This window comes from Nostoc sp. LEGE 06077, assembly GCF_015207705.1.
Lineage (GTDB): Bacteria > Cyanobacteriota > Cyanobacteriia > Cyanobacteriales > Nostocaceae > Nostoc_B.
In genome coordinates, this window is the sequence record NZ_JADEWI010000003.1 from 173,015 (window position 1) to 230,685 (window position 57,671).

A 57,671-nucleotide genomic window follows, 5' to 3' on the forward strand; every position below is an offset into this window, starting at 1 on the left:
TCGGGCAAATCCCCCTGTTTTGCACCGTAAAGAAACCTTTGTCATGTCTAATTATCCCCAATACGAAGAATTCGCTAAACTTACCCAACAAGAACAGGAATTAGGTTTACTCCAGCAAAAAAGTGACATTGGTACGCGTGAAGGTTGGTTAAAATGTCTGGCTGATCATGAAGTAGAAATTAGAGGACATCAAATTTATCCGATGAAGGAAAGTTAGGAGACTGCTAATCATTTTGCCAGTTAATCATTTCGTGGAAAGGAGAAACATTTATGCAAAGTATTAATATCCGTTCTCGTGTAGGCGCAGATGGTATTTTACATCTTGATATTCCCGTAGAAATGACAAATGCAGAAATTGAAGTAACGGTAACAATTCAAGAAGTTACACCACAAAAACGCGGCTGGATGCCTGGATTTTTTGAAGAAGTAATTGGTGGTTGGGTGGGAGAAGTCCTAGAAAGACCAGAACAGGGAGAATATGAAACGAGGGAGCAGATATTTTGACTTATTTACTTGATACAAATGTCTGTATTCGTCTAATCAATAATAGTCATCCTGCTGTCGTTAATCGTCTGTCAAGTCAGCAACCAGAGGATATATTTATTTCTGCTATCACTCAATTGGAACTTTATTATGGAGCTTATCGTAGCTCACAAACTGAGAAAAATTTAGAAATATTACAAAGATTTTATAGCCAATTTAATATTATTGAATTGGACTCACAAACAGCCAAAATAGCAGGTAAGATCCGCGCTGATTTAACCAGTAGAGGTACACCGATTGGCCCTTATGATTTACAGATTGCGGCTAGTACAATAGCAAAAAATTTGATATTGGTTACGCATAATACACGAGAATTCAGTCGAATTAATGGATTGCAGCTTGAGGATTGGGAAGTATAAAGTTAATTTTTGTCCAGTTATGAAACGACACAGTAACTATGGCAAGATAACTGCAATTCGCTTAGGTGAGTAGAGGAATATCAAAACGATGAGAGAAATCCAAGCATTGCGACAAGCCGTCCAAAGTCGCAAAATGGGGGCTTTGCTATTGCTAGGTTTTGCATCTGGATTGCCTTTGTTCTTGACTAGTAGAACATTGCAACTGTGGATGCAAGATGCCAAGGTTGATATCGGCAAAATTACTTTATTTGGTTTGTTGGCGTTACCTTATTCCCTAAAATTTTTGTGGTCGCCTTTGTTAGATAGGTTTGTACCGCCATTTTTGGGTGCTAGACGGGGTTGGTTAATTGTGACTCAAATTGGGTTAGCGATCGCGATCGCAACTCTCGCACTTCAACAGCCTTCCCAAAGTGACCAAGTATTGCAAATACTCGCAATCAACTGTCTGATTATCACCTTTTTAAGCGCCACCCAAGACATTGCTGGCGATGCTTACCGTACTGATATCCTCAATCCCCTAGAAGCGGAAGCAGGTGCATCTGTTTGGGTACTGGGTTATCGTGTTGCTTTGTTTGTCACCAGTTCTCTAGCTTTGGTATTAGCTGATCGCCTACCTTGGAATGGTGTTTACTTACTCATGGCCGCTTTAATGGCGGGGAGTATACTTGTCACCTTATCAGCACCCGGTGAACCACAGGTCATCAACAACCGAGAAACTGCGCCTATATCTGCCAAAGATGTGATCTTCGTGCTATTGATTACGGCCTTAGTAGCTGGTTTACTCGGAGGCGTTTTTACTGGCTTGATTGCTCTCCCTGTATTTTATTGGCTACTGGCAACTTTGATCATCGCTTGGATAATTTCATCCTTATTATTGCCTGATGAGCTACTGGCTGAGGCTCCAGAAAACCAAGCCCCACAAAATTTACAAGAAGCAATTTTTCTCCCGTTTAAAGAATTTTTTCATCGCTTTGGCTTGGCTCAAGCTGGTGTAATTCTAATTTTTATCATTCTTTATAAACTGGGTGATTCTTTAGTCGGTATCACTGCTAATTTGTTTTTGCGAGAAATCAACTTTACCAAAACCGATATTGGGGCAATTCAAGCGGGGATTGGCTTTATTGCCACGACTGTGGGCGTATTAGCTGGTGGCGTAATCTTAACTAAAATTCATCTAAATCGCGGTTTGTGGATATTTGGCATACTGCAATTATTGAGCAACTTGGGTTATTATGCCTTAGCCGTTGCGGGCAAAAATTTCTCGTTATTAATCTTGGCAGTAAATATCGAAAACTTTAGCGCCGGATTAGTCACAGTTGCTACAGTGGCATTTTTAATGAACCTCTGTAACCACCGTTTTACAACCACTCAATTTGCATTATTTTCTAGCTTAATGGCCATTAGTAGAGATGTTCTTTCAGCACCCGCAGGAGATTGGGCCAAAGCCACCGGCTGGCCGACATTTTTCTTGTTAACCTTAGTAGCAGCCATACCAGGATTGTTACTTTTACCGTTTGTGGCTCCCTGGAATCAAAAGCCAGTGGTAATATCTAGACCAGGACTTGAAGAAGAAGATGAGGATGTATGGGAAGCCAAGTAATTGTTGTTATTGGTACATTTATTCTTTTACTTACAGGTTTGTTACTTGGCTATGTCCTGTCACAGTTAGTGCTTGGATTTTTGACTTTTAATCTCTTTACTTTTTTTGGCACACTCAGCCTAATTTTAATTTTTGGGACACTTTACTACGTTCTATTTTGGCAGTTGCGTCGAGAACAGTCCCAAGTTGTGCCAGAAAATATGTCTATGACAGAGATTAACGATCGCATCACCGATACTCAACTCAAAAACAAGCTGATTGCTAAATTAGATGGGGACACTGTTACAGCGGAACGCTTAATTGAGCAGGCCAAGCAAAATTATCCTGGTATGCCAGAAAGTTGGTACTGTGAACGAGTCATTGATGATTTGGAGCGCGATCGGCGTTAAGGTTAAAAATAGAGATTACAGGGTACAGGTTACAGGTTACAGCCTAGGAATTTGTATTTTTACTCAGCACGCTGCTCAACTCCCGCTACCGCTCTCCGCGCAGCTATGCCCGCAGGGCTTTACAGCACTCAATTTCTTTCTTTTGACTTTTAACTTTTAACTTTTGACTTACTGAATATGGCTATATTTCGTCAATACATCGCCCCTTTACTAGTAGTTTTAGTATTTATCGTTGCCTTAGTAGCAACCAGCGCCCGTATCTTCTTACCCTCCGACATGGCCGCACCCGCACCCATTGAAGGCACTGGGATGATTATGCCGGCTACTACAATTGATGTGTTCAGCCTCGGCAAATAAAGTGTCTGAGCAACTTCTACCAGGGTATTTGATTCGTCGTGGCTCCACATTAGAGCGATCGCTCCTAGTCAAGTTCATGCAACGAACTTACCAGGAGAGATTTCCTCAGCAGGATTTTGCCCACCTCGCCCGCACAGTTGAGCAATATTTGTCCAAAGATACCCCCTTATGGTGGGTGGATGTGGAATTAGGGTTGCAGGGAGGTAAGGGTGCAGGGGGAGAGGGGGAAATAAATCAACTCAATTCTTCTGCGTCTCCCGTTGGTTGTCTCTGGGTGGGGAATGCGGTAGATCAAGTTAGTGGCGATCGCCATGCTCACATTTTTCTGCTTTACGTCATCCCAGAACATCGGCGGCGGGGTATTGGTAAAGCTGTGATGCAATATGTAGAAAATTGGGCAATAGAGCGAGGCGATAAACAAATAGGTTTACAAGTCTTTCAATCCAACCAACCCGCCTTAAATCTCTACAACCAACTTGGTTATCAAACTCAATCTCTGTGGATGTTGAAAGAACTTCCAGGTTATTTCGTCGGTGACAGCTATGGCTAGAAGCATTGCGATCGCAGAAGAATTTACTATAGCAGTGGAAGTATAAGTTAGGACATTTAAAAAGCGCGAATGCCAGAAAGAGTACTAATTTTACCTCCTGCCTTCTGTGGCATACATGGCAGCACATCCAAATCCAAATCAACCGCTTTATGGCATGATTACCAACGGTAGTAGCTACCTATTTGTCAAAACATTAGGAAAACAGTACGGAATTTCCGATATTTTGGCAACGCGATCGGAGTACCGCAACAATTTGTTTGCAGTGCAAAAAACCCTGAAATACTTGGGACAATTAGTCATTAGTCATTAGTTCTACTCCCCATTCCCAACTCCCCACTTTCTATTTTCCAGACAAATCTAATCATGTCGAACATAAAGTGTACAATAATTTAGCAAATACCTATCAGGCGTAGAATTATTGGCACGGGGGGTTATCTGTATAGCAGTCGAAGTATAGGTGAGGACATTGAAAAAGCACGAATGACAGGCATAGTAAGATTTTTACCTCCTGCCTTCTGCCTCCTGCCTTTTGCCTCCTGCTACAAATCCCACTCGGCATTTAAATGACGTATGTATGACGACGATGACCTAAGCCTACTCGATCCAGAGGTAGAGCTAGAAAGCCCTCTCGATAAAATGGAGCCACTAACTGCTGAGTCAGAAGTGGCAAAGCCCGATCCAGAGGTCATGTTAGCTCTCCTGGAAAATTCGCAACCGCAGCAGAGAATGTTGGCGGCGCGTGCTTTTTGTGATATTGAAGATGAAAGGGCTACCCCCCTACTGATTCGCCTGTTAAGGGATTCTTGCCCCTTAGTGCGAGTGAGTGCAGCCTATGGTATTGGTCGCAATCCCAGCCAAGAAGCGGTAGAACCGTTGATTGCCCAACTCCACCACGATTGGAATGGCTACGTCCGCAAAGGCGTTGTCTGGGCGTTGGGTAATTGCCGCGATCGCCGTTGTTTATTACCCCTAGCAGACGCTTTAAGAACAGACATTTCCGCCGTGCGGTTGTGGTCGGCTAGTGCTTTAGCACAAATGGCAGGGGTGGGTTACGAAGCTGTTGTTGGGGCAATTCCCGCTTTAATTGAAGCTTTAGTCCAAGACCCAATCTCCGCCGTGCGGAGTAATAGCGCCTGGGCTATTGGACAGTTATGCAAAGAACTACCCTCTAATATTGTTTATGCCACAGCCATTGATGCCTTAATTCAAGCCTTTGCGGAAGACAAAGATTTAGGCGTGCGAGAAGATGCCAAAGCTTCACTACTCGGCGTAGGCGACCCCCGTGGTTTACAGCTAATCGAAACTTTGGAACAAGAGGGATGGTTTTAAAGAAGTCTGAAGTCTAAAGTCTGAAGTAAACTGACTATTGACTGACAAAGAATGAAGTATGAAGTAAATATTGATACGAAATTTCCCTGGTAAGCGAAAAAAGTCAGTTTTTCTTGGCTCATCACCTATCCCTTGAGGGATGTGTTAATTTCATAATTCATACTTCACACTTCATACTTTATACTTCACTTACTTTCCGATGGTGGCTTGATCAAGTTGAGGTCATAAGGACGTTCAATGTCATCCTCACCCAAATACTCACCGTTTTGAATTTCCAAAATTACTAAGGGAATTAAGCCGGGATTTTCCACTTTATGTAATGTTGCTGCGGGAACATAAGTAGATTCGTTGCGGTTTAGCAATACTTCCGCTTCACCACAAGTTACCTTGGCCACACCAGAGACTACAACCCAATGTTCATTGCGGTGGTAATGGATTTGTGGTTTAATCCCGTGTTTGGGCTTAATTTCCACGCGACTAATTCTATAGCTATCTCCCTCTTCTATTACCTCAACGCTACCCCAGTATCTCGCACCGGAATGTGAAGATAACTCATGGCTAGTGGATTGCTCGTTGTTATCATTTTGAGTCATAAACAAACTACTCAACGACGACTATTACTATTGTTTAGTAATTTAACGCACATGAGTTGACAATTTGCCACAATAACTGATGTTGTACCAATTCTGTATGAAGATGCACAGACTATTAACAAACGAACCGCCAAGGATTGAAGTTAATCATTCCCTACAGCTTCACATTAAATTGGTATAAGCCTTATTTATATAGGAATCCGACTTGATTATTTAAATTACTTGTGTAGGTAGGGAACAGTTAACAGGACAAGAAATAACAGAGGTATACTTAGCTTTTTTCTCCAAATCAAATATGATTTCTATAGAATGAAAATACACACAAAAGCTGCTTTACCAATTACGCTTTTAGCAGGCAATAATACCTTGCCAATTATTCAAGCTTATTTTGAATTCAATCATCTCAAGCAACTATATCGTCAGGGGTGGTTACAACATGGTATTGAAACCAAGTATTGTGAAAGTGTTGCCGAACACTCGTTTGGTGTTGCCTTACTAGCATTATTTTTATTAGATATTTATTCACTTGAATTGGATAAAAATAAAGTCTTCCAGATGGCTTTAATTCATGATTTGGGCGAAGTCTATGCTGGTGATTTCACGCCTAGGGACAAAGTTAATCAACAAGAAAAATATCAGTTAGAAAAAGATTCTCTGACTCAGATATTAGATAAACTACCGAATTGCTCATACTGGATTGATTTGTGGGAAGAATATGAGCAAGGTAATTCACTTGAGGCTCAATTTCTCCGCCAAATTGACCAATTAGAAATGATTTTACAAGCGAGTGTATATGAGCATCAAAAATTAGCTAATCTCTCGGAGTTTTTTACATCTACTAATCAGGTATTTCAGATACCACAACTTCAATCTATATTTCAAGCCTTAGAAGAATTAAGAAATAATTGCAATTCTATATCTCCAAAACCTCAGTTAAATGTTCAGACTATATGTAATGACTGTGCTTTTCATGTCAAAGCAGAATCAAGCATACAGTGCATTCATCCTGATGAATCTGATGTGAATTGTGCTGTTGTCACTTTTTGCAGTTCCTTTCAACCTAGCGAAGAAATTGATAGTCCATGTGTGACTTTTGGCAGTGATGAGAAATAATAACAAGAAAAGGGTAAAGCGATCGCTCCACCCTTATCATCAATAATTACACTACTCTAATTATCTTGAATTGTCATGCTCTTGTTGCTGATTATCTGTTGAGCTATTAGTTTCTAATAGACGGGAAATAAACACATCTGGTTTTCTACTAACAACAGATATAACTCTATCAATGGCAACTACTTCACTGGTTTTCACAACCATTTCCCACAAAGTATCTTCTTCTGTATCTTTGTTATGCGTTCTGTGTTTAAACCATAACAAATCATCACAAACATTGATAATTCTTGCGAAATACCACTTATCTCGTATTAATATCCAAATTTCTTGCTCTAAGTAATCTTGGAGAATTGATTTCACAATAATTTAGAGGATTACAAACAATGTCGTAAATACTATTTGGGGATGAGATATTAATGCAACAGGGAAAATACTTAATCTTAACTTCTAGAAAGAATACAAGGTGATCTGCACTGAAGCCGAAAAAGATGTGAAGACTACCCGCGAATACCATTTACATAAGCACCAGTCAAATCGTGCTGCGGTGCGGTAAAAATCTGCTCGACTGTACCATACTCAATTAATCTTCCCACTTCTGCTTGTACCCAAAACAGGGCAGCGTAATCACCAATGCGTCTAGCTTGAGCGAGATTGTGGGTGACAATTACCACTGTGTAACGTCCCCGCAGACTAGCAATTAAATCCTCAACGACTCCGCTAGAAATCGGATCGAGCGCGCTACAGGGTTCATCAAATAATAAAACTTCTGGTTGCAAAACCAAAGCACGGGCAATACATAATCGCTGCTTTTGTCCACCAGATAAAGATAAGGCAGGAGTATTCAGTCTATCTTTAACTTCGTTCCAGAGTCCCACATCTTGCAGTGTGGTTTCAATCAGCCAATCGAGTTTTGCGCGGTTTTTTATTCCGTGTTCTTGTAGGGGAAATGCCAAATTCTTCCAAATGGAGAAGGGGAAAGGATTAGGTTTTTGAAAAATTGTCCCCACACGCCGACGCAGGGTAATTACATCTATTCGTTCCTTGAGAATTTCTAAAGCATCTAAGCGAATGCTTCCCGTTACTTTGGTATGAGGAATTAAATCAGTCAAGCGATTGAGACAACTCAAAAAACTGGTTTTACCACAACCAGAAGGCCCCACCAATGCAGTAATCTTCCCGGCGTGAATGGGCATGGAGACATCTGTAAAAGCAGCTTTTTTCCCGTAATATAAACTCAGTTGTTCGGTTCGCATTGAGGGCAGAGATAACCGAGAATTTTGTCTGAGTTGAGATTGCTTCATGGTGTAATCCTTCCTGCTAACCAAAACTTAGCTGTCCATGTTGCCATACCATTCACCAGTAACAATAAAATCAACAGCACTAAGGCAGAGGCGTAGGCGTTAGCATCTCCGCCAGCCACATTCATTGATAAATCAAAAATATGCACCGATAACGATCGCCCGGAATCTAGTAATGACTCTGGCATCCGATCTACATAACCACTGGTAAAAATCAGTGCGGCTGTCTCGGCGATCGCTCTCCCAATTCCCAGCACTAAACCGACAACTAACCCCGGTGTCGCTGCTGGTAAGAGTAGTTTCCCTAATGTGGTGGTGCGTGATAATCCCAAAGCTGCTGCCCCTAAGCGATACTCGCTGGGAACAGCTTGCAGTCCTGCTTCTGTAGAACGTATGAGAATCGGCAACACCATACAAGCTAAAGTCAACCCACCAGACAAAATTGAAAAACCCAATCCCAACTTAATTGCGAAAAAGGTGTTACCAAATAAGCCAAAGACAATCGATGGTACTCCTGCCAATACATCTAAGCTGCGCCGGACTAACCGCCCAAACAGACTTTCAGTGGTGGTAAACTCGGCTAACAGTATGGCAGTACCAACGCCAAGGGGGAGAGAAACCGCCATACAAACCCCCAAAATCAGACAAGTAGAAATCAGAATCGGGGCAATTCCCCCCTCACGCCCAGCATTGCGCGGTGCAGTTGTGAGAAATTCCCAATCAAGCTGCCCCACACCGTGCCAGACGATATTGCCTAAAATCCAGCAGAAAACAGCAGTGACAAATAAAGCGATCGCCCAAAAGACAAGGGTAGGTAATTTTTTAGCCATAGATGTTTCTCCTACTCACACCTTCGGCAACGACTACTAAAATAGCGATCGCTCCCATTAATAACAAACCACTCACAAACAATGCAGCACGGTGATTTCCTGTAGCGTAAGCCATTTCTAAAGCGATATTGGCTGTCAGTGTGCGAACGGGGTCAAATATGCTGGTGGGTGTTTGGACTACATTGCCACAAACCATCAACACTGCCATTGTTTCCCCAATCGCCCGTCCCGTGCCTAAAATTAAACCAGTAAATAAACCAGATTTTGCCGCAGGTACAACAACGCTTCTAATCGTTGCCCAGTGGGAAATTCCCAAGGCAGCTGCACCTTGTAAATACTCGTTGGGGACTTCAGAAAAACTGGCTTCTGCTGTTAAAGCGATGGTGGGCAGAATCATTAATGTCAAAATGGCGATTCCCGCTAGGAGACTAGTTCCTGGTGGTTGTAGTTTGCCAATCAGTGGTACAAGAACGACTAAACCCCAGAACCCGTAAACAACAGAAGGAATACCAGCCAGTAAATTAATTAACTGCCGATATAATCCCCCAACTACAGGAGGTGCATAATACTGACAAAAGATTGCCGAACCAATGCCTAAAGGTGCAGCAAATAGTACAGAACCAAGTGTCACCAACAGACTACCCCACAGCATGGGCAGTAAATTATAGAGTCCTTGCACCGGATTCCAAGAGCGATCGCTCATAAAACGCCACCATCCCACCTCTCGCAGTATGGGCAATGCTTCGAGTAATAAGAATATAGTAATCAAGATAACGATAATACCTGTGATTACAGCCAAACTCCGTAATATCCATAGGAGAAAAATATCACTTTGAGATGGGGACAAAATCTTGGTTTTTAACAATGTCATGAACTTGTGGCGATTGTGCAAACTCGATAAATGCTTTATCTAAGCCTTGGGGCTGGGTTTTAGTCACCAAATTGAGAGGACGGGACAGAGGAAACGTCCCATTCTGGACATTCTCTGTGGTGGCGGCAATTCCATTCAGGGGCAATAATTTAATGGTCACGCTGTTATTGATACTAAATTCAGCCGTACCAATTGATACATAACCAATGGCATTAGGATTACCTGCTACTGTCTTAATCCCCTGCTGATTGTCTCCAATCACCACCGATGCTTTGATATCGCTATTTTTGAGTTGGAAATAGCTCAGAAATAATTCCAGGGTAGAACGGCCCTCAGCTTTATTGACAACTGTAATCGGTGCATTTTTGCCGTTAACTCGTTGCCAGTTGTTAATTTTAGCCGTGTAAATATCAACAACTTGTTGATTTGAGAGGGATTTGACTGGATTATCTTTGTGTAAAATTATGCCAATTCCGTCACGGGCGATCGCAAAACCTTGTAAGTCTTTTTCTTCATCTTTGAGGCTACGAGATGCCATCCCAATATTAGCAACGCCTGTACGTGCATCGGCAATTCCGCGAGATGAACCGCCTGTTTGCACATCTACTCGCACATCAGGATATTCTGATTCAAATCGCTTACCAATTTCTGCTGCTAATGGTGCAACTGTACTAGAGCCTGTTAAAACTAACTTTCCTTGTAATTTATTGGTTGGTTGAGTTGCTGTTGGTGATGGTTGGGTACAAGCTTGTAACCCTAAGCCAATTGTGAAGGCGACAGTAATAAATGCTATGGTTTTGAGTCGTTTCATCGAAAAATTGCGTCTAAATTTTTATTCAAAACAGAGGAGACAACAGCCTAAATCAATTGCCTTACCAGCGTTTACTTGTCGAATGGTAGGAACAAAATGGTAAAGTACCGCCTTACCATCTCGTGTTGCTTCTACAAAACCTGCCTCCCGTAAGATTTTTAAATGGTGGGATAATAAACTCTGCTCTAGCTTTAAAACAGAATTCAGTTCCCCTACGTGTTTAGGACTTTCCATGAGAATTTTCAGAACAGATAGACGTGTTGTATCTGCTAAAACTTTGAGTTGACGGGCGCAAAAGTCTGGAGATGAGACATTTTTAGAGTTCATCATTCATTCTTGCTATGGTTTGAATAGCTTTTGATATGAAAAATTTTTCAAGTCTATATCATATAGCGGTTTTTGCTTGAGTGAGGTACAAGCAAGAATAATTAACCGCCGATAAATTTGTACCTCAGCAGACGAGGAAACGCTATAGGCGCAGAGCCATTACTTAGTGATTAGATCAATTTTTAGACTTTAGACTTTAGTTGAGCGATCGCTGTGAGCATTTGTTGATAATACTCAATATTTCCTTCTTGATAATAGATGTTGGCAGATTGTTGAAAATCAGCGATCGCACCTTGAAAGTCTTCTAGTTGGCGGTAAACATCAGCGCGTAACATATAAGCTGAAGCCCAATGGGGTTGACGCTGTAAAGCTTGGTTTAAGTCTGTTAATGCGCCTGACAAATCTCCCAACAGTAACCGGCTGCGTCCTCGATGATACCAGTCTTCGGCAAAACTGGGGTCAAGGGCAATGGCTTGATTGTAATCGGCGATGGCATTTTGATAATCTTGCAGGGCATAGTAAGCACTGGCGCGATCGCTGTAAAATGCTGCTGAGTTGGGATTAATCTGCAAAGCTGTGGTGTAATCTGTAATTGCGCTGTGATAGTCTTCCAAGGCGTAGCGCAAGGAACCTCGATTGTAATAAGCCTCTACTAAACTAGGGTTAATTTTGATAGCTTGATTATAATCTGCTAAAGCTCTTTGTTCGGCTCCTAAAAGGCGTAGGGCATTACCTCGGTTACAGTAAGCTGGAGAAAAATCAGGATCAACTTTAATTGCTTGGGTGTATTCTTCTACCGCTGCTAAATAATCTTGCAGAGCTTCACGGGCTAAACCACGACCATAGTATGCTGTAGCTAAATTGGGGTTGAGTTGTAAGGCGCGATTGTAATCTAAAATTGCCCCTTGATAATCTCCCAAACAACGACGAGCATTAGCGCGATCGCAGTATCCTGCTGCATATTCGGGGTGAATTTGCAAGATGCGATTGCTATCGGCGATTGTGCCTTGGTAGTCACCCAACTGACAACGGGCATGAGCCAGAAAACCGTAGACTAAAGCTAAAGTCGGATTTTTGGCTAATGCTTGTTCATAATCGATGATTGCACCTTGATAATCGCCTAAATTCGCCCGGACTAATCCCCTTTCGTAGTATGCTTGCACATCGTCAGGATTTAATTGTAGAGCTTGATTAAAGTCGGAAATCGCCGCTTGGTAGTCTTTGAGGTAGGAACGGACAAGTCCGCGATTGTAGTACGCCGAGGCAAAATATGGGTTAATTTGTAATGCGCGATTGTAATCAGCAATTGCACCTTGATAGTCGCCCAAGATATAGCAGGTATTACCGCGGTAATGATAAGCTTCCACCAAATGGGGATCTAGCTGTAATGCCCGTTCATGATCGGTGAGTGCTTGCTCATATTCTTCTAAAATATGAAAAATATTCCCACGACTGCTGTAAACGGCAGCATACTGGGGATACCACTGTAATGCTTGCTGAAAATCTGCTAATGCACCTTGGTAATCATTATTCTCGCTGCGAGCTACACCCCGATAATGAAAAGCTCGCGCTATATCAAAATCTATATGTGTCACTAACTCAGGATTAATCTCGATCGCTTGGTGATAATCAGCGATCGCTCGATCATACTCCCCTAACGCGCAGTAAACATTTCCCCGACCGTGATAGGATTCTGCTAATTTGGGATTAATTGCTAATGCCCATTCGTAATCAGCGATCGCTTCTTCGTAATCTGCTAGAGAGTAAAGCGTGTTGCCCCGGTTATGATAAGCTTCTGCAAAATTGGGATTGAGTTGGATTGCCTTGTTAAAATCGACAATCGCTGCACGATAATCTCGGAGTGAGCTATAAAAAATATTACCGCGATTATAGTAGGCTTCGGCAAAATCAGGTTTTAGCTGAATGGCCTCAGTATAATCGGCGATCGCTCCTTGAAAGTCTCCTTGCAAATTTTTGTTAAACCCTTGGTTAAAAAAGTCGTCAGCATTCATCTAAGTTTAATGGGCTGTGAAACTCCCCGCCCCCTAATTTTAGGATGGGCGCTGTTTTGTATCAATTGACTTCAGCGGATTTTCACAATTGTCCTTGTAAATATAAATTAGCAGCACTAACTATCCAGCAAAAATACGTGTAAAATCCTACTCATAACCACAATCAGTATAAATCTCTTAATACTAGTCTTTTTATTTTGTTGTAAGATAACAATCCATTTGATTTATCAACTGGCTCGTCAAGAGATTGAAAAAGCAACAGATAATAAATAGATTTGTTAACAACTTATTTATGTTTTCTATAGTTACTCAAAAGGTTATTAATAGCAAAACGCAGTAGAATTTTATAACAGATAACAGAGGTACTCAACCAATGAATATTTTGGTAACACCTGAAGATGAGCAACTACATAAATTTCGCAGCGAATTAGGCAAATATACAAATACACAAGAAGTGATTAACACAACTTGGAAAGTTGTAGAAGAAAATTCGCATCGTCCCGCAGACATAAATCAAAAAACAAGTATAGAAGATGAGCATACTTGTTGTCGAATATTCCGAGATCGTTCAATGGGTGAAGGGTGTAGTCATACAGAAGATTACATTGATTCTGAGTTAGTTGAAAAATAGTGTAACAGCTAGTATTGATCAGCAAGAACTTTACAGTTGCTGAGTATTTTACTGTAATTTTCTATTAACTAAATTGTGCAGATGAAACAGAGACAAAGGGATAGAGACTAGGATTAGTAATTTTTACTCAGCAAAACTTAACTATCGAAAAATTTTTGTTCCTAGCCTCTAGTCTCTAATCTCTATATCTTAAGCAGCGACTTTTTCTTCCAGAGGTTTAAAAGTCTTTTTGGTAGCACCACAAATTGGACATTGCCAATCATCAGGAATCTCTTCAAATGGTGTACCAGGTGCAATTCCCGAATCGGGATCACCCGCCACAGGATCGTAAATCATGCTGCATTGACGACAAATCCATTTGCGAGTTTGGGAATCTTCGCTGGCTACTCTGGTAACAGCTTGCCCACCATTTAAAACTTCTAGAGCTTCAGTGTAGCGATCGGCATGGTAATTTTCAATAAATTTGAGCAAGCCAAAACGGTGTGCGGCTTCTCGAAATGTATCAGCGTGTTCGCCAGATTCTTGTGCTTGTTTGAGAAATTCAGCGGCGGCTGGATTGTCCCTATCACTTTGTGCCGCTGCGGCAAATTCGGGATACATTGTAGTGTATTCATAAGTCTCTCCCTCAATTGCTAAAGACAAGCAACGAGAGACAATTTGTTTTTTTTGTTCATCAGTTAAAGCCGTGGGATCTTCAACCACCAATTCTGGATGCAGCAACTGAAAATGGGCAAAAGCGTGTTCAGTTTCTTGTTCTGCGGTTTCCCGAAAAAGTTTTGCTAAATCCGAGAATCCTAATTTACTAGCAACTTTCGCAAAAAATAAATACTTGCGATTAGCCATCGATTCACCACCGAAGGCTGCTTCTAAGTTATGCAGAGTCGTAATGTTGGATAAATCCATAGTGTTGAGATACCAGTGAAATAATATTGCCTAGCAAAAAAAACAGAGTTTAAATCAGGTTTATGAGCCAATTTTGTATACCAGAAAACGTTTTATCCCAATTTCTGTTCGCCCATCTTTCTTTACCTGTTTTGACTGCTGTTCCAGGAAGATTATAAAACTAAAAATTTAAAACATTTTTTATTGACAAATTTCTCAAACAGCCCCGCCATTGACGCGAATATTTTGCCCAGTTATCCAACGCGCTTCTTCACTGGCTAAAAAAGCTACCACGTCGGCAACTTCTTGGACATCACCCAGCTTGTTAAAAGCTGACATTTGGGCTAGACGATTGATTTGTTCTGGGGTTTTACCTTCACGGAACAGTTCTGTATCAGTCGGGCCAGGAGAAACAACATTCACTGTGATTTCCTTAGCACCCAACTCCTTCGCCAGCACCCGCGTTATCTGTTCCACTGCGCCTTTAGTTCCTACATAAGCACTGTAGGTTGGTAACATCATCCCTGTGGTGGATGAAGAAAAGTTAATAATTCTTCCACCTACTGCTAAATGTTGTGCAGCTTGTTGACAGGCAAAAAAAGTACCTTTGACATTGACAGCAAAAATTTTGTCAAACTCTGCTTCAGTAATTTCTGTAATTGGCTTGTAGATAATTGTGCCAGCATTGTTAACCAAGATATCAACCTTGCCAAAATGGGCAATTGTTTTCTGAAAAAGTGCTTCAATATCAGCCACACTCCCGACATCAGCTTGGATAGAAATTGCTTGCACTCCCAGTTGTTCGATTTCTGCAACAACTTCTTGGGCTTTGGCTGCATTTCCCGCATAATTAACTACGACAGATGCACCTTGATGAGCTAATTTTAAAGCGATCGCTCTGCCAATTCCCCTCGATGCACCAGTCACAATTGCAACTTTTCCTGTTAAAGCTGCCATATCTTAATCCTGCTTTACTAGCGATGATTTGCTCTTAACCTATCGCACAAAGGTTAAATTTACCCACTTATAGAAGGGGATAGGTAAAAGGTTACAGGTGATAGAGTTTAAAACATTTCCCAATATCCTAACCAAATTGGCTACTGCGATAAATTTGGACTGTTGACTATTGACAGCCTCCAGCAAAAATCTATGACATACAGCTTTAGTCTGAACTAAGACTCAGGAACAATGGCTACACCATCCCGAATATTCAACAACCCGGAGATAATAATTTCATCTTCTGGCTGTAATCCTGCCAAAACTTGGTAATAGTTATTTTTGATATTGCCTAACTTCACGCGTTGTTGTTGTGCTACCACCTGTGAAACGCCTTGGGGACTTGTTTGCTGTTTCGCTACGTAAACAAAAGTTTCCCCCGCCACGCGAGTTACAGCTGTAGTCGGAATCAAAACTCCAGAACGCTGACTCCAAATCACTCTTGTCCGCACTAATTGACCTGCCCTTAACTGCCCTTGGGGATTATTAAACAGTGCTTTAATTAAGATTGATGGCGGTTCATTGCTCACATTGGGAGTAATTAAAAATACTCGACTTGTACCCAAAACTTGCCCTTGAGAATTCATAATTTCTATGGGCATTCCCTTACGTAATTTGGGGCCGCGCTCTAGTGGTAGAGTTAAAGCAACTTCTAAAGGTCGGTTTTCAGCAACAGTCATGAGTCGTGAAGAAGTCGTGACAAAATCACCAACTTTTACCGAGATATCGCCCACGGTGCCACCAAAAGGAGCCGTAATTTTGTCATACTGAAGCGAGGCTGGTGGTTGTCTAGTATTGATATCAGCTTGCTGGATGGCATTTTCCGCTTGTAAGATACTAGCTTTTTGGGATTGAATTCGAGAATTTACCGCTTCAAGATTAGCCTTCGCCGTCGCCAACCTGTTAGCAGATAAATCCTTCGACTGTCGTGATATCGCGCCTTGGTCTGCTAAGTTGGCAGATCTATCGTAATCTAGTTGATTTGACTGCACTTCAGCCAACTTTGATATCCGTTCTAATTCCAAAGCGCGGAGTGTGGCGCGGGCGCTTTCTAGTAGGGCTGCGGTTGCTTGGGTTGAACCATTATTGCTCAATGCTGTTGGTTGTTGGGCTTTATAATCTATTTGGATAATGGGTGTACCTGCGGTGATAGTCTGTCCCGGCTTGACAAATATTTGGGTAATTTGTCCGGGGATTCTTGACTGGAGGTTGATCGAACGCCGAGATTCTAGACTGGCAATATAGTCTGCACTTTCCTCAATTGTGCCTAATTGCACAGGAGAAATTTTAGCTCTTACCCCTGGTGTTTGAGAGTGAGTTGACGGTGTTTGATGTACAGGCGTAAGTAAACGCCAAGCGATCGCCACTCCACCCCCGACTATGAGTATTAAAGCTAACAATAATCGCCACCAGCGCCATTTACTTTGAGGTGGTTGTGCTGACGTTTCTGGAAGTTCTTTTTCAAAATCAATTTGCGGCTCAGGGGATGTCATGACTTATCAGGTTACTAAAAATACAGTAAATAATTTTCGGTTTGTTGAGATGCAATTTACTGATACAGCATGAAGAGAAATAATAAATTATATGTTAGCTCGTCCCAATATACAGCTTTTTTTTCTCATGTCTAATCTATCAAAAGGTTAATGATAAAAATTTAGAATGTGATAGTTTGATTAACTGTCTTGTCAGTTATTAGAAAGAATATTTACATATTGCTAAAATAGCCAATTTAGATCCTATTCATCAAGTAAATCTTCAGTAGTGTTTGTTACAGATATGCCAAGAATTTGGGAGTTTGCATGAGGAAGGATTAAGCATAACGCACCATATCTATTGGTGCTACAATTTTAAGCTTTCCTTTATAAATTATCTTTTCAAAATACTTTGAGCTAAATAATAGATGAAAGGGGTAATTGAGCCGTTAAATGATTGTAATTGGTATAATTGGGAACTTTTAATGATGTAACCAAAAATATTTATTTTAGGTACTCAAACTCTAGTAATTATTAGATAAATGTAGAAATTACGAATGAAAAATATTATTCAAAAACTCCGTAATGTTGTGACTGCATATTCCATAAAGTGGTATATTCGCCGCCACTCTGTAAAAGTTCCTGATGAGTGCCATCTTCAATTAAATGACCAGCTTTGAGAACTAAAATTCGGTCAGCCATCCGTACTGAAGCCAGTCTGTGAGTAATCAAAATTGTAGTTTTGCCTTCAGCTAATTCAATAAAGTGTCGGTAGAGATCATATTCGCTGCGGGGGTCGAGTGCAGCCGTTGGTTCATCTAATAGTAATAGCTGGGCTGATTGACGCACAAAAGCACGAGCTAAAGCTAATTTTTGCCACTGACCACCAGAAAGTTCTGTTCCACCAAATTGCTTACCAAGTGGTGTATCTTCCCGTGTAGGAAAATTATCGACTAATTGAGTGATATCAGCTTTTTCTACTGCATATCTGAGCATATCTGGGTGTTCTAAAGCAGTTAAGTTTCCCAACGCAATATTTTCTCCCAGAGTCAGCGCATAATGACCAAAGTCTTGAAAAACTCCAGCAATTTGTTGTCGCCACTGCCATAAATTTAAATTTCTTAAATCTATTCTATCAACTAAAATACATCCTTGTGTTGGGTCATATAGCCTAGTTAAGAGTTTAACTAAAGTAGTTTTACCTGCGCCATTTTCTCCGACGATGGCGACTGTTTGTCCAGGGTAAATGGTAAAAGAAATATCTTGTAGAGCTAAACGATTATCTGGGTAGTAAAATTCAACTTTCTCAAAAGTAATACCTGAACGAATGGGAGTCGGAACTTTCTCTCCAGGTATGCTCAATGGCATAAGAATAGGGCTATCAAGAAAGTTGAAAAACTGCTGCATATAAAGCACATTTTCTAACAGATCTACCCAATTAGCCACAAATCTTTCGAGATTATTTTGAAAGTAAGTCAATGACTGGACAAATAAAAGTACACTACCAGGACTGAAATCGCCGCGAAAAGCTTTCTGTACTACCCAATAAAAAGCAAAACCATTTCCCAAAGTACTGAGAATGGCTAAAGTCGATGACCAAAATGCTTGCTTCCCCCGCAGATGGCGCATCGTTTGATGTAAAGACTGAAATGCTTGTAAGTAACGCGTGATAAAAAATGAACCTAGCTGAAACAACCTGATTTCTTTCGCATAGGTATCAGTCAGCATTACCGAAGTGTAATATTGCATTCTCCGCGCTTGAGGACTTTGTTCAAATAAAGTTAACCAAATCGCTTTGCCATAATGAGAAGAAACCACTATTTGGGGTATAGTGGCGATCGCAATTACTAATGGTATCCAAAAAGCTAGGGGAATTAATAACCCAACTATCACTATCAACGTCACAAAAGAGCGACTTAACTCCACCAAATTCTCTAGTAAGTTTAGCGGTTTATAACTGACTTGTTGTTGCAAAAGTTGTAGCTCATCATAAAACAGAGAATCTTCAAAACGGCTCAAATCTGCAAAACTATCAGCCTTCTCCATTAATAACAAGCTAATATGAGCCGTTAACTTGTCATTGAGATTTCCTTGAAGTGCAAATATCCAAGGATACAGTAATGTTTCTAATAACAAAGCTCCTACCCATCCTGCTACCAAAGGTGCAAGTATTGCATAACCTAATTCTCTCCCAGATGTTAAAGCTGTTGCTACAGTATCTACTACTAATTTGGTAATCCAAACACTAATAGCCGGAAGAAACCCTTGCAATAAAGTAACAGCAATTAAAAATACCATCTCTCTCGGTGCTGCTGTCCACAATAAAGGTAGAGAACGAAATAAAGCTTTAGAGTAGTCTGTAAACCAAACTCTGAAATCGCTCATCAATTAAACCTAATTATTTATCTGGGATTAATACTGTTTCTTGATGAAGATGCAATTAATTGGTTGTTGTAGAGACGTTGTATACAACGTTTCTACAAGATTTATAAAGTGTAGTGGCGTGTCCACCTGAAAATACTGCATAAAAACAACTCTTGTGATGTGGGCTGAAAAGCCCGCACCAGAAGAGCTAGAAGCCCATCCCACAAGACAGTTGCAATGCAACATTTTAGCTTTGACACGTCAGTAACTTCTCATAGAATTGGTATAAGTAAAATCCACCTTATCCCTGTTTTCTCTTCATCTGCGTGTTGCACCAAGGGCGATAATTATAACTTCCAGTTGTTATAGCTTCTACATTAGTACCCCAATGCAGCAAGTAATCTTAGAGTCTATTTCAACTAAAAACCATCCTACTTAAGAAAGAGTAAGATTAAGATTGCGGGTAAAAACTATACTTCTTCAGAAAGAATAAAAAACTCTAGAAAAAGATAATGTTAGAGAAGTCAGATGATCAAAACAAGGCAATGTTTTGCTAACAGTAGCAAAAGTTTTATCAAAGACAAGGTTTTAGGGAAGCTCAATTTTATCTAGAGTTCCCAGCACTTTTTAAGAAGTGATTTTGACCTGTTGTGGATTAGTTAAATTCTGAATAAAAGGCTGAATATTATTGTTTAACTATATCTGTAGGGGCATATATAGTTAAGCTCTAACCATTGTCTTAGTTTCTGGTCATCCTTCATATTTGGTTGTGCCAATATCTATTCTTTCATAAAGCTAGTTGATTTACAAACATCATCAAAGCTTTTCTGAAATAGAATGCAGATTTGCCAACAAACTCATGAATTGAAGTTAACAGGAGTAAGTGACCATGCTTGCAGAAAAAACACTGACCCAACAAACAATAGATATGCGTTTGGAAGACAAAGCTGATAAATTAGAACAACTGTTGTTGTCTGATGAAGAAATAGCAGCTTTAGAAAAATTGGCAATGCCAGGAATGTTTGAATCTGAAACGCAGCAAAGATGGTTTGCTAATTGCGGCGGATGTGGCGGATGTGGAGGCTGTATTGGATGTCGAGGCTGCGGAGGTTGCGTTGGATGTCGGGGTTGCGTTGGATGTCGAGGTTGCGTTGGATGTCGTGGATGCGGATGTCGTGGATGTGGAGGATGTAGAGTTAGTGAAACTGGCTCAATATCCAGTGTGCTAGATGATAGTGATGATTTGGGATTTGGATACTAAATAACCGGAAGATATTCCTCAATCATTAGTGAATACATATATCCCTAACTTATCAAAGAAGTTAGGGATATTCAGCCAAATAAATTTTTACAAATCAAATAAGCTTACTACATCTGTAAAAATAGATTTTTGATGTTTATTTTGTGAATTTTTACACGATAAAACAACGTCTATGAAATTAAATGATGCTCAACGTCTGCGTCTGTTAAAACACGTTGTTGTTCATGTTATGTCGTCAGATTTTCATGGCGAAGAAACAATGATATTTAATACGACGCGGCGAACGCTAACCGTTAAGGGTCAAGCACTACATGATGTAGAAAGTTTGGTATTACCTTTACTAGATGGCTCCCAAACAATAGGAGAAATTCGGGCGGCAATTAGTGAAAGATTGACAGATGCTTCACTCAACCAATGTTTAGAATTTTTGATAGAAAATCGCTTAGTTGAGGAGTTCCGTGAAGATAATCTCGATTTAGATAGTCGTGCTGATTTACTGCCTCAAATTAGTCTTTATCATGAGTTAGGTTTTCAGCAAAAGGATGCCGCAAAACACTTAGCTAACGCTAAAATTGCCGTTTTTGGGCTGGGTGGTTCAGGGTTGATAGCAGCAATCAATTTGGCTAGTGCTGGTATTGGTTTTCTGCGGTTGTGCGATGATGTATGCACAATTCCTTCCGATTTAGTAATAATGTCAGACTCGGTATTTAAGCAAATCGGTGCATTGCGAGGTGTGGAAGCGGCAAGACAAATTGAGGCGATCGCCGAAATAACTGACACAGAGGTTGTGATCGATAATTTGACAGATGATGCCACAGTCAATGCTTTGCTTGAGGATGTTGACTTGATAATTGTCGCCACCGATGCTGTCTCTGTTAATCTCGCCTATCGCCTCAACAGATTATGCTGGAAAATGCAGCGCCCTCTGCTACCGGGTGGGGCGGCTGGTGTGGAAGGAACTTTTGGCCCCCTAGTTTTTGCTCACGATGGCCCTTGTTATCTCTGCTATCGGATGAGGTCGATAGCTTGTGCCAAACTACCAGAGGCGGAATTGGCAATTGAGCGATTTCTCGACAAAGAACGCCGTTCTCAGCCACGGTTGCAAGAAAATCTGCCCGTTGCTCAGATGTTGGTAGGAAGTTATTTGGCGCTGGATGCTATCAAGATGTTCCTCGGTTTACCCATCGCCACTGATGGCAAATTAGTACATCTAGACTTACTCGGTACAAAGCTGACTCATAATGTTGTGCTGAAAAAACCGGGTTGTCCTCATTGTTCACGACAGGAGAGAATATAGTGAATGCTGCGATCGCTAGTCCCCGTTGGCGTGATTTAGTTAGCCCCCATACAGGAATTATCCGCGCCATCGATCGATTTACCAAGCCTTATACAGAGTTTGATTTCCCCGTTTTATGGCAAGCCGAATTAGCAAATTTCCAACTTCGCAAACAGTCGGATGATTTACGGTACGGCGTAGGTAGAGGGATGACTGATGAACAAGCTATTTTTGGGGCAGTTGGCGAGGCTGTAGAGCGCTACTGCGGGAGTATTGTTGATTATCGACAACTAATTATTAGTAGTTACGCAGATTTAAATCATCCTGCTGTTGCTCCGCCAACTTTTTTCTCCTTTTCAGACAAACAATATTCTGACCAAACTTTTCCCTTTCCCGCTTTTGATCAAGCAACGCAGACTTCATGGATAACTGCCCTGTCTCTGAGCAACAACCAACAGGTTTTAGTCCCAGCCTTCATGATTTATTTCGACTGGGATAGCAATGTACCAGGAGATTATATTTTACCTGTGACTTCCAATGGTATGGCTAGTGGCCCAACTCTGGAGTTTGCGGCTTATAGTGGCTTGTGTGAGTTGATTGAGCGTGATGCTTTCATCATTACATGGTTAAACTGCCTACCTGCACCCCGGATTTATTTCGCACACCGTCCCGGAATTGAGACGGAGATTTTACGCCACTACGCCCGATTTGACATTGAATTAGTTACCTTCTATTTGACTACAGATATTAAAATCCCGGTTGTCATGGCAATGTTAATTGACCGTTCCGGCAGAAGTCCCGCTGTGACAACTGGTTTAGGATGCCATCTGGATGGGTCAACGGCGCTGCGTAAGGCAATTTTTGAAGTTTGTCAAGCCCGCTTTGGTGACATAGAACGTATGTCTCATGGTGCTGGTTCGCATCTTCATCAATATGAAGATGTGCAGAATTTAGATGATCACAGCGCTTTTTTCTACAAACCGGCTCGGCTAGAGGAGTTGAAATTCTTATTTGACCATGACTATTACGTAACAGTGGAAGATTTACCAATTTACCCGCCTTCAACCGAGGTAGAAAAATTGCAGTCTGTCATGACTAGATTGCATTTCGTGGGTGTTGAACCTTATTTAGTGGAAATTACCACCCCTGATGTTGCATCGCTTGGTTTTCGCGTTGTGCGAACTTTGGCTAGTGAATTAGTCCCGATATATTTTGGTCATGGACTAGAGCCTTTGGGTAATCGGCGGTTATTCGATGTGCCAGAAAGGTTAGGTTATGCTGGGCGACGTACTGAAGATGACTTAAATCCCTGTCCCCATCCTATGGCGTAACACTATTTTGGATTGGGAATTGTGGCATTGCATAAAACTTAGACAATAAAAGCCTGTCCCCTATCCCCTGTCACCTGTCACCTGTCCCCTATCCCCTGCTATAAATATCAGGAAATTAGCAAAATGTATACAGTCAATGAGCCACTGGAGTTAGCGCTGCTCTATCATTTGAATTCTCCAGTACCTAAAAGTTATGTCAAACGTGTTCCCGCTACAGAAATGCGATATATGCCGGAGGCTCCTTTTTTTGAACTGCCAAAAGCACCACACGATAACTCACTGAGTCAACTTTTAGAGCGTCGGTCTTCTGGACGATCATTTGCCAATACAACTATGCAACTGATCACATTGGCTCAGTTGCTAGATGCTGGCTGTGGACTGAATGGGCTACGTCAAATGGATGGTTACACCTATGAAGCGCGAAACGCACCATCTGCGGGAGGGCTATATCCGTTAGAGGTTTTTGTATCAACGCAAAAGGTGGAAAATTTAGCGGATGGACTTTATCACTATGAACCGCGCGGTCATGGCTTGCATCAGGTGAATGATGCAGTCCCAAATGATTTTGTCGAACCTTTATTGCAACAAAATTATATAGTGAATGCCAATGCTTTGTTTGTGTTTACATCAGTGTTTATGCGATCGCTGTGCAAATATGGTGCGCGTGGCTACCGCTTTGCCCTTTTAGAAGCTGGCCATCAAGCTGAAAATATCTGTCTGATGGCGGTGCAATTGGGCTTGGGTAGTCTTTGCATCGGTGGATTTTATGATCTGAGCCTCAATAATCTGTTGGGTATTGATGGTAAACGTCATGCGGCGCTTTACTGTGTTGCTGTGGGGACTGAAAGAAAGTAGAGAATTAAGGTTTTATTTTTATCTTAATTTAGAGATTTTTCGGGAAAATTTATGTTTGTGTAGGATGCAATCAAGGTTTGTTCAAAGACTTTTGCTAGAGCAGTTTGAAAGCGTTGACGATGCTTGAGTTTAAAAAATGGTCTAACTATTTCTAAATCTTTACTGCAATCTGCTTGGTGAGTGCAAACTCGAATTGCTCGTAAAGTTCCTAACTGAATTTCTTTTTTTACCATTAACTCAGAAATTCCTGTTGCACCTACACCACTTTCAACAGCGGCTTTGGCCATTTCGCCACTATTAAAGACTAAAATTACATTGAGTTGACTAATATTCATACCCCAATTTTTTAGGGCTTCTTCAAATCTTTGCTGGGTTCCAGAACCTGGTTCTCGCATCACCCAAGAAGTTTGAGTTAGTTCTTCCACAGTAATTTCTCCAAGTTCAAACCAAGGGTGAGTTTTACCAACAACTATTTGTAAGCGATCGCTGCCAATGATTTCTTGCTCTAAAGTAGTCTGTAGAGATGGTTTAACATCACCTTCGACTAAACCTAAATCAAATTGCCCCATTGCGGTTCCTTCACAAATTGTTTCGGCATTGGCCAAAGTACAATCAACGGAAATCTGTGGATATTTACTTTTAAACTCACTAATTTTACTTGGTAGCCAATAGTTACCAATGGTTAAACTTGAGCCTAATTTTAATTCGCCCCGTTGCAGATTGTTCAATTCTCTTAATCCCCGTTCTGTTAACGTCACTTGATCGAGGATTTTCTGTGCTTCTACTTGTAATAACTTACCAGCTTCGGCAATCTCAATGTGGCGACCAATCCGATGAAACAGTTTGACTCCGTATTCTTGCTCTAAGTTATGAATTGCTGCACTCACGGCTGGCTGAGTAATATAAAGCTCTTCAGCTGCACGCGTAAAGTGTAGATGTTCTGCTACAGCGAGAAAGATTCTTAGCTGCTCCAGCGTCATCCCTGCCATACTCAACTATTCCTCAAAACCTGGATGTCAAAATTTAATCACTTATATTTATAATTTTGACAAATAAAAACATTTGATTCTATTGATTAGATGACATACAGTAAAAAGTAAGAATAATAAATACACACGTTATGAATGTGTCTACTCAAATATGCAAAAAATTCAGTTAAGCGATCGCCATTGTATAAATGAATTACCAAAATTGTAAAATCAGCAAAATTCAGCACAATGCTGCGAAAATCGCTAATTTTAGCTAATTTACTGCACTAATATTATTATTCAGACTTGTGTTATTACCATATCTGCATTAAAATAAATTTTGGCAAAAATGTCCCAGCAAATTAAATATATTTTTCAAGTGCGATCGCGGCACAAGTGGCAAATTATCTGGAAAGAAATTTGCTATTACTTCAGCATTTTTTGGAGGGGAGCCTCTTGGGGTTTAAGGGTGTTATTGATGCAATTAGAGTCTAAACCAGCAGAAGAAAACAAACAACAGAAGAAGCTAGGAAGGCTAAATCCATCACGAATCAGGGATCATTTAGCCAATGAACGTACTTATCTGGCTTGGATGCGAACGGCGATCGCACTTTTGGGTTTTGGTGTCGTTATCGTCCGTCTGCGAGCTTTTCAAGTCCCGCTGTTACCAACTCCTGGTAATGGTTGGAAGTTAGGTTTAGTATTTTCACTAGTTGGGTTAGTAACGGTATGGTTATCAACAGCACATTATTTTGCAGTGCGTCGTGATATTGAAGACGATAATTATGAACCTACAGACCGCTGGGTAATTTTATTTAGTCTGGCAATTATGATTCTCGGCTCTGGAGTAGTTTATTATGTGTTCACTACTCCCCTGAGTCCTTTGAGTCCGGTGATTCCAGATTAATTGATATTTTCTATAGGACTTAGAAAGGTTTGGGACAGGGTGTAGATGTTAAAATCCCTTACACCCTTATACCCCAATACGATTCAGATAAGCTTTTTGTCTTTTACTGTTCCCCGTTCCCTTATCTCCACGACTCACCTTTGTACGTAAGTCCTAGTTTTGTTATTTATGGGGAAGTTCGAGGACAAATTCTGTCCCCTCACCCAGAATGGAGTTGCAGGTTAATTTTCCACTGTGGGTTTCTTCAATAATTTGACGAGCGATCGCTAGTCCTAAACCTGTACCTTTTCCTACGGCTTTTGTCGTGAATAAATGGTCAAATATTTTCTGTTTAACTTGGTCACTCATACCCTTACCATTGTCAGCAATAGAGATTTTTACTTGCTGATATTCTAGGAAAGTTGTAATTTTAATTTGATTGGGATTTGCCTCGATTTCGACAAATTTACGCCCAGTATTTGATTCATCTAAGGCATCAATAGCATTAGCCAGAATATTCATAAATACTTGATTTAATTGTCCAGGAAAGCATTCAATTTTTGGCAAATCACCGTAATCAGTAATTACGACAATCGCTGGACGTTGATTGTTGGCTTTGAGACGATGTTTGAGAATTAAAATTGTACTATCGATACCTTCATGAATATTGAAAGGTACTTTGCAATTTTGATCAGCACGGGAGAAAGTACGTAAACTAGTGCTGATATTTTTTAAGCGATCGCCAGCTAAAATCATGGCAGCAATCATCTGTGGCAAGTCTTCTAATGTATATTCCAAGTCTATTTCTTCGGCATGGCGGATGATAGTTGGATTAGAATTATTTGAGCTTGCTTGATACAACCGTAAATGGTGAATAATATCTGCCAAAATAGGTTTAGCTTGTTCCAGACTAGCAGAAATAAAACCGAGAGGATTATTCATTTCGTGAGCCACACCAGCAACCAGATTCCCCAATGCAGACATCTTTTCATTTTGGACTAATTGCAGTTGAGTTTGCTGGAGATGTTGGAGTGTTTGTTCGAGTTGGGTAGCTTGCTTTTGAGTTTTGATTAATAAATCTGTTTGTTTGAGGGCAACTCCCATTTGTGCGCCAACTTGCTGGGCAAATTGGATCTCAAAAGGTTGCCAATGACGAGGGCGATCGCATTGATGAATGCAGAGTAAACCCCAAAGTTCATCATCTTGCATAATTGGGACTACCAGCGATGCTCTCACCTGAAATTGCGCTAAAATTACGCGATGACAATCTATAACGGCATCTGTATTGATATCATCAATGGCGCAAATCCGTCCTTGTTTATACAAGGTTGCAAAATTTTCCCCAAAGCAATGATCTTGAACTTTCACCGCTAAAGCAGAAGTAAACTGCGGTAAGACATCCTCAGCGATAAATTCACCATATTCATAATTCACATCTAGATGAAACTGATAAATTCCCACACGATCAGCAGAGAGAATTTGCCGAATATTTTGGGTAACTACGCTAAAAATTGCCTCTAAGTCTAAAGATTGTCGAATTTGCGTAACGACTTGAAATAAAGTTTTTTGCTGTTGGAGAGATTGTTGTAACTGTTGGGCTTTGGCTTGGGATTCTCGATATAGACGGGCATTTTCTAGCGAGATAGCAGCTTGGGCTGATAACATTTGAATAATTTCTAGGCGATCGCTATTAAATACTCCACTTGTGAGTTGATTTTCTAGGTAGAGAATCCCGACTAAATACCCTTGTTGAATAATTGGTGTACATAATACACTCTTCGGTTGATGATTTAGCATATATTCCCCAATTATGCCAGGAATATCTGTTTGGCAATTGTCGATGATAATTGTTTGTTGAGTATGTTTTACATAATTGATGATTTTTTTGGGAATATCCTGGCAAGTCTCTATTAGTTGTGGGTTAATTGTTGTTTCTATTTCACCTTGAGAACTTACTTGATGATTGATTAAAGTAATTGCTTTGACTTGCCAATTACCCCGTTCTTCAGGAAGAATTAATGCAGCTTTTTTCGCCCCAGAGTTTTCTAAAATAATTTGAGTTAAGCTGGCAACAAGTTGTTCTAATTCAATAGTACTAGAAATCGTTTGAGCAGCTTTGAGGACGGAAGAAAAATTGATTACATCAGTAATATTTGTGCTATTAGTAGTGGATGTTTGAGCAATTGTCGCAATAGTTTCTAATGGGTTGAAGTTAAATCGTTGCTGTTGTTGGATAGGTTTGAGTAGTTGAGGAAAGCATTTTTCTAAATCATCAGTTTTAGCTTTTGCACCCCATCGAGCATAGCAGTAGTATGCTTCTTGCATATATCCTTGGGCAGCTTTTTCTTTATCCAACTTTAAATAAAATTTAGCTAAAAGCTCATTAGCCAGTGCTTCTTCGCGCATATAGCCATTTTTTCTGGCTCCTGTAATAGCACGATCATAACTTTCAATGGCTTCCCATTGACTACCCAGTAACTGATGACATTCTGCTGCTACTAATTCAAACTTGTGCAGATAATTCATCGGCGCTTTGTCTGCCCAATTTCGCATTTTTTGCTGATTTTCAGCTATTTTCTGCATGAGTTCATTTAGTTCAATCTGTGGAGTTTCTTGATACGCAGCTATGCGTGACAGAGAATCATAAAAATAAAATATTGGAATATACGGAAAACCAACGGCCCCATCTACATATTGTTCACTCAAAGCCGCATCAGCAATTGCTTGTTGGTAATTTCCAAAAAGATAATTTAAGCATAATTTATGAAAATGAAGGTAAAATATGCCCAAGCGATCGTTCGAGTCTAAATACTTGGGCAACATTATTTGTTCATCAAAAAAATCTCCTTGTAAGTATGAAGATGAGCTTCTACCTGCTTGACAGTCGTGTATTGCCTGTTGCAACATTTGAAAATAATAAACCGAAGTCATTTGCTTCAGTTGATAGATAGAATTATGCAAAGCTAATACTTCTTTTTCTAGGTCTGATAATTCCTTTTCTATCCCAGCAAAGTAGGCAAATGCACAATACATAACTGATGAATATCCGGCAAATTGAAAATCACCAGTCTCCAACCCAATAGTATAAGCTTCTCGCAGCGGGATTAAAGTTGTACTCAGTCCATCTTGCCAATGTTTAATAAAGCCATAAACAAGTGAATTAACTTTACATTGCAGTTCCTTAGCATTCTGCTTGTGTAATAACTCTAAAGCAAGTTGCCCAAATTTATAACCATTTTCAATATCTCCCATACCTCCAGAAAGAATTGAAGCATAACAAGCATAACTATGGCTGGAAATAGAATTATTTCCATATTTTATTGATAAATTCACCTCTTTAAATGTTAGCAAGACAAAGAGTATGGGAGATGCAAGATAGGCTGCTGGTAAGATACTAGATATTAGCCTTATGATTGCTAATTGGATTGGATCAGTCATCAATGGTAAGTTGATGAGTTCAGCTATTTCTTGCCCTTGATAAGCTAATTGCGTCTCTTGTAATGCTGCACCAATATCGTTGGGAGTTGGGTTTTCGGGAAATTCTATACCCAAGGACTTGAGAATTTGCAGTCCCATATTCATCGCTGCTAATAATTGGTTTTGAGCAGCTAAAGCTTGGCTTTTAACTTCATAAACCTTGATTTTATCGAGGATTGTCTTGGCTTGTTGCAGTAAAATTTCTGTTAATCTTTCCATTTCTGCAAAATCGCCACTGAGATAGGCTGCTTCTATAGCTGTTTCATATACTTTTAAAGTCAAGTCATATTGATTTTGCCAACTATTTTTATCTAAAAGTTGTAGACTGACTGTGCAGTATTCCCACGCTGCACTATATGCTGTTGATCCTTTAGCTTTCTTGGCTGCATAAAGATTTAACTGTGCTAATTCATCTTGTTCATCGGCTGTAGTGAGTAATTTTATGCCTCTATTAAGTTGATTAACAATGGTAAATATTTTTTCTTCTTGTTGATTTTTGGGAGTATTGGTTAACAACAATTTTCCGATATACAAATGGGTAGATTGTTTATCTTCTTCAGGAATCAAAGAATAGGCGGCTTGTTGAATGCGATCGTGCAGAAATTTATAGAAAACAATTTCTGAATTTTCTGAAGTAATAGTTTGATTCTCGAACCCAACAAAAAACTTATAAACATAACTTTGGGGTAGAATTAAACCTGCTTTTAAAGCACTCCATAAACAAGTTGCTGTTTCTGATGTGGATTTTTGCGAAACAATAGCTAATGTTTCTAAATCAAATTGATTACCAATACAGGCAGCTAATTTTATAATATCTTGCGTTGATTCTGGCAATTTCTGTAATTGTAATGCCATAAATTCAACTACATTATCTGTGAGCGATCGCTGATTTATTTCTGCTATGTCACATTCCCAGTGTCCTTGGTCATAATTAAACTCAATCAAGTTATCTTGATGTAAGGCTTTGATAAATTGTGTGGCAAAAAATGGATTTCCTTGAGTTTTTGATAGATGAGTTGTGAAAGTGGTAATGCTAAATTTTCAGGACAATTTAAGCTATCAGCTACTAACTGATTTAATGTAGATTCATTTAGTGGTTGCAGCGTAACTTTATGAATTTTAATTCCATTTTTTTTGATTTCATCTAATGTCAATATTAAATGATGCGCTACTGAAACTTCGTTATTTCGATAAGCACCAATGAGCAGCAAATAGCCAGAATTTGCCTCATTCATTAATAATGCGATAAGTTTTAATGAGGCAGAATCAACCCATTGTAAATCATCTAAAAATAAGACTAATGGATGCTCTTGAGTGCTAAATAAGTTAATAAATTTTTGTAATAGTAAATTAAACCGATTCTGCGCCGCAGTTCCCGATAATTCTGGTGCAGGTGATTGTTTACCAATAATTAGTTCTAATTCTGGAATAACTTCAATAATTACCTGGGCATTTTCTCCTAAAACTTCAGTAATTTTAGCTTGCCATTGTTGGATTTGTTGATCACTTTCGGTAAGTAATTGTGCTATTAAATCACGAAAAGCTTGCACAAATGCTGAAAAGGGAATGTTTCGATTAAATTGCTCAAATTTACCTTTAATAAAATAACCACGTTGTTTAACAATTGGTTTATGAACTTCATTCACAATTGCCGTTTTCCCAATTCCCGAAAAACCAGCCACTAACATGATTTCTTTAGCGCCATTAGCAACACGGTCAAATGCTTCTAGAAGAGTTTGCACTTCCTGTTCACGACCATAGAGTTTTTCGGGAATGATAAAGCGATCGCACACATCCCGTTGCCCAATTTCAAAATTCTGAATTTCTCCTGTTGCTTGGAGTTGAGTTAAACAAGTTTCCAAATCATACTTCAGCCCTAATGTACTTTGATAGCGGTCTTCAGCATTTTTTGCCATTAATTTCATGACAATATCTGCAAGCGCCTGGGGAATTTCTACACTGGTGATTTTTGGTGGTTTTTTAGCAATATGACAATGCAGTAATTCCATTGCATCGTTTGATGGAAAAGGTAATTCTCCAGTCAGTAATTCATAGAAAGTAACACCCAAAGAATAAAAATCAGTCCGGTAATCAATGAGGCGATTCATTCTTCCAGTCTGTTCTGGAGAAATATAAGCCAGTGTTCCTTCTAAAATATTAGGATTAATCAGGGTTTGAGTTTCTCTGGGCAACAAAGATGCAATACTAAAGTCAATTAGTTTGACTTGTTTGGTTTCGGGATTAATTAAAATATTGCTGGGTTTAATATCTTTATGAATAATGTCATAACGGTAAAGTTTGTCTAATATATTACAGAGAGCGATCGCTATTTCTAAAAACTCGTGTAAAAACCCAGCAAATTGCGGTTTTTTAGAAATGAAATAATCTTTGAGAGATATTCCCCCAAAATCTTCCATCACTATTACATAACCATTCTGGTAAGGTTCCAGGTTATAAGTTTCGATGATTCCAGATGTATGCAGATTTTTGGCAATGGTGTACTGATTGCGAAACTGCACCAGTTCGCTGAAACTGGGATAAGGATTTTTTAGCAGTTTAATCACTACAGGTTTGTTGTCAACTTCTCGGTATCCGCGATAAACCAATGTTCTCAAACCGTTGTAGAGTTCTTCGCTCAATTGATATCCGAGAATTTTCAACATACCACTAAATCCTTCAGGCGTTTAAATATTAGTGTTCCCAAATATTGCAATCTTGAAACAGCAATATTGCGGATATGTTGTAGCTAAAAGCAGATTTATCAAAAACAAATAAATAAATCTACTATCCGCTTAATAAAGCAAGTTGCTAGTTATCCAAAAGCGCATTATTTTCAGTAAAAAAACAATTTTTATGTATTTTAAAACACATGAGCGAGAGCAAACAACTTTAAATACAAATATGGCTATCCTCTGATGCTTTTATCTGGATTGATTCCCTCTTCAATGATCGCCAAATCAAATATGTCTATGTCTCAGTATGACTATCAAGCAGGACAGTAATTTTAAAAACAAATGCGAGAAAATTCTGATGTTAAAGCATAGGAAAATCTTGCATGGTGGATTGAGTGGTGATGCAACTCAAGCTATGGACGTTTTAGCACAACTGCTTTATCTCTTGCGTTTAGTAATAAATCTGATTTACCAAATCAGCTATCTATGGGAATTGCTAAAACATCTCTTCAAACCAAGAGTACCATTCGGATTTTCAGTATCAAAGCCTCAACATCAGCCACGGCGAAACCAGAGGTATTCTCGTTCATACCGAACTGACCCAAAAAACAGAGAACTACAACGCAAGTTGCTAGAGATGCTACGTGGCGACACGGCCACAGCTAAACGATTACTCAAGCATCAAAGGCAGTTGCATAAAGGTAAGTCTGATAACTGGTATCTTGAAAAAGTAATTTACGACTTAGAACGCGATCGGCATTGAGCCTAACTAAATGAAGTTTTGCAGTGGCTGACACATCTAAATTGTAGCTGCTATTATTTTGACCCCTAATCAATAACATAGTACTTAGGTCTTATTTAAAATCCAAATCAATCAGGATACATTTATGTGATATGTATGCAAAGCTATAGAGCTTTGATTCTACGACTTAATATATATATACTAAAAATATATTAAACTAATAAAGAGTATTTATATAGTAGTGAATTAATTCATATCTCTTGAACAATTGATATTTAAATAGTTACTTAGGTATTTGGTAATACATACAATATTTTACCAATATATTGCTTTGGTACAGTATATCTATTGGAACTATAGATAGAGAGTCAAGCCAGAGTTCATAGCTATTATGAAATTACTAAAAAATACCAATGAGTAACCATGTAGTTTAATGCTTTTAAATTACATAGTTGTTGCCTTCTAAACCAATTATCTATTTATTTGATGCGTAAAAAATATATCAGTTCTAGTCAATAAATTAATAAAATGACAAGCAATTTATAATTTTGTTGATAAATCATAACGTATAAATCAAGGAATTAAGGCATGATTCAACTTCATTCAGTATCTCCACAATCAAAAAAGTCAGATTTTATTGTTAATGCCGAAAAAACAAATAACCAAGGTATTTTCATAGCTTGTATAATTTTAGGATTATGGACAATAAGTATAACTTTATTCTTATCATTAAATATTGCTAAAGTTCCTATTCCCTTAATAGCCGTAGCTATGCTGTGGCAGACCTTCTTCTATACGGGATTATTTATTACCGCTCATGATGCTATGCACGGCGTAGTTTTTCCGCAAAATCCCAAAGTAAATAATGGGATAGGCAAAATATTTGTATTATTATATGGGTTATTTTCTTATCAAGAGTTATTAAAGAAGCATTGCTTACATCACCGCTATCCTAGTACTAAAGATGATCCAGATTTTTACGAACATCAATACCAAAACTTTTTTGCTTGGTATTTTAATTTTATCAAATCTTATTGGAGTTGGACACAACATCTAGGATTTATATTTGTATTTATTCTTCTTAGATATGTATTAAATATATTTCAAGTCAATCTAATTTTATTTTGGGTAATACCATCTATTTGTAGTTCCATACAATTATTTTATTTTGGCACATTCCTACCTCATAGAAGGCTAGAAGTAGGATATACAAGTGTGCATCGTACAAGAAGTATTCCATTACCTATTTTTTGGTCATTTATAAGTTGCTACCATTTTGGTTATCATAAAGAACATCATGAATATCCTAATGTGCCTTGGTGGAGATTACCAGAGGTTTACAAGGGTTTAGAGCAAAACTCAGTTAACACCAATCTCACTAATACTAATTCTTGATGAAGACGCATAGAAAAAATACTGCCGCCTGTGGTATCTCCCCTTTCTAAGATGATGTCTGAAAATTTTTTGATGTTGTATTGTAGACTTTTAGATCCCCCTAAATCCCCCTTCAAAAGGGGGACTTGAAGAAATTAACCCCTTAAAAAAGGGGGATAGGGGGGATCAGGCAAAATATTTAATCCTTCTCAGACATTCTCTAAAGGGATATTGAGAGGGGTGAAAATCATGTAATTAGTCATAGAAGCAATTCTGTCTGTAGATAGTAAACTTAGAAGAAATTCGCCACTAATCTAAAAGAATAACGTATTTACAAGGTACAAATACATGACATCAAAAACACCCCCAGACAATCGGCAAGATGATGCTAAATATAATCCAGAAGATAATCCTGGAACACAAACCACTGTACCCACTACAGAAGAAGGTGATACTCCTCTTGATGAAAGATATCGGATGACTGGTCAAGAATCAGGTACTGATGTTCGTCAAGGTGCTGAACCAGAAGCTGCTGGGGGTAATGTTACAACTCCAGGACTTCCTAATCAAGGAACTGATTCTCGCTAATTTAAATCTTGCATTTGTCTATAGGTATGGGGTGGGTATTCATTGCCCACCCTATTAATAAGAGTGTTGTTTAGTACATCTCCTTGTTAAGATGAGCTTGGCAGGGGTCAAAATAATATTTAACTTACGGGAAAATTTTTATAATGAATTACGCATTACTAATTAGTAATGCGTAATTTTATATTTCCATTTCCTAAATTTAGCAATAGGTTAATAATTACGAATTATTTTACCTTATGGCATGGGATGGAAAAGCAGGTCAGGGAAAAAGTAATTAAAAATCGCCCAGGTAGAAAAGGCAATTGATATTGCAATTACACCCAGTACTGGTGCGAGAGAGAGATAACGAAGGAAAGATTCTTTTTGTTTGTCTGATTTCTGCATATAAAACTCCTAAGAAATTTTGACAGATTAAACATTTTGGGATACATTAACACCTGCAACTTTAGATGGAATGAGAAGGCCATAATAACCAGCAGCGATCGCTGTGAAAAAATTGACCCAAACATTATTGCCAAAGAGTGGCATAAAGCCGAAAAATGTCTTGGCAAATGGTAATAATCCCATGATTGCTAATGCCAAATATGCAATTGCAAAAGCCCCATTAAATAAACGAGCGCTTTTAGCACTGTTGTAAGAAGCAATACCTAATAGTCCAACAGTACAACGCACTAAATTATGCAAAAAATTGGTAGGAAATAAACCAAATATATAACCGAATCCCGCAGCGTAAGCATTAGGAGAAGCATCTAAAGGAACAAAAGATTCATTACTTCCTGGTAAAGATACCAAAGCAGGTGTAAATCCTGCCAAACCTAATATTAAAAAGAGAATACCGATGCTCAAAGCACAGTAACGCTCTACCATTTTTACGGTCTGGGTATTTTCCATATTCTTTGTCACTCCTGTGATGGTTCAATTGTTGAAAAGATTCATCCCAATTGCCGAAGTTTGACAGTATCAATATTTGGGGGTTTGAAACTGTGATAAACCTGAATTTAGAGGATGAGACTGACTGCCAACTAAAATATTTTCAAGCTCTATTAAATTGCTTTATCTAAACTAATTAGTTGGCAAGACATAATACTTTCTATTCAACTGAGAATTTGAAATTTATACTCTATCAAAAGACAGGTATAAACATTAGCATTAATGTTTGGGGATATTCTCTAACATTACTTGCTCTGGTTGAACACTTGTGTTGCTATTAAAGCCAATAAAGCTCCTGTCCCTAATTGAAAAAGCGGCAATTTACCCAAGGCATCAGTAATACTGGGTATGACTAAGTTTTGATAATCGCCATCAATTCTGCTCTCATCTGGAACAGGTTGATAAAAATTATTGGGTGCATCTTCAGATTTTAATTCGCCACTACTCCGTTGTAGATTAAAGCCCAATAGCAATAACAAAGAATCTACTAACGAAGGCGAGATTTTCTGGGCTAAATCTAGTAATTTAGCGATATCTCCAACTAACAAATCACGAATTGGGTGTTCTGCTGCATAGAGAATAGCATCAGCTACAATTTTGGGATCATAGTAAGGTGGTATTCCTGCTGGTTTCACACCTAATTTAGTTAAGCCATTATTCCAAAATGGAGTGTTAATTACGGCTGGCTTAATACTTGTGACACTGATAGGCCATTTTTCGTGGATTAATTCGACACGCATCGCTTCTAGAAAGCCCTCAACCCCGTGTTTGGCAGAGGAATAAGCACTTTGATAAGGAAGCGATCGCCTACCTTCCATTGAAGATACATGAATTAGTGCGCCTCGTCCTTCGCGCTTGAGATGGGGTAAGGCGGCCATTGCACCATGCACTTGTCCCATTAAACTGATATCAATGACGTGCTTGAATTCTTCTGGTGTTGTTTGTTCAAACGTCGCAAACATCCCGATCGCCGCAGCATGAACCCAAGTATCAAGTCTTCCGTATATCTCCACAGTTTGAGCGGCGATCGCTTTTACTTGGTCAAATTCTTGCACATCAGCAACAATATAAGTTGCTTCTCCACCAAAGCCGCGAATTTCTTCCACCAAAGACTTTAGCTTCAACTCTCCGCGAGCAGAAACAACTACCTTTGCACCACGTTGAGCAAATTCCAAAGCGGCTTTACGTCCAATCCCGCTGGAAGCACCAACGACTGCAACGACTTGCTGATTTATTGGCTTTAACTGCATAGATATTTCTAAAAAGATAAACTTCTCGTTTGACTTGAAGGTGCTGAGTAAAAAAACTCTATCAGGCTTGATTCATTTCATACTTCAGCCTTTTTAGACTCATAAACACCCCAATTTTGAATATCTTGTTGGCGTAAGATTGCTGCGGCGCGATTAATTTCGGCTTCTGGAGCTTCTAGGATGAGCAAATAATAACTTTGTTGTAGGCGATCGCTATAAATTCGCGCTCTCTCTTCGGGAACGCCTAAATCAGTTAAGGCTTTGACCAAATTTTGATTTGCTGCTGCGCCTACAGCCACACCTGCAACACTACTAACTAATGCTACACCTACAGAACCAGCAGCCAGCACAGCACCTAAACCCGGAAGCGCCAGACTACTCAAACCGACTAACACACTACCCCAAGTAGTTGCTGTGAGCGTATCTCCTACGGCTCCGGTTGTATTCACATCTTGATTACCGATGCGATCGCTGATTTGCGCTTCACCGATTTCTTCACTCTGCTCCACATCTTTAGCAATCACAGAAACGCTGTCCATTGAAAAGCCAGAAGCCTTCAAATTATTAATAGCTTGCTCTAATTGTTGAGAGTTAGCAAATACGCCTAATGCACGGATACTGTTTTTTGTTACCATATTTTCCTGATTGCAATTTTGTTAGTGTATCTATTCAGAGTTATGAATCTCTAAAAATAAATGTCATTTTTGATTTAATAGAATTTTCTGCTTTTTTGAATGTCTCAGAGATTAGCCTTGCATTGTGCAGAAACATCCGCGCACAATTAGAGGAAGCGATCGCTCTTCACAGCAAGATGCTGTAACTAGCTTTGAGTAAGTAACCAGAACCAATTACTCGGTCATACGCTTCCCTAAATGCCGCTTAAAAATTCAACTATCTTCCCTGATGTTAGAAAATACATCTAATCTCTAACTCTTTCGTGGGTTATATTATTTTTAATAACTAAAGGTAGTGTTCCCCACACTAAAAAACACTTATCTCACGCAGAGACGCATACTTCGACTGCGCTCAGTAACTGGAGACGCAAATAAGAATGGGAGAGTAAATTTAAAATTTGATCGCAGTTGATTCTTTTTCTGGAGAGATGAATGAACGCTATAGATTGGTTAAGAACATTGCATACCAAGCAACTTCTCGGCATTAAAAATGATTGTTATGAGGGGTTCTTCCATCGTGGTGGTTATGTTATCTATAACAATGGTTACTTTCCTCAAGGCTCTGGGATTAAGATTACCTACGAAGAGTTAAAACAGGTATTAAGTGAAAGACCTCATGTACCCAATGGAGCCGAAACTAAACGGATTAGACAGAAAGCAGCAAAGCAAAAAGTCAGGTCATATCAATCTAGTAAATTCTGATATTCAACAATAACCGCCAACACCCACGAATCCACACAGATAATCTTCCTTAACTATCAGCGTTCATCCGCGTACATCGGCGGTTAAAAATTTAATTAACAGTAGATTTGGCAATTACTCCCAACTGCAACCCAGGCGGATAACTACCTTCTTCTTTAATCCGCTTAATCTCCACAGCAGTAAAGGGAATATTTAACTTTTGCGCTACTGCACTAACAATATCACCCCGGTCAATTACACCAGCTACCGCACCAGCTGGGGAAAGCACGGTGACGCGTGGTAACTGTTCATTTTCCAACTTATTGATCACTTCGGCGATCGCAGTTGATTCGGTAACTGTCGGTATTTCTGTCAAGGGATGGGCGATACTTTGTAGAGTGTGGGTTTCCCATTCACTTCTTTCTACCAAGCGTAAATCATCAATGGCAACCATACCGCGATAACGTCCATCGGAAGCAGCAAAATAAACTGGTGATGCAGCATTATCTAATAGATATGCGTCGGCGAAGGCGCGTAAACTCTGATCAGCATCAACTACGCGAAACTCACGAGTCATCGCATCACTAGCGACTATCTTCAACAAAGTTTCTTGTAATGTAGTTACGCGGTCGTAGGTGTTGGCGTTACGAATCCCAAACCAACCAATCATCGCAATCCACAAACCAAGGGCTAATTCTCTTGTAAAGAAATCTATCGCAAATCCTAAAGCGATCGCCGCGTAACCCAAAATTTGCCCTGATTTTGCAGCCCAGTGTACCGCTTGAAAGCGATCGCCTGTCACTTTCCACAGTGCTGCTTTTAACACCTGACCACCATCCAACGGTAAGCCAGGAATCAAGTTAAATAAGGCAACAACTAAGTTAATTCTCGCCAAATCTCCCACCATCACGCTGAGGGGATTAGTCTCAGGAATGAAGATTGCTACAACCCTTAGTAGAAAAAATAGCCCAATACTTACCAATGGGCCAGCTATCGCCACTTGAAACGCTTTACCCGGAGTTTTTGATTCTTCTTCAATAGCTGCAATCCCACCAAACAAAAATAGAGTAATAGAGTTAACTTTAATGCCTTGCGATCGCGCTGCCAAACTGTGACCGAGTTCGTGTAATAATACCGAAGCAAATAGCAGCAATGCCATAACTATCCCTGCGCTCCACGCTATGGTAGACCCCCACTCTTGGTAAGCTACGCCAAAATTCAAGGTTGCTAGTCCTAAAATCACGAACCACAAAGGGTCTAAAAACAACGGGATGCCGAATAAAGTCCCAATTTTCCAATTAGTTTGCATTATATTGTCCCAAAACTACATCTCTTCCGCAGTTCACTGTAGTCACCCTCAAAGGATTTCACAACTCCTCAAGGTTTGAAAATTTTTCCCCAAAAATTTTAATTAATCAATCAACTTCTGATACTGATGTCATTAGTATTAAAAGTTACTGTTAAAAACAGATATAGCCAACAATAAATATTTTACAAAAAATAGGCGATCGCTTCTGGGAAATAGCAAAAGATGAGATTATAAGTCGTACAGATTTTTAAACCATGTTAAAAATATTTGGGCTTTTGGATGTTGAGAATTTAGCACTTTATACTTAATAGCTTGATGTAATTGTCTCCCTGGTTCTGTTTGCCATGCCAACCAAGTGTAGATTTTCGCTTTATCAATATAAGAATCTTGAAATGGCGCTCCTTGATTTTTTGCTTCTTGTGCTACTTCCTGAGCATATTGCCAAATCGATTCATCTTCATCTCTAATCAAATAAGCTAAAAAAGTTTCCAACATACCACTTATGTGATTATCTGGCATAATCCAGACACCAAACTTAATGCCATCTTCTGTGGTGTGTATAAGTCCTGTCTTGGGCAGTTGTTCAGGAATATCAGATATACTTGGCAAACAAGCATTTCTGATACTTTGCCAACGGGCAGATAAATTTTCATCTGCATCTATAATTATTCCTAAATGAGTGAGTCCCGATGCTTTTAATTCCGTGGAAATCAGATTTGAGTCTATGTTGGGATAACCTTCACAATCTTCAATGAAGACAATTTCTTCCCCTCTTTTTCCCCAAAATATTCCGTTCTTTTCGATTAATTCTGGTATAACTCGTAAGTCATCTTTCCCTTCAACTAATAATCTCTTAGGATTATATTTTTTACCCATGACTAACGAACCTCAATGTCTCTTTCAGCAGCAATGACGATTTGAGGTTCTGTGAAGACTATACTTGTTTGTTTATCTCGTTCAATTCTGTGAATTCTAATACCATCTTCAGTTGTATCTTCCTGCTCCGCAATACTAGCTAAACTTGTCCAACAATCGCTGTTATGAGTAGTGGCAAAAACTTGTACATTTAATCTATTAGCTGTTTCCCAAATCATTTTCCACATATCAGACATGGCTGTAAAATGGAGTCCAGTATCAATCTCATCAACAAATAAGTATCCATCTTTAGCACAAACTGTAGCTAGTGCAAGTCCTAATATTCGCCAAATACCATCACCCATGCTACCAATAGGTACACGTTGGTTACTATCAAGAAGTACAAAAAAACCACCCCTCGAATCTAATGAATACCTTAATTTTTGAGAACTAACTGGAGCAATCCTTATAATTTTAGAATCTATGCTACGAAGTGCCTGCTCTACAAGTTTTTCTTCAGGGGTTAGGACTATCTGATCAAATAGTTCAACCATTTTCTCAGTTCCTAGCGAAGATGATGTAACAAATTGTATTTTTGGTGCTGGATTTTTACTGTCTCTACGTACTCGCCGAATATATTCTGAATGAAGTCCACTATTAGCTGACAAAGGTAATTCCAAAGCCTCTTCTTCTCGTCCATAATTCCACTGAATACTGAAATACAGTTTCCTTAATACATCTGGGACTTCTTCTTCATAGGGAAACAGAGGTTCATGAGATGAGCTAAGTAGCTCTTTTGAAAAAATTTTGCTTAGTTCTATTGATACAAAAAGCCCCTGTCGAATATTGCTATTAGTACCTGTGATTGAAAACTTACTCCCTTGTTCAATCTCATGACCATAAAAAAGGTGACGAATATCAAACTCTTGAGCTGGTTTAAGCTCATCATCAACACAATATTCACTCCGTTTCATCATTGTCTGACGTAGTGGTTCAAGATTATTCCGTGAACATAAAAGTTGAATGGCTTCTAATATTGATGTTTTACCACTATTATTTTTACCAACAAGCAGATTAACTCTACCAAGCTGCTGAAGTTCAAAAAATTTGAAGCTACGAAAATTTTCTATTTTTATCGTATTAAACATAATTTGTTAGCCGAGGGCAAGCAATAGTTAGTGACTGGTATTAGTATAAGCAGTCTTAACACGCCTCAATCTAGCAAAAGGAACAATTGTTAAATCTTATCATGCGATGGCTTCCCTATCAGTATCCTCAGCATCCATGAAAGCTTTTGTGTATATTGCATAGATTTTGCCCACATTATCGAACAGTTTAACGTGGTTGTTTGGCAAAACAGGCGATCGCACCCATAAATTCCGAATGGCGAATTAAAAATTACCCCCATAATCTTCTACCAGTTTTACCTTTTAACCTTTCGTTAGCATCATCTAATAAAGCTGGAATATCTAATTCTTCTGGACATCTGGGTAAACAATCACCGCATTCTGTACAGCGATTGGCTTTCATTCCCGGAAACCAATGCCCAGCATTTTCAAACATACCATAACGATATTGCCCGTAGTCTGTCATATTGTATGCCACAGCTAAATTACGTAACCGCAGCACCTCTGGAATATTGATATTTTCAGGACAAGGTAAACAAGCATAACACTGACTACATTTATCCGTTTTTAAAACAGTTGTTTGATGATTTTCTAAACTATGAAAAATAGCAATTTCTGCTGATATTAATTCACCATCTCTATCAGCAACTTGTAAAGGTTCAAATAATTCTTCTGGCTTGGCTGCACCGACACTCAAAGTTGTAATGCGGCGATCATTCAGTAAAAATCGATAATTTAATTCCAACGGCGAATATGGCTGACATAAGTCTTTGAGAGTTTGGGGTGGTGTGTAGAGTCTCCCGCCTTTATCCGCTGGGGAAATGATCAATACGCCCATATCTTTCTCAGCGGCTAACTGAATTGCTGGGGCGTTACGTTGAAAGAAATAGTAATAATGCAGATTGACAAAATCAAATAAATCTGTATTGATAGCTGCCTGGATCACCTCTAAAGTTCCGTGGGTGGAGAAGCCAACGTGTCGCACTCGACCATCTGCAATTGCTTCTTGTACAGCTTGCATACAGCCACCGTTGGCTTGCACCCAATGTAAATGCTCCCAAGTATTTAAACCATGAATTCCCAAGCAATCTAAATAATTTAGATTTAATCGCGCTAAGGATTCATCGATGTACTGACGCATACTATCAGCGTCGGCTGTTGGTGGGATTTTCGTGGTGATGTACAGTTGGGAACGAGGTACAGATAACCCGTTTTGAAACGCTTGGCCAAGAAACTCCTCACTTTTGCCATAACCTCTGGCTGTTTCTATATGATTAATTCCTAGAGCTAAGGCTTGAGCGATAGTTTCCTGAGCATTTTCAGCATCAGCCAAATAGCGCATTGTCCCTAAAGAAAAAACCGAGAGGTGGAGATTTGTTTTGCCAAAGCGTCTGTATTGCATTACTTGAAGTTCCCAGAAGTGAGTGCTGAATTCTGAGTATAAATACAATAAATAGTGTTTACACTGAGAATGAAGTGCGAAAAAGAAAGAAGGAAAAATTATTTTACTTCTTTAATTCTTGAACTCTTTCCTTCTCAGCACTCCGCACTCATTAATTAGCACTTTCTTTAGCTATCGCCATTACCAAAGCGCTTAATCAAATCCTCTGGACGGAGATTGGAGATAAATTCACGAAAGGCTTCTTGTTCTGCTTCATCAGCATCACGATCTACCGGAATTGAGGCATCAGCAACTACTTCTTCCATTACCCAAATCGGCGTATTTGTACGGAGGGCAACAGCGATCGCATCACTGGGACGTGCATCAATTTCTTTTTTGACTTCGCCTTGCTGCACAATCAAAGCTGCATAAAATGTGTCTTTCTGCAAGGAATGAATAATCACCTTTTCTAGAGTCATATTCCACGTCTCTAGAATATTTACAATCAAGTCATGGGTTAATGGTCTGGGCGGCTTTTGATTCTCTAACGCACCCATAATTGCCCTAGCTTGTTCTTGACCAATATAAATTGGTAAAGCACGCCGATCTGAGGCATCTTTCAAAAGTACAATTGGGCTGCGGGTTATGGCATCTAATGCTATGCCAGCGACTTTCATTTCAATCATTGGCGAAGCCTCTACAATCCTGGGAGAGCTTGAGACATTGTAACAATTTATACTGTTTTTTTGGGTTGTATGGAGAAGGAATAAACATAGGCAGGTTCTCTATAATTGCTTCTATTAAACTCCGAACTTGGTGTGAACACCAGAGTATGTTAAAGGAGTCTACCTAGACAATAACCTTCTTAACCAAGTATGCCTTGAGAAAGATGTGAATGTGTTATCAACCTTATAATAAAAAGAGTCAGAAATTATACTTAAAATGTCTTGCATTCTTGTAAGAAATACCAGTTGATTTTCGGCAAAATTAGGCAATAAATAGAGTTAGTTTCACAGAACAGCCGTGTTTACAGGATTAGTCCAAAGTTTAGGAACAATCAAACCCCTAGGGGGTGATTCTTGGCAAATTACTTGTGTGAGTCAGCCATCTAATGTCATTATGCAAGATTTAGCTTACGGTGACAGCGTTGCCGTGGATGGGGTTTGCTTGACTGTTGAAGAAATTTTAAAAGATGGGTTTATTGCCACTGCTTCCCCAGAAACGCTGCGCCGCACTACCCTAGGTCTTGAGGAAACCCAACAAAAATATGTGAACTTAGAAGCTTCGCTGCGGGTGGGTAGCAAAGTCGGCGGACATTTTGTTATGGGTCATGTAGACGGTGTAGGTCGATTACTCACAGCAGAACAGACTGCGACTTCGTGGGAAATGACTTTTACTGCACCTGAAGCGATCGCGCGGTATATTGTCCCCAAAGGTAGCGTTGCGGTAAATGGCATTAGTCTCACGGTAGCCGCCTACGAACCCGAACTTTCGCACTTCACTGTGGCTGTCATCCCCCTGACCTACGCTGATACCAATCTTCGCTATCTTGTCCCTGGCAGTTGGGTAAATTTAGAAGGGGATATTCTGGGCAAATACGTGGAAAAATTTCTTTACCCTGGCAAAAAACAGTCAACGTCTCCCAATGACACTGGGTTCAATGAAATTACACCCACATTTTTAGCAGAACACGGGTATTTGTAAAAAGTAAAATGGAAAGGCAAAAGATTTTTCTTTTTACTTTTGCCTTTTTACTTTTGACTTTTAACTTCCTGGGTCGCCAACTACTTGGGCTGTCCGTAGGGAGTTTAACAACTGACTTAGACCTGCTTGTAATTCGCCACCTGGGTCAACAGCAACCCATCCGTCTTGTGTGAGGTGACGCACTTCAAAGTGCAGGTGAGGCCCTGTGGAGTTGCCGGTGCTACCAACTCGGCCAATTACCATTCCTGGTTCTACTGCTTGACCAGGTTGGACAAATATTTCGGACATATGGCCGTAAAGGGTTTGTTGGGCAGAACTGTGAGTGAGAATGACAGTTAAACCATAACCACCAACCCAACCGGCTGTATCTACCTGACCTTTAGCGGCGGCGAGAATTGGTGTCCCCATCGGCGCACCTAAATCTGTACCAGCGTGGAAACGACGATTTCCCGTAATTGGATGAACGCGCCAACCAAACAAGGAAGTAATTGTGGCTGGGACAGAAAGGGGATAGTTGATTCCTGTACCGCCACGATAGGCAATTGTATTGGTATAGGGAATTTGCGGCAGAACTGATGCCAAGGGAATATCGTAAGCTACAGTGCTGACACGCGGTGCCACGTTTCCTTCAATCATTGGTGGGGGTAAAGCACCGGCGCTAGGTGCAACGGAAGTAGTGCTGACTCTGGTAGCACCGAAATCGTTAGGATTAGGGATAAACCGATTTGGACGAAAAGCCGTCTTCACTTCCCCTCTATAAGTAACGGTGTTATTGTCAGCAGTTATCCCAGGTCTGACTGATGGAACAGTAGCTAATTGAGCATTTTGACTTTTTTTGAGCCAATTGGGGGCTGGTTTGCTTTCAGAGTTAGCTACACGCTGATTCCCAACGGGTTTGGCTTGGTTACAAAAACCAACTGATATGGCTTGACCCGATGGCAAAATTGTGCGACAACCACTAGACCGTTCTGTAATGACTACAGAATTAGGTGCTTGATAGGTATTTGTAGCGGAAGTACCGTAATTGTTGGGATCAATGTAGGAGTTGTTAGAGTCTTTGACTGTGCCAGTTGTCGCTTCAATCGTACTGTTAGAATTATTTGCTGGTTGGGCGATTTCTGGGAGTTTTTCGGGTATGGTGCGAGGCGCGACTGGTTTGGCTACCTCTTCTCTGAAACTTGGGCTTGGTTGAGCAACTTCCGGCTTGGTTTTAGCTGTGCGGATGTTAACTGGTTTTGGCTGTGCAGTTACGCTTGGGGTGCGCTGGCGAGTCGTAAAAACTGGCTCAATGGCTGTTTCAGCTTGAGGTTTAGACTGTCTAACAGGCTCTTTGGATTGTGCAACCTCTGGTTTGCGGAGTCTTTGACTGAGGTTAGCTCGTCTTTGCGAAAATTCCCCTTGTTTTTTGGGTGCTTCCGGGATAACAATATCTTTTTTTATGAAATTTGTTTTACCTGTGGACTGGGAATTTTCTACAGGAACAATGTTATCTATTGATGTTTCTGTTTGGGCAAATACGAAGCCACTACTAAGCAAGCTAAAGCTACTTAGTAAACAGAGACTCTGGGCTGGCAAAGTAGATACAAAACGTTTTTTCGTCATACCTTGCTGATTCACGCCGTGGGAAGGATTATGGGCAGATGTATTGCGCTGCGTCATTAGTTCTCTCAGTTGTTTTAAATTTGCCTAAAGAGATGATGCCAGTGGTTTGTCTTGCCCAAAGAGCGAAATTCATAACAAACCTATAATGGGACAGAAGATTTACGGTATCCCAGACTGATTGTACCGGGTTCAATATAAAGTTCTGTTGTTTTTATGTCTGTTGTATCATAAGTTTCCATAGAAACACGTAATCGACCCTGAGAAGTAACGCCGACTACAGTGCCTGCCAAATCATCAATATATACTTTGTCACCCACATTAGTTAGTAATTCTAAATAGCGCGACAAGAGTATATTTATTCCTTCTTGGGACAGGCATTCCATACCGGACTCTATCCCCCGTAAAACGGTGGAAGTGAGAATTTCCAGACAAGAAATCGGTTTGGTAGCGTAGGCGGCTTGCCACATTTCTAGGTTTATTCCAGTTTCAGGTACTGGGTTTGTCCAGTTAATGCCAACTCCAATTACTGCTTGGGTAATATACCCGTTATTTATTTTAGTTTCTGTTAAAATGCCGCCTAATTTGCGACTATTTAAGACCAGATCATTCGGCCATTTAATTCCCACATCTACGCCACAGGAGCGCAGTTGGTCAGCAATACCCCAAGCACTAGCTAGAGTTAATTGATAACTGGCACTAGCTTCTAGTTTAAGGGCGATCGCCACTGAAAGGTATAGCCCACCAGGATGAGAAATCCATTGTCTTCCCCATTGTCCTCTACCCGAAGTTTGTTGTGTGGCAATTACCACAGACCCAGGTTTTTCGCCCTGTGCTAATAAATTCCACAATGTTTGGTTAGTGGAAGTCACACTGTCAAAAATGTGCAGCGAAAATGGTGATTTCTCCCAGTTTCTTCCAGCTTTTAACGCTAATTCCAACTTTTGCCGATCAAATTCCACAGGCATGAACCGAAATCCCGTTGTTCAAGTTAACATTAATTGGCTGATTTTGATAAAAGGGAATAGGGAGTAGGCAGTGGGAGAAGAAAATAATTTTTTCATCCCGCATCACCAAAACCTCATACTCAATACCCTCTATTTTTGGTTAGGTTCAAGATGCACACTTGGCACTGGCGCAATTGGGAAGGACTGTCATACCTTACCTGTAGTCTTTTAGAAAATTGGCAACACGGCTTTTTTACTCACCAGTTCTGGCCGCGATCGCCCCAAGATTTAACTCCCCTCCTGCACCCAGAAGCATCGGTGTATCGTTTAAAACAGGTACATGGGAATACAGTTCTCACGCCCCAAGAAGTTGACTCCCAACTCAGGGAAATTGCCGCAGATGAAGAATCGGCTTTGGCCTCGGCTGATGGTTTAATAACCGAAGCACCTTTACAAGCGGTGTGGGTAGCAAGTGCAGATTGTACACCTGTGTTAATTGGGGATATGCAGACTGGACAGGTAGCTGCATTACACGCGGGTTGGCGGGGTACAGCTGCGAAGATTGTCCCCCAAGCGATCGCCCGATTACAAGCCCAAGGAAGTCAAGTACAGGACTTAAGAGTTGCGCTTGGCCCCGCGATCGCTGGTGAAGTTTACCAAGTTTCGGTTGAGGTAGCTGCGGAAATCGGAGCCAGTATTATATCACATAGCAACACCCAAAAAATTGTTCAGGCGTTACATGAATTACCCAATTCTCCCTTATTAGCTGACCCAGAAGCAGGAAAGGTGAGAGTTGATGTGCGGCGGGTAAATACTTTGCAGTTAGAAAATTTGGGGATTAGTGGCGAACAAATTGCGATCGCCCCTTATTGTACATACCAAACTCCTGAACATTTCTTTTCCTACCGCCGTGAACAACAGAAAAAAGTCCAGTGGTCAGGAATTGTCAGTAGTCAAATTTAAAATCACAATTTAGATAGATTAGAATTTGGTACCCAGGAGCCAGAAGTCAGAATTTAGAATTAATTAAGCATAGTTGCTACATACATTTATCAAAATTTTTGCTGATTCTGCTAATTATTCTGGCTCCTCCATTGTATTTTTTATCAAATCTTCACATGATCTCTGTATGCTTTTGGTGTTATGCCCATAAATTTGCGAAACACATTAGTAAAATGACTCTGACTTTGGAAACCAACTTGTTCAGAGATTTGTTCAATACTTTTTTCAGTTGCCGTCAAGAGTTTTTTTGCCTGGGCAATTCGGCAATTAATTACATATTGATGTGGTGCAAAACCTGTAGATTGTTTAAATAGGCGAGAAAAATGATACATACTCATCCCCGCAACCGCAGCAATTTCCGTCAATGTCAAATCTCTTTCTAGGTTGTCATGGATATATGAGACGGCTTGACGTAACTTTCTTGGTGAAAGTCCTTTGTGATTGGAGAACTGCGGAATTTTATTGCTGGCGATAGAGTGATGTTTTAGCAGGTGAATGCAGAGTGTAGTTTTGAGAGACTCAATATAAAGTTGGCTACCTACACCACCTGATTCTAATTCTGACTTTAATGCTAAAGCTATTTGCTGAATTAAGGGTTCTGGCGCAGCAAAGTGAGGTGTTAACTCCACACCTTGTAAATCAACCGACTCTAAGACAATTTGATTGAAAAATACAGGGTCTACACTCAGGAGTAGAAAATCAGTTTCCGATGTCCAACGGCAGACGTGATGAGTATTGGCAGGAATAATGGCTACATCACCATTAAAAATATTTTCTTGCTGAAAGCGTCCGTCTAAAACTCGTTCTGCTTGGAGGAGATGATAGTCTAAATTAATCGAGATGATATGTTGTTGGGGTGAGTGTTCTGGGGTTTCGTGGGCAGGCTGTTGATGAACATCTAAACGAATACCATCCCATTTAGTATGGTAACTAGAGTTGATGTGCGATCGCGGCAGAACTTCTGCACAAGCATCTTCCTGAGTAAAATCAACTTTTAATATTGTCTCTTCCAGCATCATTCTCACCGCAGAGATAATTAATTTATGTCTAACGCTATACTTAAACCGTAAAATGAAAAAAAGTGCTATTTAAATGCATTATTACGTAATATACGACGGAAATTGCAATCTCTGCGTTACTTTAGTGCAATTTTTAGAAACATTAGACAAAGGCAAGATGTTTCTTTACACTTCGATGCAAGATGAGCAACAACTTACACAGTGGGGAATAACATCCCAAGATTGTCAACAAGGAATGATATTAATTGATGCTAATGCCCCTGAACGACGTTGGCAAGGTAGCGATGCGGCTGAAGAAATTGGCAAGTTACTACCGATGGGGAGTTTGTTTGTCGATGCTTATCGTGCTTTACCAGGGATGAAGTGGGCAGGCGATCGCTTCTACGAACAAATCCGTGATAATCGTTATACGTTGTTTGGTAAGCGTGCTAATACCTATCAATCAGCATACTGTGTAGATGGTGGCTGCAAAATTGGTAATGATTAGTTTATCAGCAGTTTTTGACAGTCTACTTTAGGGGGTTGGCATGACAGTCAGTAAGCCAAATTTAGAAATTACATCCCAAACAACTGATATCGTAGATGATATCGTGGACTGGCAACCCCCAATGCCACCCACCGATTTAATATTTGATGACGGAGAACCTTTGGAGTCAAATCGCCATCGTATTGCTATGAATGTCTTAATTCGGTCATTGCAACAAGCTTGGGCTGACCGAAATGACTTTTACACAGGTGGCAATATGTTCATCTACTACAGCAGTACCCAAGCACGTAACAATGATTTCCGCGGCCCGGATTTCTTCGCTGTACTAAATGTTGATGGTACTATACCCAGACAAGGTTGGGTCGTTTGGGAAGAAAACGGCCGTTACCCAGATGTCATTGTGGAATTAATGTCACCATCGACGGCGCGGGTTGATCAAGAGACAAAAAAAGAAATTTATCAACAAACCTTCCGCACACCAGATTATTTTGTCTATGACCCCTTTGACCCTAATTCTTTACAAGGCTGGCATTTAGATACCAATCAAAATTATCAGCCCTTAACATCAAATGAACACGGCTGGCTGTGGTGTCAGCGTTTAAGTTTATGGCTGGGAACTTGGGAAGGCACAGTAGACCGAGAAACAGCCATTTGGCTGCGGTTTTATGATGCCGATGGTAATCTTGTGCCTTTACCAGAAGAAGCCGCCCAAGCAAAGGCTGAAACTGCTCAAGCCCAAGCTGAAGCTGCACAGTTACAAGCTGAGGCTGCACAGGCACAAGCACAAATAGCCCAAGCACGCGCTGAAAGGTTAGCCGCCCGTTTACGAGAATTAGGCGAAGACCCTGATATTTAATCATCAGTCCTGGAAATTTCAGACTTCAGACTTCTCATTAAACAATTCTAAAATCTGCTGACAAAATTGTTTTAGCTTGTCGCTGATTTGTGGAGACGGTACAGACTCACCAACAATGTTCCAGTGTTCTACTGTCGAAAGTCGCCACGCTTCACCCCGATGATCAAATCCAGCAACTTCTATGCCAATTGCCCGACGTAAGTTTGTGATCGGATCTTGATGAAAGCGAATTTGAATTAATACACTACGACTCCGCCAGGATTTGCTAATACCAGGAAAGTGAAAGCCAATGTCGATAGAATCGGGATCAACCAATTCTCTCGTTTCTGGGTCATTCTTCCAAGGTTTCAAATCCGATTTCGCATCGGGAAACTGGAATTTGAATAAATTCACTACCGTAGCAATCTTGCTGGCTAGTTCAAGGTTAGTTGCCTGTTCAGATGCGTTCACTAAAAAACACTCCTAAATAGTTAGTCAGCTAAGGGCAATGCGACGACAGAAAACCGCCAGAAAGCTTATCTTATTAGTGTTTCAGCTTATCAAGACGTTTTAAATTTCGCAACTCAAAGATTACCTTTCCTTAACAATTGCTCCAGTAGGAAGTATGAAACTTTAGGTGTATGAGTAATTATACTTAAAAATTTAGGAAAGTGTCTGAGACTTTACCCTCGTTCAATAATGGTCTGAAAAAAATCTGAGATTTTTCCGCAAAATCATCTAATGGCTAGAACGATAAATCACCCTGGCGATCTAAAATTACACTGTTAGCTGGCAAACGTTAAAAAAAGTTAAGTTCAGGTTATGGCGCGTCAACGCTCGATTTTCTCAATCATTCTGGTATTCTTGGCTACATTCCTCATCAGTTGTGGTGGCCCTAGTGTCGCAGTTGCACCTCCAACTTATACAGCAGATCAAGTTGCCCAAATTCAGGAATACGTGCCTGAAATTCAGACTGTGCGCGATCGCGCAGACGAACTGAAAAACCTCATCCAAACAAATGAGTGGATTGATGTGGGTAACTTTATTCATGGCCCGATGGCAGAAGCTAGACTGACCATGACTTACATCACGCCCCATCTTCTTCCTAAAGACCAAACCGCAGCCCGTCAAATCACCAAAGATTTACTGACCCACTTGGTAAAACTTGATCAAGCAGCTGGTAGAGGCAATAGTTTAGTTGCTTTGAATAACTACCAAGCCGTATTTACAGATGTTGACAAATTTATCCAACTACTGCCTGAAGGTAGCAAGCAAGCTGAATCCTAACTAGTGATTCCTGAGTGATAAGTTATGAGTTAGAAGAAAAAAGGCTGAAGTATTGACTTCCGTCTTGCACTTCTAGCTCATAACTCTTCAATATCCAAGCAATGAGTCATGTAATAATTATCGGTTGTGGTGTCATTGGAGCCGCGATCGCCTACGAACTGAGTCAAGTTACAGGGTTGCAAATTACTGTGATTGACCAAAACCAACCCGCACAAGCTTCTACAGGTGCAGCCCTTGGGGTTTTGATGGGTGCTATTAGTCAAAAAATCAAGGGTAAAGCTTGGCGGCTAAGACAAACCAGCATTGAACGTTATGAAACCTTAATTCCCGAATTAGAAGCATTAACTGGACGTACAATCCCCTTCAACCGTCAGGGTATTCTGCATCTTTGTTGGGAAGAAGAAAATTTTGATAACTGGGCAAAATTAGTTGAAGTTCGCCATTCCCAAGGTTGGCAATTGGAAATTTGGGACACAGCAAAACTTAAAAATCTTTGCCCACAGGTAGATAATGACAAAATTACTGGCGCTGTCTACTCCCCTCAAGACCGCCAACTTGACCCCACAGCCCTTACATTAGCCTTAGTTGAAGCCGCCCAAAAAAAAGGTGTAACTTTCAAATTTGGTGTGAATGTTTTAAATATCTCACCAAAATCAATCGAAACTACAGCAGGAGAAATAACCGCTGATTGGGTGGTGGTGGCTGCTGGACTGGGTTCTACACTCCTAACAGCCCAGTTAAACCAAAAAGTTGATATCCGCCCCGTTTTAGGACAAGCATTACAAGTACATTTAGCAAATCCCATCGGCAACCCTGAATTTCAGCCGATGATTACCTGTAATGATGTGCATATCGTTCCTGTCGGCGGCGGCGATTATTGGATAGGCGCAACGGTGGAGTTTCCCACTGATGGCGATGAAATTCCACCCAATCATGAACTATTAGATTCAGTTAAACAACAAGCGATCGCCTTTTGTCCAGAACTCGCCTCAGCAACTATTACCCGTACCTGGTCAGGGTTACGCCCCCGCCCCGAAGGTCGCCCAGCACCAATAATTGAAAAACTGCCAGGATTTAACAATATCCTCCTCGCCACCGGACATTATCGTAACGGTGTGTTACTAGCCCCTGCAACTGCATCTGCGATTCGTGAGATGATTATTTGAGAATTGAGAAATAATATTTCTTAATTATTAGTTTTGATTAGGAAAGTAGCGTGTCTGTAACAGAACATAAAGTAAAAGTTGATTCATTAGAGTGGTTTTATCGGGAAGCTGAACCGATTGGACAAAGTGATTTATTACCTGTAATCTTGCTGCACGGAATAGTATCCCAAAGTTATAGCTGGCGAAACATTTTGCCTGCTTTAGCCAGCCAAGGAACACGCGCGATCGCACCAGATTGGATTGGTTATGGCTTTTCTGCTATGCCAGAAAAACGTGATTTCGCTTACACTCCAGACGCATTTATTACGGCTTTAGAAAGATTTATTCAAGAACTAAAAATTGAAAGATTTTCTCTAGTTGTTCAAGGGTTTTTAGGTTCTGTTGGCTTACAATATGCCTTACGTCACCCAGAACAAATTGCCAACATTGCTATTTTAAATGCACCAATTTCAACTACTGCTAAATTACCTTGGAAAATCAAACAAATGGGTTTACCTTTAGCAGGTGAAATGATGACTCAAGACCCATTATTAGTTGACCGCACCCTAGAAGGGGGTAGCCGTTACCGTATCGCAGATCAAGATTTAGATATTTACCGCCGACCTTTTTTGAAAACTTCTGCGGCTGGTAGAGGTCTATTATCAACCATTCGCAATTTGCAACTTCCAGAAGCAATGGCAGAAATTGAATCTGGCTTTCAAAAATGGCAACAGCCAATTCTAATTCAATGGGGTATGATTGACCCCTGGTTATCCATAGACATAGCCCAAAAATTTAGTGATTCTGTCTCCAACACCGAAGTAATAAAACTTAATAAAGTCGGACATTACCCACAAGAACATTATCACAGCACAATTTTAGAAGATTTGTTGCCTTTTGTCAGACGTGTGAATAAATAATCAGAAATAAATTTTGCAAAAATCGATATTATAAAAAATGAACCCATAGATAAACACATATAATTTCTCTGTGTTTAATCAATAGCTAATTAGATGATTTGACACAACATTTAATGCGATCTTAAGCGAATGTAGAAAGTTAACTAAGTAGGTATACAGAATCAAATGTAAAATGCAAATCAAAGATATTCGCTGATATCAAAGGTTGTTCCTCCTGCCTTTTGCCTTTTGCCTCTTGCCTTCTACTTCATCACTTACGATGTATTAAAGCCACCTTAATGGAGATGAGAATTCATGGCTTATTCTTGGTTTAAAGCATTTCATATTATTGGCATTGTCGTTTGGTTTGCTGGGTTGTTTTATCTGGTGCGTTTGTTTATCTACCACGTTGAAGCCGAACAAGAACCAGAACCAGCACGCACGATACTGAAAAATCAGTATCAAATCATGGAACTACGTCTTTACCGCATTATCACTACTCCCGGAATGATAGTCACAGTAGCGATGGCGATAGGTTTACTGAGTACTGAACCAGAAGTTTTAAAGCAGAGTTGGTTACATTTTAAATTGCTATTTGTTGCCATTCTATTGGCTTATCATCATTACTGTGGTCGTTTGATGAAGAAGTTAGCAAAAGATGAATGTCGCTGGAGTGGTCAACAGTTACGTGCTTTAAACGAAGCACCTACAGTTATGTTAGTGGTGATTGTACTATTGGCTGTCTTCAAAAACAATCTACCTACAGATATCACCGCTTGGGGAATTTTTGGCTTGATAATTTTCATGGCGGTTACGATTCAACTATACGCCAAGAAACGCAAGCGTGATAAAGAACAATTAATGGCGCAGATAAGCCAAGTTCCTCAAGAACAAAGTTAGATAAGTAGACCTTTTGTGGAAAATTTGGGGACGCTAATTCCTCTTTTATCTGATATAAGTTGAGAAGCTTAATTCTTTCGGGTGCGTTTAACTTTGTTAGCGCACCTCTGCTTTATTTAAATTGGCATCAAGAGGTAATTGCACAATGCAAATTCAGCAATTATTTAGCAAGCGAGTCGGCGTAATTGCGACAATGCACCACAAAGAAAAGGTAATTGCGCCATTATTAGAACAAGAATTAGATATTAAAACTATTGTGCCATCTAATTTTAATACTGATGCTTTTGGTACATTTACCAGAGATATAAAACGCGCAGGAACTCAAATTGCAGCCGCCAAATTAAAAGCAGAAACAGCATTAAAGATGACAGGGGAAAGTTTAGCGATCGCTAGTGAAGGAAGTTTTGTCCCTCATCCACTTGTACCATATATTTACTCTAATCGAGAAATTGTTATTTTATTAGATAAACAAAACGAAATAGAAATTATTGGCGAGGAATTTTCTATAGACACTAACTTTAATCATCAGATAGTTGAAAATCTTCAAGAAGCCGATGATTTTGCTAAAAAAGTGGGCTTTCCTGAACATGGTTTAGTTATTTATTGGCAAGATGTTGCTAAAAATAGCACTGAGATAATTAAAGGAATTACAACAGAAGCGAAACTGCAAGAAACTATCCAAACAGGATTGCATAATTCTGTAGATGGTAAAGTTAGCTTAGAAACAGATATGCGAGCGCTTTATAACCCAACCCGGATGAAAAATATTGCCAAAGCCACCTTAGATTTATTAACTAAAATTAAAAGTTTATGTCCCCAATGTTCTGCACCCGGTTTTGCTATCACTGAGAAAATTGCAGGTTTACCCTGTGAAATGTGTGCTATGCCTACTAATTTGACACATTCAGTAATTTATCAGTGTCAAAAATGTGATTTTAAGCAAGAAAAACTATTTCCTAATGGTAGAGAATTTGCTGACCCGGCGCAATGTATGTATTGTAATCCTTAGTAATCTCGTTTGATTTTGAGTAGGGGGTAGAAAAGAGTATGATTTTGCTAACTCCGTAACCTATAACTTATCACCTGTAACCTCCTCTAAAAAAAATCTCCCGCCACTAACTAGCAACGAGAAGATTCAAAGTTATAGTTCGTCAGGTGATCGGAATAGTATACTATTTAGTATTTATTTTAGGTATATTTATTCCTCCGTTAGATAGAGAAATAATCTAGCTAATGACTGATGTATGTATATACTAATACTGCTGAAAATTACATAATCAATTTAGGATTGAAACCTAAAAGTTAGTTTATGGTAATCCCTAAAAACTAACTTAAAATAAATTATTAGATAAGATGATCACGTATAAAAAAGCCCCACTGCTTTTTAAAAGCAAAAGGGCAAACGGTATGGTGTGAGGAACAAACTATTTGTTTACTTCAATATAAGTTAGCAAGGGAATGTGACAGTGTTATCACATTTATATGAAAATTATGCGATCGCCAATAATTTTAGCTACGGGTAAAAAATAGCGCCGCCAAGACAATTAAACCTAAAAGCGCCAAGGGAACCCAAAGATTAGGGACATCTGACAAACTCATCACACAGTACTTTTGGTGTTCCGATCAGGGATAATTCCATTTATACAGCAAGCGGCCTGCATGGAAAACCCACAATGACATCAAAAGAAACAGTCATTTGGCTACAAGAACGTACAACTTTAGGAATTCTCTCATCGGCGGCGTTGAATGCGATCGCTGAGCTCTTAGAAGAACGAGTTGTCTCAAAAGGCAGTAACTTAGTCAGCGCCGAGACTTCCCCAGAAGCGCTTTACATCCTTAAAGATGGTCAAATTGAAAGCGATACCAGCAATAAAAGTAACTTTAGCCTCGCTTGTGGCTTTCTGCCAGGGGCAGTAATTAACCTGAAAGAACTGCTGTTAGATGAATTAACACCATCGACAATTGTTGCTTTAACAGAATCTCATGTCTGGGTTATCCCCGCGACTCAGTTTCGCAGCATAGCCAGCCAATACCCAGAAATTACCCAAGCATTATCTCGCTCTTTAGCGCAAGAATTAGCGCAAGTCACATCAGCTTTAACTTACGAACAAGAACGTTCTGTTGTTTTGCGTCCCTATTTAGTGACGAAAGCCCAAAGAGGTATTGTTGGTAGTAGTCGTTATGCAATACGTTTGCGCGAACAAATACGAGAAGCCGCAGCAGACGGCAAATCAGTAGAAATATTCGGCGAACCAGGGTTAGAAAAGGATAATATTGCAGCGCTAATTCACTACGGTTCCCCAAAACGTCGGGAACCGATGATCAAAATCAATTGTGGCATTCTCCAAACTAGCGGTATAGATCTATTTGGTCGTAGTGGTGGTAAACCAGGCCTATTGGAATGGCTGGGAGAAGGCACTTTGGTACTCAACAACATCCAAGAATTGCCCCCAGAGTTATTACCAGCGATGGTGCAGTTAATCAAAACAGGCACTTATATCCCTGTAACTCGTGATGGAGAATCAAAAGCCGTAACCCGTTCCAGTCAAGCCCGGATTTTGATTGTTTCGGAAAAAACTCAATCTAAAATTGAACGCTGCGTTGGTCGGGTGATTAAAGTGCCACCAGTGCGAGTACGAAAAACTGATATCAAAGCACAGGTAGAATATTACATCAGTCTTTATGTGCGATCGCGCGGTCTGCCTAAACCTCATGTCACCCCAGAAGCACTACGTCGCTTACAGTCCTATGACTTTCCTGGGAATCTGAAGGAGTTAAAAAATTTAGTAGAACGGGCAATTGTTCAAGCCGGAGAAAGGCAAGAATTAACCGAAGAAATCTTCTGGTCAGCCCAAACCAAGAAAAAAGAATTTCGCGTCAACT

At 40.0% G+C, this 57,671-nt stretch carries 58 protein-coding genes (2 of these 58 running past the window's edge); 30 read left to right on the forward strand and 28 right to left on the reverse strand.

Annotation, left to right across the window (positions count from 1 at the left end; translation table 11 throughout):
• The 9 genes from IQ244_RS03485 to IQ244_RS03525 form a co-directional block, all read left to right on the forward strand.
• Positions 1–217 carry the 3' end of a DNA phosphorothioation-associated putative methyltransferase gene (locus IQ244_RS03485; RefSeq protein ID WP_193889820.1) on the forward strand. 1,244 nt of this gene lie to the left of the window's left edge, so only the last 217 of its 1,461 coding nucleotides appear in the window; its start codon lies beyond the left edge, outside the window; it ends in the stop codon at positions 215–217.
• A 53-nt stretch (positions 218–270) separates the two neighbouring features.
• Positions 271–504, forward strand: coding sequence for a hypothetical protein (locus IQ244_RS03490; protein ID WP_193889822.1), 234 nt, complete (start codon positions 271–273; stop codon positions 502–504).
• Positions 501–902, forward strand: coding sequence for a type II toxin-antitoxin system tRNA(fMet)-specific endonuclease VapC (gene vapC, locus IQ244_RS03495; protein WP_193889824.1), 402 nt, complete (start codon positions 501–503; stop codon positions 900–902). Before IQ244_RS03490 ends, vapC begins: the two co-directional genes overlap by 4 nt.
• Before the next feature lie 88 nt (positions 903–990).
• The gene (locus IQ244_RS03500; RefSeq protein ID WP_193889826.1) at positions 991–2,502 is read left to right on the forward strand and encodes an AmpG family muropeptide MFS transporter; all 1,512 of its coding nucleotides are present in this window, start codon (positions 991–993) and stop codon (positions 2,500–2,502) included.
• Entirely contained in the window at positions 2,487–2,891 is a 405-nt protein-coding gene (locus IQ244_RS03505) for a hypothetical protein (protein WP_015115908.1), read from the forward strand. The genes IQ244_RS03500 and IQ244_RS03505 overlap by 16 nt, the downstream gene beginning before the upstream one ends.
• A 177-nt stretch (positions 2,892–3,068) precedes the next feature.
• A complete protein-coding gene (locus IQ244_RS03510) occupies positions 3,069–3,248 on the forward strand; it encodes a hypothetical protein (protein ID WP_193889828.1) in 180 nt (59 codons plus the stop codon).
• Positions 3,226–3,798: a GNAT family N-acetyltransferase gene (locus tag IQ244_RS03515; protein ID WP_193889830.1), complete on the forward strand. Its 573-nt coding sequence runs from the start codon at positions 3,226–3,228 to the stop codon at positions 3,796–3,798. The genes IQ244_RS03510 and IQ244_RS03515 overlap by 23 nt, the downstream gene beginning before the upstream one ends.
• 115 nt (positions 3,799–3,913) lie before the next feature.
• Positions 3,914–4,108 carry a hypothetical protein gene (locus IQ244_RS03520; protein ID WP_193889832.1) on the forward strand — a complete coding sequence of 65 codons (195 nt, stop codon included), beginning with the start codon at positions 3,914–3,916 and terminating at the stop codon, positions 4,106–4,108.
• 260 nt (positions 4,109–4,368) lie between these two features.
• On the forward strand, positions 4,369–5,127 hold the full coding sequence (locus IQ244_RS03525) for a HEAT repeat domain-containing protein (protein WP_193889834.1): 759 nt from the start codon (positions 4,369–4,371) through the stop codon (positions 5,125–5,127).
• 185 nt (positions 5,128–5,312) lie between these two features.
• Here IQ244_RS03525 and IQ244_RS03530 read toward each other — a convergent pair whose 3' ends face one another.
• Positions 5,313–5,720: a phosphomannose isomerase type II C-terminal cupin domain gene (locus tag IQ244_RS03530; RefSeq protein WP_193889836.1), complete on the reverse strand. Its 408-nt coding sequence runs from the start codon at positions 5,718–5,720 to the stop codon at positions 5,313–5,315.
• A 309-nt stretch (positions 5,721–6,029) separates the two neighbouring features.
• Between IQ244_RS03530 and IQ244_RS03535 the strand changes: the two genes are divergently transcribed.
• Positions 6,030–6,833: an HD domain-containing protein gene (locus IQ244_RS03535; protein WP_322746022.1), complete on the forward strand. Its 804-nt coding sequence runs from the start codon at positions 6,030–6,032 to the stop codon at positions 6,831–6,833.
• 60 nt (positions 6,834–6,893) lie between these two features.
• Here the strand turns inward: IQ244_RS03535 and IQ244_RS03545 are convergent, their stop codons facing one another.
• The 7 genes from IQ244_RS03545 to IQ244_RS03575 form a co-directional block, all read right to left on the reverse strand.
• On the reverse strand, positions 6,894–7,193 hold the full coding sequence (locus IQ244_RS03545; RefSeq protein WP_193889838.1) for a hypothetical protein: 300 nt from the start codon (positions 7,191–7,193) through the stop codon (positions 6,894–6,896).
• A gap of 137 nt (positions 7,194–7,330) precedes the next feature.
• On the reverse strand, positions 7,331–8,134 hold the full coding sequence (locus IQ244_RS03550) for a phosphate ABC transporter ATP-binding protein (protein ID WP_193889840.1): 804 nt from the start codon (positions 8,132–8,134) through the stop codon (positions 7,331–7,333).
• The gene (gene pstA, locus IQ244_RS03555; RefSeq protein ID WP_193889842.1) at positions 8,131–8,961 is read right to left on the reverse strand and encodes a phosphate ABC transporter permease PstA; all 831 of its coding nucleotides are present in this window, start codon (positions 8,959–8,961) and stop codon (positions 8,131–8,133) included. The genes IQ244_RS03550 and pstA overlap by 4 nt, the downstream gene beginning before the upstream one ends.
• Complete coding sequence (pstC, locus tag IQ244_RS03560) at positions 8,954–9,832, reverse strand: phosphate ABC transporter permease subunit PstC (protein ID WP_193889844.1); 879 nt, start codon at positions 9,830–9,832, stop codon at positions 8,954–8,956. The genes pstA and pstC overlap by 8 nt, the downstream gene beginning before the upstream one ends.
• On the reverse strand, positions 9,789–10,643 hold the full coding sequence (locus tag IQ244_RS03565) for a phosphate ABC transporter substrate-binding protein (protein ID WP_193889846.1): 855 nt from the start codon (positions 10,641–10,643) through the stop codon (positions 9,789–9,791). Before IQ244_RS03565 ends, pstC begins: the two co-directional genes overlap by 44 nt.
• A gap of 21 nt (positions 10,644–10,664) precedes the next feature.
• Complete coding sequence (locus tag IQ244_RS03570; protein ID WP_228058711.1) at positions 10,665–10,973, reverse strand: ArsR/SmtB family transcription factor; 309 nt, start codon at positions 10,971–10,973, stop codon at positions 10,665–10,667.
• Between the two features lie 179 nt (positions 10,974–11,152).
• Positions 11,153–12,982 carry a tetratricopeptide repeat protein gene (locus tag IQ244_RS03575; RefSeq protein WP_193889848.1) on the reverse strand — a complete coding sequence of 610 codons (1,830 nt, stop codon included), beginning with the start codon at positions 12,980–12,982 and terminating at the stop codon, positions 11,153–11,155.
• Between the two features lie 373 nt (positions 12,983–13,355).
• On the opposite strand from IQ244_RS03575, the gene IQ244_RS03580 reads away from it, so the two are divergent.
• Positions 13,356–13,613 (forward strand): hypothetical protein, encoded by a 258-nt coding sequence (locus IQ244_RS03580; RefSeq protein WP_193889850.1) that lies wholly within the window; start codon positions 13,356–13,358, stop codon positions 13,611–13,613.
• Positions 13,614–13,802: 189 nt separating this feature from the next.
• Here the strand turns inward: IQ244_RS03580 and IQ244_RS33165 are convergent, their stop codons facing one another.
• The 4 genes from IQ244_RS33165 to IQ244_RS03600 form a co-directional block, all read right to left on the reverse strand.
• Positions 13,803–14,516, reverse strand: coding sequence for a rubrerythrin family protein (locus IQ244_RS33165; protein ID WP_193889852.1), 714 nt, complete (start codon positions 14,514–14,516; stop codon positions 13,803–13,805).
• 195 nt (positions 14,517–14,711) lie between these two features.
• Positions 14,712–15,452: an SDR family oxidoreductase gene (locus IQ244_RS03590; protein WP_193889854.1), complete on the reverse strand. Its 741-nt coding sequence runs from the start codon at positions 15,450–15,452 to the stop codon at positions 14,712–14,714.
• 215 nt (positions 15,453–15,667) lie between these two features.
• Positions 15,668–16,984, reverse strand: coding sequence for an efflux RND transporter periplasmic adaptor subunit (locus IQ244_RS03595; protein WP_193889856.1), 1,317 nt, complete (start codon positions 16,982–16,984; stop codon positions 15,668–15,670).
• Positions 16,985–17,530: 546 nt separating this feature from the next.
• Positions 17,531–19,348 carry an ABC transporter ATP-binding protein gene (locus IQ244_RS03600; RefSeq protein WP_193889858.1) on the reverse strand — a complete coding sequence of 606 codons (1,818 nt, stop codon included), beginning with the start codon at positions 19,346–19,348 and terminating at the stop codon, positions 17,531–17,533.
• Positions 19,349–20,216: 868 nt separating this feature from the next.
• Between IQ244_RS03600 and IQ244_RS03605 the strand changes: the two genes are divergently transcribed.
• The 4 genes from IQ244_RS03605 (at position 20,217) to IQ244_RS03620 (ending at position 24,050) form a co-directional block, all read left to right on the forward strand.
• Positions 20,217–20,588, forward strand: coding sequence for a hypothetical protein (locus IQ244_RS03605; RefSeq protein WP_193889860.1), 372 nt, complete (start codon positions 20,217–20,219; stop codon positions 20,586–20,588).
• Positions 20,589–20,760: 172 nt separating this feature from the next.
• Positions 20,761–21,885 (forward strand): TOMM precursor leader peptide-binding protein, encoded by a 1,125-nt coding sequence (locus IQ244_RS03610; RefSeq protein ID WP_193889861.1) that lies wholly within the window; start codon positions 20,761–20,763, stop codon positions 21,883–21,885.
• Positions 21,852–23,195, forward strand: a complete 1,344-nt coding sequence (locus IQ244_RS03615) for a YcaO-like family protein (RefSeq protein ID WP_228058712.1) — start codon at positions 21,852–21,854, stop codon at positions 23,193–23,195. The genes IQ244_RS03610 and IQ244_RS03615 overlap by 34 nt, the downstream gene beginning before the upstream one ends.
• A 123-nt stretch (positions 23,196–23,318) precedes the next feature.
• On the forward strand, positions 23,319–24,050 hold the full coding sequence (locus tag IQ244_RS03620; protein ID WP_193889864.1) for a SagB/ThcOx family dehydrogenase: 732 nt from the start codon (positions 23,319–23,321) through the stop codon (positions 24,048–24,050).
• 23 nt (positions 24,051–24,073) lie between these two features.
• On the opposite strand, the gene IQ244_RS03625 is transcribed toward IQ244_RS03620, so the two are convergent.
• Positions 24,074–25,039, reverse strand: coding sequence for a LysR family transcriptional regulator (locus IQ244_RS03625; RefSeq protein ID WP_193889866.1), 966 nt, complete (start codon positions 25,037–25,039; stop codon positions 24,074–24,076).
• A 328-nt stretch (positions 25,040–25,367) separates the two neighbouring features.
• On the opposite strand from IQ244_RS03625, the gene IQ244_RS03630 reads away from it, so the two are divergent.
• Positions 25,368–25,925: a DUF202 domain-containing protein gene (locus IQ244_RS03630; protein WP_322746023.1), complete on the forward strand. Its 558-nt coding sequence runs from the start codon at positions 25,368–25,370 to the stop codon at positions 25,923–25,925.
• A 162-nt stretch (positions 25,926–26,087) separates the two neighbouring features.
• On the opposite strand, the gene IQ244_RS33320 is transcribed toward IQ244_RS03630, so the two are convergent.
• Positions 26,088–30,326, reverse strand: a complete 4,239-nt coding sequence (locus tag IQ244_RS33320) for a GAF domain-containing protein (protein WP_228058713.1) — start codon at positions 30,324–30,326, stop codon at positions 26,088–26,090.
• A complete protein-coding gene (locus IQ244_RS32350) occupies positions 30,323–32,044 on the reverse strand; it encodes an ATP-binding protein (RefSeq protein WP_228058714.1) in 1,722 nt (573 codons plus the stop codon). The genes IQ244_RS33320 and IQ244_RS32350 overlap by 4 nt, the downstream gene beginning before the upstream one ends.
• Positions 32,045–32,411: 367 nt before the next feature.
• On the opposite strand from IQ244_RS32350, the gene IQ244_RS03640 reads away from it, so the two are divergent.
• From IQ244_RS03640 to IQ244_RS03650, 3 genes are all read left to right on the forward strand, one after another.
• Complete coding sequence (locus IQ244_RS03640; RefSeq protein WP_193890024.1) at positions 32,412–32,816, forward strand: hypothetical protein; 405 nt, start codon at positions 32,412–32,414, stop codon at positions 32,814–32,816.
• A 567-nt stretch (positions 32,817–33,383) separates the two neighbouring features.
• A complete protein-coding gene (gene crtW, locus IQ244_RS03645; protein WP_193889868.1) occupies positions 33,384–34,190 on the forward strand; it encodes a beta-carotene ketolase CrtW in 807 nt (268 codons plus the stop codon).
• A gap of 327 nt (positions 34,191–34,517) precedes the next feature.
• Entirely contained in the window at positions 34,518–34,757 is a 240-nt protein-coding gene (locus IQ244_RS03650) for a hypothetical protein (protein WP_193889870.1), read from the forward strand.
• A gap of 234 nt (positions 34,758–34,991) precedes the next feature.
• Here IQ244_RS03650 and IQ244_RS03655 read toward each other — a convergent pair whose 3' ends face one another.
• From IQ244_RS03655 to IQ244_RS03670, 4 genes are all read right to left on the reverse strand, one after another.
• Positions 34,992–35,141, reverse strand: a complete 150-nt coding sequence (locus tag IQ244_RS03655; protein ID WP_193889872.1) for a PsaJ protein — start codon at positions 35,139–35,141, stop codon at positions 34,992–34,994.
• Positions 35,142–35,168: 27 nt separating this feature from the next.
• Positions 35,169–35,648, reverse strand: coding sequence for a DUF4383 domain-containing protein (locus tag IQ244_RS03660; RefSeq protein WP_228058715.1), 480 nt, complete (start codon positions 35,646–35,648; stop codon positions 35,169–35,171).
• A gap of 284 nt (positions 35,649–35,932) precedes the next feature.
• Positions 35,933–36,937: an SDR family oxidoreductase gene (locus IQ244_RS03665; protein WP_193889874.1), complete on the reverse strand. Its 1,005-nt coding sequence runs from the start codon at positions 36,935–36,937 to the stop codon at positions 35,933–35,935.
• A 77-nt stretch (positions 36,938–37,014) separates the two neighbouring features.
• Positions 37,015–37,572: a general stress protein gene (locus IQ244_RS03670; protein ID WP_193889877.1), complete on the reverse strand. Its 558-nt coding sequence runs from the start codon at positions 37,570–37,572 to the stop codon at positions 37,015–37,017.
• A 471-nt stretch (positions 37,573–38,043) separates the two neighbouring features.
• Between IQ244_RS03670 and IQ244_RS03675 the strand changes: the two genes are divergently transcribed.
• The gene (locus IQ244_RS03675; protein WP_193889879.1) at positions 38,044–38,313 is read left to right on the forward strand and encodes a hypothetical protein; all 270 of its coding nucleotides are present in this window, start codon (positions 38,044–38,046) and stop codon (positions 38,311–38,313) included.
• A gap of 91 nt (positions 38,314–38,404) precedes the next feature.
• Here the strand turns inward: IQ244_RS03675 and IQ244_RS03680 are convergent, their stop codons facing one another.
• The 5 genes from IQ244_RS03680 to IQ244_RS03700 all read right to left on the reverse strand — a co-directional run bounded on the left by IQ244_RS03680 (position 38,405) and on the right by IQ244_RS03700 (position 43,650).
• On the reverse strand, positions 38,405–39,601 hold the full coding sequence (locus IQ244_RS03680) for a site-2 protease family protein (protein ID WP_193889880.1): 1,197 nt from the start codon (positions 39,599–39,601) through the stop codon (positions 38,405–38,407).
• Positions 39,602–39,829: 228 nt separating this feature from the next.
• Complete coding sequence (locus IQ244_RS03685) at positions 39,830–40,477, reverse strand: DUF3226 domain-containing protein (RefSeq protein ID WP_193889888.1); 648 nt, start codon at positions 40,475–40,477, stop codon at positions 39,830–39,832.
• Positions 40,478–40,479: 2 nt separating this feature from the next.
• Positions 40,480–41,604: an AAA family ATPase gene (locus IQ244_RS03690; protein WP_193889890.1), complete on the reverse strand. Its 1,125-nt coding sequence runs from the start codon at positions 41,602–41,604 to the stop codon at positions 40,480–40,482.
• Positions 41,605–41,854: 250 nt separating this feature from the next.
• The gene (locus IQ244_RS03695; RefSeq protein WP_193889892.1) at positions 41,855–42,985 is read right to left on the reverse strand and encodes an aldo/keto reductase; all 1,131 of its coding nucleotides are present in this window, start codon (positions 42,983–42,985) and stop codon (positions 41,855–41,857) included.
• A 167-nt stretch (positions 42,986–43,152) separates the two neighbouring features.
• On the reverse strand, positions 43,153–43,650 hold the full coding sequence (locus tag IQ244_RS03700) for a bifunctional nuclease family protein (protein ID WP_015115690.1): 498 nt from the start codon (positions 43,648–43,650) through the stop codon (positions 43,153–43,155).
• Positions 43,651–43,987: 337 nt separating this feature from the next.
• On the opposite strand from IQ244_RS03700, the gene IQ244_RS03705 reads away from it, so the two are divergent.
• Positions 43,988–44,668: a riboflavin synthase gene (locus tag IQ244_RS03705; protein WP_193889894.1), complete on the forward strand. Its 681-nt coding sequence runs from the start codon at positions 43,988–43,990 to the stop codon at positions 44,666–44,668.
• A 60-nt stretch (positions 44,669–44,728) separates the two neighbouring features.
• Here IQ244_RS03705 and IQ244_RS03710 read toward each other — a convergent pair whose 3' ends face one another.
• Both IQ244_RS03710 and IQ244_RS03715 read right to left on the reverse strand, forming a co-directional pair.
• Positions 44,729–46,327 (reverse strand): peptidoglycan DD-metalloendopeptidase family protein, encoded by a 1,599-nt coding sequence (locus IQ244_RS03710; RefSeq protein WP_193889896.1) that lies wholly within the window; start codon positions 46,325–46,327, stop codon positions 44,729–44,731.
• An 83-nt stretch (positions 46,328–46,410) separates the two neighbouring features.
• Positions 46,411–47,235 carry a biotin--[acetyl-CoA-carboxylase] ligase gene (locus IQ244_RS03715; protein ID WP_193889899.1) on the reverse strand — a complete coding sequence of 275 codons (825 nt, stop codon included), beginning with the start codon at positions 47,233–47,235 and terminating at the stop codon, positions 46,411–46,413.
• Between the two features lie 150 nt (positions 47,236–47,385).
• Between IQ244_RS03715 and pgeF the strand changes: the two genes are divergently transcribed.
• Positions 47,386–48,177, forward strand: a complete 792-nt coding sequence (gene pgeF / locus IQ244_RS03720; RefSeq protein WP_193889901.1) for a peptidoglycan editing factor PgeF — start codon at positions 47,386–47,388, stop codon at positions 48,175–48,177.
• Positions 48,178–48,320: 143 nt separating this feature from the next.
• On the opposite strand, the gene IQ244_RS03725 is transcribed toward pgeF, so the two are convergent.
• Entirely contained in the window at positions 48,321–49,235 is a 915-nt protein-coding gene (locus tag IQ244_RS03725; RefSeq protein ID WP_416209754.1) for a helix-turn-helix domain-containing protein, read from the reverse strand.
• Between the two features lie 73 nt (positions 49,236–49,308).
• Here IQ244_RS03725 and IQ244_RS03730 point away from each other — a divergent pair, with 73 nt between their 5' ends.
• Entirely contained in the window at positions 49,309–49,722 is a 414-nt protein-coding gene (locus tag IQ244_RS03730) for a thiol-disulfide oxidoreductase DCC family protein (RefSeq protein WP_193889903.1), read from the forward strand.
• A 40-nt stretch (positions 49,723–49,762) separates the two neighbouring features.
• On the forward strand, positions 49,763–50,578 hold the full coding sequence (locus IQ244_RS03735; protein ID WP_193889905.1) for a Uma2 family endonuclease: 816 nt from the start codon (positions 49,763–49,765) through the stop codon (positions 50,576–50,578).
• Between the two features lie 18 nt (positions 50,579–50,596).
• On the opposite strand, the gene IQ244_RS03740 is transcribed toward IQ244_RS03735, so the two are convergent.
• Positions 50,597–51,028: a hypothetical protein gene (locus tag IQ244_RS03740; RefSeq protein ID WP_193889907.1), complete on the reverse strand. Its 432-nt coding sequence runs from the start codon at positions 51,026–51,028 to the stop codon at positions 50,597–50,599.
• 351 nt (positions 51,029–51,379) lie between these two features.
• Between IQ244_RS03740 and psbQ the strand changes: the two genes are divergently transcribed.
• From psbQ to IQ244_RS03770, 6 genes are all read left to right on the forward strand, one after another.
• The gene (gene psbQ / locus IQ244_RS03745; protein WP_193889909.1) at positions 51,380–51,844 is read left to right on the forward strand and encodes a photosystem II protein PsbQ; all 465 of its coding nucleotides are present in this window, start codon (positions 51,380–51,382) and stop codon (positions 51,842–51,844) included.
• A 101-nt stretch (positions 51,845–51,945) separates the two neighbouring features.
• Positions 51,946–53,010, forward strand: coding sequence for an NAD(P)/FAD-dependent oxidoreductase (locus tag IQ244_RS03750; RefSeq protein WP_193889911.1), 1,065 nt, complete (start codon positions 51,946–51,948; stop codon positions 53,008–53,010).
• Between the two features lie 50 nt (positions 53,011–53,060).
• The gene (locus tag IQ244_RS03755; RefSeq protein ID WP_193889913.1) at positions 53,061–53,909 is read left to right on the forward strand and encodes an alpha/beta fold hydrolase; all 849 of its coding nucleotides are present in this window, start codon (positions 53,061–53,063) and stop codon (positions 53,907–53,909) included.
• A 294-nt stretch (positions 53,910–54,203) separates the two neighbouring features.
• The gene (gene hemJ / locus IQ244_RS03760; RefSeq protein WP_193889915.1) at positions 54,204–54,788 is read left to right on the forward strand and encodes a protoporphyrinogen oxidase HemJ; all 585 of its coding nucleotides are present in this window, start codon (positions 54,204–54,206) and stop codon (positions 54,786–54,788) included.
• Positions 54,789–54,933: 145 nt separating this feature from the next.
• Positions 54,934–55,797: a DUF6671 family protein gene (locus IQ244_RS03765; protein ID WP_193889917.1), complete on the forward strand. Its 864-nt coding sequence runs from the start codon at positions 54,934–54,936 to the stop codon at positions 55,795–55,797.
• A 664-nt stretch (positions 55,798–56,461) separates the two neighbouring features.
• On the forward strand, positions 56,462–57,671 hold the beginning of the coding sequence (locus IQ244_RS03770; protein ID WP_193889927.1) for a sigma 54-interacting transcriptional regulator. 1,316 nt of this gene lie beyond the right edge of the window; 1,210 of the gene's 2,526 nt are visible here — the first part of the coding sequence; it begins with the start codon at positions 56,462–56,464; its stop codon lies off the right edge, out of view.

Coding starts and splice junctions, on each gene's coding strand:
- IQ244_RS03685 (WP_193889888.1), bottom strand. CDS start 40,477: ATGGGTAAAAAATATAATCCTAAGAGATTATTAGTTGAAGGGAAAGAT.
- IQ244_RS03530 (WP_193889836.1), bottom strand. CDS start 5,720: ATGACTCAAAATGATAACAACGAGCAATCCACTAGCCATGAGTTATCT.
- IQ244_RS03590 (WP_193889854.1), bottom strand. CDS start 15,452: ATGGCAGCTTTAACAGGAAAAGTTGCAATTGTGACTGGTGCATCGAGG.
- IQ244_RS03690 (WP_193889890.1), bottom strand. CDS start 41,604: ATGTTTAATACGATAAAAATAGAAAATTTTCGTAGCTTCAAATTTTTT.
- IQ244_RS03730 (WP_193889903.1), top strand. CDS start 49,309: ATGCATTATTACGTAATATACGACGGAAATTGCAATCTCTGCGTTACT.
- IQ244_RS32350 (WP_228058714.1), bottom strand. CDS start 32,044: ATGTTGAAAATTCTCGGATATCAATTGAGCGAAGAACTCTACAACGGT.
- IQ244_RS03550 (WP_193889840.1), bottom strand. CDS start 8,134: ATGAAGCAATCTCAACTCAGACAAAATTCTCGGTTATCTCTGCCCTCA.
- crtW (WP_193889868.1), top strand. CDS start 33,384: ATGATTCAACTTCATTCAGTATCTCCACAATCAAAAAAGTCAGATTTT.
- IQ244_RS03710 (WP_193889896.1), bottom strand. CDS start 46,327: ATGACGCAGCGCAATACATCTGCCCATAATCCTTCCCACGGCGTGAAT.
- pstC (WP_193889844.1), bottom strand. CDS start 9,832: ATGACATTGTTAAAAACCAAGATTTTGTCCCCATCTCAAAGTGATATT.
- IQ244_RS03640 (WP_193890024.1), top strand. CDS start 32,412: ATGTTAAAGCATAGGAAAATCTTGCATGGTGGATTGAGTGGTGATGCA.
- IQ244_RS03625 (WP_193889866.1), bottom strand. CDS start 25,039: ATGGCAGGGATGACGCTGGAGCAGCTAAGAATCTTTCTCGCTGTAGCA.
- IQ244_RS03695 (WP_193889892.1), bottom strand. CDS start 42,985: ATGCAATACAGACGCTTTGGCAAAACAAATCTCCACCTCTCGGTTTTT.
- IQ244_RS03515 (WP_193889830.1), top strand. CDS start 3,226: ATGTGTTCAGCCTCGGCAAATAAAGTGTCTGAGCAACTTCTACCAGGG.
- IQ244_RS03535 (WP_322746022.1), top strand. CDS start 6,030: ATGAAAATACACACAAAAGCTGCTTTACCAATTACGCTTTTAGCAGGC.
- pstA (WP_193889842.1), bottom strand. CDS start 8,961: ATGGCTAAAAAATTACCTACCCTTGTCTTTTGGGCGATCGCTTTATTT.
- IQ244_RS03670 (WP_193889877.1), bottom strand. CDS start 37,572: ATGGTAACAAAAAACAGTATCCGTGCATTAGGCGTATTTGCTAACTCT.
- IQ244_RS03510 (WP_193889828.1), top strand. CDS start 3,069: ATGGCTATATTTCGTCAATACATCGCCCCTTTACTAGTAGTTTTAGTA.
- IQ244_RS03500 (WP_193889826.1), top strand. CDS start 991: ATGAGAGAAATCCAAGCATTGCGACAAGCCGTCCAAAGTCGCAAAATG.
- IQ244_RS03525 (WP_193889834.1), top strand. CDS start 4,369: ATGTATGACGACGATGACCTAAGCCTACTCGATCCAGAGGTAGAGCTA.
- pgeF (WP_193889901.1), top strand. CDS start 47,386: ATGCACACTTGGCACTGGCGCAATTGGGAAGGACTGTCATACCTTACC.
- hemJ (WP_193889915.1), top strand. CDS start 54,204: ATGGCTTATTCTTGGTTTAAAGCATTTCATATTATTGGCATTGTCGTT.
- IQ244_RS33165 (WP_193889852.1), bottom strand. CDS start 14,516: ATGGATTTATCCAACATTACGACTCTGCATAACTTAGAAGCAGCCTTC.
- IQ244_RS03700 (WP_015115690.1), bottom strand. CDS start 43,650: ATGATTGAAATGAAAGTCGCTGGCATAGCATTAGATGCCATAACCCGC.
- psbQ (WP_193889909.1), top strand. CDS start 51,380: ATGGCGCGTCAACGCTCGATTTTCTCAATCATTCTGGTATTCTTGGCT.
- IQ244_RS03575 (WP_193889848.1), bottom strand. CDS start 12,982: ATGAATGCTGACGACTTTTTTAACCAAGGGTTTAACAAAAATTTGCAA.
- IQ244_RS03735 (WP_193889905.1), top strand. CDS start 49,763: ATGACAGTCAGTAAGCCAAATTTAGAAATTACATCCCAAACAACTGAT.
- IQ244_RS03595 (WP_193889856.1), bottom strand. CDS start 16,984: ATGACATCCCCTGAGCCGCAAATTGATTTTGAAAAAGAACTTCCAGAA.
- IQ244_RS03505 (WP_015115908.1), top strand. CDS start 2,487: ATGGGAAGCCAAGTAATTGTTGTTATTGGTACATTTATTCTTTTACTT.
- IQ244_RS03655 (WP_193889872.1), bottom strand. CDS start 35,141: ATGCAGAAATCAGACAAACAAAAAGAATCTTTCCTTCGTTATCTCTCT.
- IQ244_RS03725 (WP_416209754.1), bottom strand. CDS start 49,235: ATGATGCTGGAAGAGACAATATTAAAAGTTGATTTTACTCAGGAAGAT.
- IQ244_RS03620 (WP_193889864.1), top strand. CDS start 23,319: ATGTATACAGTCAATGAGCCACTGGAGTTAGCGCTGCTCTATCATTTG.
- IQ244_RS03665 (WP_193889874.1), bottom strand. CDS start 36,937: ATGCAGTTAAAGCCAATAAATCAGCAAGTCGTTGCAGTCGTTGGTGCT.
- IQ244_RS03675 (WP_193889879.1), top strand. CDS start 38,044: ATGAACGCTATAGATTGGTTAAGAACATTGCATACCAAGCAACTTCTC.
- IQ244_RS03520 (WP_193889832.1), top strand. CDS start 3,914: ATGGCAGCACATCCAAATCCAAATCAACCGCTTTATGGCATGATTACC.
- IQ244_RS03600 (WP_193889858.1), bottom strand. CDS start 19,348: ATGAGCGATTTCAGAGTTTGGTTTACAGACTACTCTAAAGCTTTATTT.
- IQ244_RS03650 (WP_193889870.1), top strand. CDS start 34,518: ATGACATCAAAAACACCCCCAGACAATCGGCAAGATGATGCTAAATAT.
- IQ244_RS03660 (WP_228058715.1), bottom strand. CDS start 35,648: ATGGAAAATACCCAGACCGTAAAAATGGTAGAGCGTTACTGTGCTTTG.
- IQ244_RS03610 (WP_193889861.1), top strand. CDS start 20,761: ATGAAATTAAATGATGCTCAACGTCTGCGTCTGTTAAAACACGTTGTT.
- IQ244_RS03715 (WP_193889899.1), bottom strand. CDS start 47,235: ATGCCTGTGGAATTTGATCGGCAAAAGTTGGAATTAGCGTTAAAAGCT.
- IQ244_RS03750 (WP_193889911.1), top strand. CDS start 51,946: ATGAGTCATGTAATAATTATCGGTTGTGGTGTCATTGGAGCCGCGATC.
- IQ244_RS03570 (WP_228058711.1), bottom strand. CDS start 10,973: ATGATGAACTCTAAAAATGTCTCATCTCCAGACTTTTGCGCCCGTCAA.
- IQ244_RS03680 (WP_193889880.1), bottom strand. CDS start 39,601: ATGCAAACTAATTGGAAAATTGGGACTTTATTCGGCATCCCGTTGTTT.
- IQ244_RS03580 (WP_193889850.1), top strand. CDS start 13,356: ATGAATATTTTGGTAACACCTGAAGATGAGCAACTACATAAATTTCGC.
- IQ244_RS03490 (WP_193889822.1), top strand. CDS start 271: ATGCAAAGTATTAATATCCGTTCTCGTGTAGGCGCAGATGGTATTTTA.
- IQ244_RS03605 (WP_193889860.1), top strand. CDS start 20,217: ATGCTTGCAGAAAAAACACTGACCCAACAAACAATAGATATGCGTTTG.
- IQ244_RS03630 (WP_322746023.1), top strand. CDS start 25,368: ATGTCCCAGCAAATTAAATATATTTTTCAAGTGCGATCGCGGCACAAG.
- IQ244_RS03565 (WP_193889846.1), bottom strand. CDS start 10,643: ATGAAACGACTCAAAACCATAGCATTTATTACTGTCGCCTTCACAATT.
- IQ244_RS03765 (WP_193889917.1), top strand. CDS start 54,934: ATGCAAATTCAGCAATTATTTAGCAAGCGAGTCGGCGTAATTGCGACA.